This is a genomic window from Gynuella sp., assembly GCF_050297175.1.
Lineage (GTDB): Bacteria > Pseudomonadota > Gammaproteobacteria > Pseudomonadales > Natronospirillaceae > Gynuella.
The window spans coordinates 1-41354 of sequence record NZ_JBNKSF010000030.1 but is presented as its reverse complement, the minus strand read 5'-3'; the positions used below and the strand labels follow the sequence as shown (position 1 = coordinate 41354).

Here is a 41354-nt window from a genome sequence, read left to right as displayed (position 1 = left end):
GAATCTGGACTTTTATGCTGAGTATCGGACCTATTTTTCTGAACGCATGGCACATCTGATTGAACGCTTAAAAACAGAAGATGATCCGAATGGCGGTAAGATGATTGATTCGACACTTGTCGTACAGGTCACAGATATGGGCGATGGTGGTTCCCATACTGGTGTTGATGCCGCCTTCATGTTTGCAGGTGGTGGAAGTGCCGTTAACAGGGGAACGATCATCCCTGCGGACAATCATCATCAGCTACTGGATACTGCTGCGGAATATATGGGAGTGCATGGCGTCATAAGCTCCTATAGCGGTACCGGCCCGGTCAGCGGTGTGCTGGTGTAATAGCCTCAAACCCACAATTCCGGCATTCTCTTGAATGCCGGAATATTTATCATTCTACGATTAACTCAACAAACAAACGATCGACTGCTGAGAAGATGTACTGATAAACACCACAACCATTCACTCACATCCTATATCACCGGTGATCGGTGTTATCTTTTTCAAATTGACCACCGATATATGACTCGCGCCCTATATCAGGAAGCCCCGCAATTATATTCGAAACATCTGCCATATTCGGCGACTAATTCAATCGGACACGTACAACCTTATCAGTATCAGTGCAGACTCACTTATGTCTTTGGAACCTCTGAAAAATGGCCTATTTCACGCAAGACGTTGTCAGTCCCAGTCTCACATCCTCATTGACACCCGTAAATTTTGGTGTTGCGAGTGATGCTCCATTGCCTGCATCAAAACTATTCCTATTTTTCAGAGGCTCCTTTTGTTAATAGCGATTCTAATACTGCCACTGATTCTCCTGAGCCAAAAAACATCGGTCAGTAAACGGCAAAAAACCGATCAAGCCAACGCCATCAGTTGGATTGATCAACTTGTTTCCGCTCCGGATGAGATTTTCAGAAATTGATTAGCTACAGCTTTATGAGCACAATTCACAGCGAAGCAGCTGGTTTCGCACTTCCATCAACGCAAAGCCGAGCAGATTCAGACCTTTCCATAAATTAGGGTTTTCGGCCTCCGGATGATCAGCTGCCAATCCGATCCCCCAGATTCTGTCCACTGGACTGGCTTCAACCAGTACTCTCTGTTTGGTCGACAGCAAAAAATCACCTAAAGCTTTGTTCTGCCGGAACTTGGCCAGATTGCCCTCAACGACAATGTTAAACCGATGTTCGACCCAGCGCTGTTCATCAAATCCCTGGATAGAACGGCCGATGCGCTTAACCTCACCAGGATTGTCAGAGTCAAGTATTCGCTGTGCAGCGGCATGATCACCAAACAGCCGGGCTTTTCCTGCCATCATGAAATGTTCTGCCGTCGGGTATCTCATACCATCCACTTCAAACGCTGATTCATACCATTGACTGAAGCAGGTTTTGGATACCCCTGAAGACGGTTTTTGATGGCCCCAGAAAAAGACATATTTCACCTTGTCTCCATGATTTACATAGTCAATCAATTGCGCCTGATTTTTGATGTCCAACAGCATACCTCCCTTGATATAACACCGGGTACCTTACTTCAGGCCACATCCAATAACAAATACTGCGGAAACCATGGCGACGACCACTCATCCATTCCTATGAGCAAAGGTCAAAAAAGCTTAACTCGATCACCATACAATATAAGATGTGTCGTTTATGCCGCCATTCAAATCGGCGGTTTTTGGCTGACAATGATCAGCAAACAATGCCCTACTCCTACTCTCATTGATGAATTTGAGATCTTACGGTCTGACAGATAATACATTTATATTCAGAGTGGGAATCATCTGTTTTTTTCAACCACAAACGGAACCCGTACCTATGAAATCCGCCATCCTGTTTTGTTTATTAACGACGTTACTGACAATCTCCCATTGGGGCTTTGCCGATCAAAGCACCATTCCTCTAACGGACTGGATGGCACAAACCAATGACTCTCTTCCGTTATCGGCTATCACCATTCCCGGCAGCCATGACAGTGGCGCCATGTACGAACCAATCGCTGGTACCGCCAAAACCCAGAATCTGACCATCCGCGAGCAACTGCTTATCGGTGTGCGTTACCTCGACATACGTTTACGTCACTACGAAGATGCCTTGGTGGTCCACCACGGTGCGGTCTATCAGCACCTGAACTTTGATGATGTTCTGGTAAGTGTCACAGACTTTCTGGCTGCACATCCCACTGAAACCATCCTCATGGAAGTATCACAAGAGTACGAGGCATATAACAATACCCGCAGCTTCGAGCAGACATTCGTTAGCTACGAAAACAACGATTTATATCGTGACTTCTGGTGGACTCACAGCTACATCCCACAATTGGGAGAAGTCCGCGGAAAAATAGTTTTACTAAGGCGTTTTGCCGGTTCATTCTGGACATCTGGCGGCATTGATATCACCTCCTGGGCTGACAATGCCGAATCAGACATTTACGACACTAGAAACCGTCCTATCCACATTCAGGATTATTATGTGGTCAAAGTGACCAGCAATGATAATAAATGGCGCGCCATAAAACAGAACCTGAACGCTGCTAAAAACGATACGCAAGAAACGTTATACATAAACTTCAGCAGCGGTTACCGCCCTGTACTGGGCATCCCTAACTATCCGTCTGTCGCCAATGATATCAACGCTCGCCTGATCAATTATTTTGGGGCCTTGTCTGGCCAAAAACAACATCACGGCATCATTGTTTCAGACTTCATAAGTGAGCAATTGACCCGCAGCGAGTTGGCAAGCTATCTGTAATTAACAGCGGGAAGTGAGGTGGAGATATCCAAAACCAAGGGTATCAATACCATCGTCTTGACGCCTGCATTCGCATTATGCGCCGCAGGCGTTGATGCCGAATAAGAACAGACCAAACCAGATGTTAGAACATCCAATGATGATCTCTATGGAGCCACGAACCACTTTGGGAATTGAGCCGTAAAACAAATATGCGATCACAATCAGTTCTGAAACCAACCATGGTATAGACAGGTAAAAAAAGCCCTTATAGCATGCGAGGGCACCTGTCACGAAATAGAGGTACCAGGCGGCCCCTACAACCACACTACATGCCAGACTCAAAAATACCGTTGAGGTTACTTTTCGCCATTGAGGATACTCCGTTGCAAGTGCACGCTGTTTCAATTGCAACAGTTTCTGCGATAACGTTTGCTTGGACTGCATCAGATAATCTCTGACCGGGGTTACTGTTAACTTGACATCAAATGTGTCGCTCTAATCCATTGGAACGCGGCCTGTTAACAGTCGGCGAGCCTGCTAAACCAGTGGAGGTTAACGGGCCTACAGAACCTGAGTTCCAGAATGATGCATTCGTGCATCACGATTAACCCAGCGATATCACGGCCCGATTACCATAGTAACCTAATCATTATGCATTTGGGTCTGTCTTAACCCAACAATAGAAGTTCATTTTGTTACCATCCGGGTCACGGAAGTAAGCCCCATAAAAATTTTCGCCCCGCAATCCCGGATCCCCTTCATTGGTAGCCCCCAGAATAAGTGCCTTGGCATGGAGGTTATCTACTGTTGTCGGATCTTCGACAGACAACGCCACCATGGAACCATTTCCAGCAGTGGCTTTCTCTCCATCGTAGGGTTTAATGACGGAAATCAGGGCTCCGCCTTCAGCAAACTTCCAAGCCACCATACGATCCGTTTGAAAAGCTCTGCTGGCCCCCATCATTCCTAACAGATCGTCGTAGAAAGCCGTCGCTTTGTCGAAATCGTTGGTACCCAGTGTTAAATAACCGATCATTGTTTCTCTCTCAAAATACGTTGTGAAATAAACGCCACGTGTCACCCCTGACAAATGAGTGCACATCGCGCATGTCCATTCTCTGATGCTTGCTACATCAACCGCTGCACTGATCGAAAACATTCATAGCATCGATGAAAATGTTGAAAAGAAAGCGATTAAAGGTCAATCACTGCAGGAATCTTACAGCAGGTTTTCATGCTCACCCAGAAAGTGCAATACCTGGTTCGAGGATCCCCGCCATTTCAGCATCGGATCTGCCAGTGACTGTTCGAATTTTCCGTCAATCAGTACATCCACATACTGCACAATCCGGCGCTGTTGTGACGACAGAGCCGCGAGCTGATAACCAGTCCAGAGAAAAATATCCTTGCCACAGGTTTCAGCACGCACTCTTTCAACCAACCGGAGAATGTCTGCACAGTTGCCAGGATGCAATGGATCGCCACCGCTGAGACTAAGTCCACGACGAACGATCCGGGTATCGTTTAAGTCTGATATGATCTGATCTTCCAGGGTACGTTCAAAAAGCCGGCCGGAATCAAGCGGCCAGGTGGTGGCGTTATAACATCCCCGACATTTATGCTCACAACCGGAAACAAACAATGTGCAACGGGTACCAGGACCATTGACGACATCCACCGGAAAATATTTATGAAAATTCATGGCTTTCGCTTATAAATGTTTAACCCGTTTCTGCACTTCGATCTGCTTGCCATGATTAAAGGGTCGTGCATCCGGTGACCCAAGATAACCACAGACTCGGCGGGTAACACTCACTGTATCGGGGTTGTTGTTGCCACAACCAGGACAGGCAAACCCTTTACTGGTGCAATGAAACTCCCCCTGAAAGCCACACTCATAGCATTCATCAATCGGCAAATTAGTGCCGATGTATGGTAACCGGTCATAACTGTAATCCCATACCTGCTCCAATGCTTCAAGATTATGAAGCATGGAGGGATACTCGGCGTAACTGATAAATCCACCAGCCGCCAGCGGCGCATAGGGTTGTTCAAAATCAAACTTATCAAATGGATTGGCAGCCTGAGCCACGTCAAGATGAAAACTATTCGTGTAATAGCCCTTGTCGGTGACCCCCTCAATCAACCCAAACTGTCTGGTGTCCAGCCCCGCAAAACGACTACAAAGGTTTTCGCTCGGTGTACTGTAGAGACTAAAGCCATATCCAGTCTCCTGTTGCCATTGCTTCACGGTATCACTGAGGTATCTGACGATGGCAACGGCTTTTTGCTGTAAGACAGGTTCATCGAACAGAACCTGATCAGGGCCGTAGAGCGCTTTTATCGTTTCGTGAAGGCCAATATAACCCAGGCTGATGGACGCCCTTCCATGTTTGAACAGATCGGCCACCGAATCTTCAGCCTGCAATCTGACCCCACATGCCCCCTGCATATATAAAATTGGCGCCACTTTGGCCTTTACCTGACTCAAACGCTCAATGCGTGTGTCCAGTGCTTTGCGGGCAATGATCAGACGCTGATCCAGAATCTGGTAGAAACGCTGTTCGTCACCATAAGCCTCAATGGCAATACGCGGCAGATTCAGGCTGACCACTCCCATATTGTTGCGTCCTTCATGCACCAGCTCACCCTGCTCATTGCACCAGGCCGACAAAAAGCTTCGGCACCCCATCGGTGCTTTGAAGGAACCAGTCACTTTAACCACCTGATCGTAATTCAGAATATCGGGATACATACGTCTGACCGCACAGGCCAGCGCCAGTTGCTTGATATCATAATTGGGATCTTCAGGCCGACGATTGAGACCTTCTTTGATGGTAAACACCAGCTTTGGAAAAATAGCGGTCTTACAATTGACACCCAGTCCATCCATACGGTTTTGCAGTATGGCTTTTTGGATCATTCTCGCCGGCCAGCTATCGCCTAACCCAAAACCAAATGTCACGAACGGTGTCTGACCATTACTGGTATGCAGTGTATTCACCTCATACTCCAGTGCCTGAAACGCGTCGTGGCATTCTTTTTCGGTCAGTGCCATTGCATAGTCTTCCGGCTGCGTAATCTGCCATTGCCGCCCGGTCTGCAAATGTTTCTCATAGCTGATCAGAACATAGGGGGCCAGCACCTCATCAATACGATTGATGGTTGTACCTCCGTAAATATGAGACGCCACCTGAGCGATGATCTGAGCCGTGACCGCTGCCGCTGTAGCAATGGATTTAGGAGGACCAATATCAGCATTGCCCATTTTAAAACCATGAGTCAGCATGTTCTCAAGATCCACCAACATACAGTTAAACATGGGGAAAAACGGCGCATAGTCGAGGTCATGATAGTGAATTTCACCGCGCTCATGGGCTAGGACCACATCCGACGGCAGCAGATGACGCTTGGCAAATTCCCGGGCGGTAATACCTGCCAACAGATCCCGTTGAGTGGGAATAACCTTGGCATCTTTATTGGCATTCTCGTTCAGCAGATCGGCATTACTCTGCTCAATCAAGCCCAAAACTTCGGTATACAAACGTCCACGCTTTTCCCGGGAAACATCCCGGTCATGACGGTATTCAATATAACAACGCGCAATTTCAGGTCGACCGCTGGTCATCAACACATTTTCGACGGTTTTCTGGATGGTATCGATATCGATACGAGACTTACCCCGCAATCGGGTCATGACCTCTGCAGTCACCGAGGCTGCAAATGCCGGATTCGGCTCCTGACAGGCATTGGCTGCCTTATTAACAGCACTGAAAATACGTTCCTGGCTAAACCCAACCACACTGCCGTCCCGCTTAACCACTTCCATTTCGTTCATCGAACAAGAGCTGTCAGGCTGCTTGGTGGTAAATGTCGTCATTGGCTACGGCTCCCGTTTCACTGTGGATAGATAAATAAGGAGGCGCACTGTATAAAAACCACATTATGTTGTGGTTGATATAAATCAAAAACACTACATATTGATTACAATTTGACCAGCTGATACGACATGATCAGAAATTAAGCGGGGCATGGTCGATCACTTCTTTCATAACAAAAAACGTGCGAATTTGCCGAACTCCAGGCAGAGAGATTAGCTGAGTGGCATGAATACGGTTGAAATCAGCAATATCATTCACTCTGGCGCGCAGAAAATAATCGAACTCACCGGCCACCAACTGGCAATCAATGATAACGTTGAGCTTAACAATAGCGGCCTCGAATTCAGCGAAGCTTTCCGGCGTGGAGCGATCCAGTACGACTCCGACAATAACCAATGCCCCCATATCAACACTGTCCGGGTTAATATCGGCATAGACGCCTCGAATATGACCCCCCTTATGCAAACGTTCCACGCGCCGAAAACAAGTGGCCGGACTGACGTTCACTTTTCTGGCGAGTTCAGCGTTACTCAAACCACCATCCCGCTGCAATAATCGCAACAATTGACGGTCAATACGATCCAGCAATTCGGTCATGAAATTTTATTCCGTTTTCAAGCATTTAATGGCATAAATAAATCACTAATATAAATATATATGAAATTTTCCATCAGTAAATACCCAAAAATAGAAAGCACATTTCTGCCAAACTCCAGTAGCCTGTTATCAAGGTCGACCGCCATTTTTCCAACAACATTTCACCCTCTTGGGAGATTCACCATGAAACTGGACAAATTTGCACGCCACCCCCTGACGTTTGGTCCGACTCCAATTGAAAAACTCAGTCGTCTCTCAGCACACCTCGGCAACCATGTGGACATTTATGCCAAGCGCGAAGACTGCAACAGCGGTTTGGCTTTTGGTGGCAACAAAATACGCAAACTGGAATATATTATCCCGGATGCCCTGGCCTCCGGTGCGGACACATTAGTTACCATTGGCGGAGTACAGTCCAACCACACCCGACAGGTCGCTGCCGTAGCTGCCAAACTAGGGCTCAAATGCCGCTTGGTGCAGGAAAGCTGGGTACCGTTTCAGGATGCCGTTTATGACCGGGTCGGCAACATTCTGATGAGTCGGGTCATGGGAGCCGATGTCGAATTGATCGAAGAAGGGTTTGATATTGGCATACGGGAAAGCTGGGAAAACGCCCTTGAAGATGTCAAACGTAACGGGGGCACCCCCTACCCGATTCCAGCCGGTGCATCGGAACATCAATATGGCGGTCTCGGGTATGTCGCATTTGCGGAGGAAGTCCGCCAGCAGGAAGCCGAACTGGGCATTAACTTCGACTATATTGTGGTGTGTACCGTCACGGGCTCAACTATGGCCGGTATGGTGGTCGGTTTTGCGGCCGATGGTCGAGCCCGAAATGTGATCGGTATCGATGCCTCCGGAACACCGGAACAAAACCATGCCCAGGTATTGAGAATCGCCCAAAACACCGCAGCATTGGTAGAACTGGAACAGGACTTAACAGCAGACGATATAATCATTCTGGATGACTATGCCTACCCTGCCTATGGTGTTCCATCTGAAGAAACCAACGCAGCCATCCGGTTGGTGGCCAGACTCGAAGGCATGATGACGGACCCGGTATATGAAGGTAAGTCCATGCAAGGACTGATTGATCTGGTCAGTAAAGGTTATTTTCCCAAAGGTGCCAAGGTACTTTACGCTCACCTCGGTGGCGTGCCGGCCATCAATGGTTACAGCTACCTCTACCGCAACGGCTAAGCCAGGACGGAGGAACATGGGTATTCGTATTTCTGCGACTACCCATCCCGGTTGCTCGTCACCGGCGCAAAGTCATTGCGATGCCGTCAGCTCGGTCTCAAATACCGGCCTTGGGGCATTGCGGGACCGATAAACCAGCACGAGCGCCAGCATAACCAATAGGAACATCGTTCCCCAGAGCACCTGGCCACCATAATATTGCAGCAAAAATCCGCCCACAATCGGCCCGAGGGCATAGCCATAGCCATACAACCCGGCAGCCCCAAAATAGCTGCCTTTCAAGTGAGCGGGAGCCAGTCGGTCTATCTTTAATCCCAACGTCGGAAACAGCACAACCTCTCCTGCCGACAACACAACAACGGCCAATATCCATAACCCGGCACTTTCGGGCGGAATCAGCAGAAACATGATAAATGCCAGTGCAAAAAACATCAGGCTGACATTGATACGGGTATCCAGCGGCCAGAGCCTCATAAGTTTCAATAACGGAAACTGTAGACACAGAATGGTCGCAGCATTGGCCACCACCAGCCAGGTCATCAGCGACACGGCATAATCGGCACCCGCCAGACTCAGATACTGTAGCAACGGCGCCTCGAGCTGGGCATAACACAACATCACCAGAATATTGGCCAATACCAATAGTAAAAATGCCCGATCCTGCATCAAAAGAGCCATGGTTGCAGCCAATCCACCAGCAACAGACTTCGAAGAGGGTACGACTTCCCGCATGTCACGTCTTAGAACGACGATCAAAGCCACCATATACAGTACAAAGCTCAGTGCAGTTAACAGGAAAGTCTGTTGCTGACCTACCAACCCAAACGTAAGACCAACCACTGGCCCTGCTGCGGCTCCGAGATTCAACACGTAGTAACGCAGATGGAAGGCCATTTCGCGAACAGGAATATCCTCTATGGCATCGCTGATCAGTGCCTTGCCTGGCGGTTCGAGCAATGCGCGGGAAATCCCGGTTGCCATAATGCCGAAGATATAACTGTAAACCTGGTGGGCTGTTGCCATAGACAGAAATGCCAATACGCCTAAACCACATCCTGTCAAAATGATTTTACTGCGACCAATTCGGTCAGAAAGATGGCCAATCCATAACCCACTTGTGGTGCCGGATAAAGCCCCCAGCCCCAGGATCAAACCAACCTCTCCTTCACTCATACCAAACTGTCGATACAACAACACAGCCAAAAACGGCCACACCATGAAATATGTGAATCGGGATAGGAATGTCCCCCATATGATCACCCAGACAACTGCGGGAAAACGGCCCATAAGTTTGAACATTATCTATATCCTTATACATCAGGAAATGCGAGAAGAAGGGGGAAGGATTTTTAACCGATTTAAAACAGAAAGAACAGCACTTTTTAAACCGGAAGCTCCCCTAATATAATCCTGGCCAGATAATACAGAAAACCCCCACCCTGAACCCAAATCTGACGATCAGGTACATAGCACCTTATTCTCAAGTGCAAACAGAACCAACACTAATATTAGGAATGGGACAACCAGCCAGGACATATCACGGAAACGGTTTCAACGATGCAATAGCCGGCAAATCCGATATCACAATGTGAATATATATTCCGGGAATTTCTGAAAAATGGCTTATTTCCGCACAGAACATCGTCAACTCCGTTTTAACATGGCACTCTTTCTAGTGATGGCTTTACGAATGGTGCGTCCCTGCCTAGATCAAAAATGGCTTATTTTTCAGAGGCTTCCAAAAACTACAGACATATTTAAAAAACATTTTGAACTGAAAAGTCATATAAAAAAATGTCTATCAAAGAACTTTTATAAAAACACTAAGTTTTTATGTTAACGTTATAAAAACAAAAACAAAAAATATTGATTTTTTCCTTATATAAATGCTTTTAATTCTCTAACAAAGTGAAACAGACACGCTTATAAATTTTATAAAAAATGAAACAAAAAAAATTAACAAAGCCATATGTTTTTCGAAAAAAAACCAAGACAAATGCAAACTTATTCACTAACATCATCAAATAAAATATGAATAATAATTCATTGACTACAGCATCCTCTTTAGCACCAGTAACTTAAAGAAAATGTGCATCAAACCACAAACTTCAGTTTTTTTAGCCTACCGATAAATGAGCCGTGCATTCATTTTATAGGTATCGCAAAAGCCATCCCGAATAATCGTTTATCGAAAATCGGGGAAATACTTTAAAAAAACGACAAATGAAAGGTAATACTTCATGTTGAATAAAAAACGAGCTTTTCTGAGCACAACACTTGGCCTGGCAGGCACTTTAGGTATGGCCAGCCCGGTTTTCGCAGCAACATTGGAGGGATATGCGACGCTGAATGGAGGAACTACAGGCGGACAGGGAGGCAACGTGGTATATGCCTCAACCGGGACTCAGATCAACCAGGCCATGTGTAATCGGGCATCAACAGAATCTCCACTGATTATTTATGTCAGCGGCACCATCAATCATGGCAATACCAGCAAAGTATCCGGTAGTTGCGATACCACCAGTGATTCAATTCAATTCAAAAAAGTTAAAAACATCTCTCTGATCGGAATCGGCAGCGGTGCGGTATTCGACCAGATCGGTATTCATATTCGTGAAGCCTCCAACATCATTATTCAGAACATTAATGTTAAAAACGTTAAAAAATCCGGTTATCCAACATCCAATGGTGGTGATGCCATCGGCATGGAAAAAAATGTTCACAACATCTGGATTGACCACAACACCCTAGAGGCTTCCGGTGGCGAAAGCAGTGGTTACGATTCTTTGGTGGACATGAAAAGCACCACTCAATATGTCACTGTTTCTTATAACAAGTTTTATCATTCAGGTCGTGGCGGACTCGTGGGTTCCAGCGACAGCGATACCTACAACACCTACGTAACGTTCCACCACAATTGGTATGACGAAGTCGATTCTCGCATGCCACTTTTAAGACATGGGACAGCCCATGCCTACAACAACTACTATACCAATGTTTCCAAATCAGCCATGAACCCTCGCATCGGTGGTTCCATCAAGGCAGAAAATAACCATTTCAACGGCGTAAACAACCCAATTGGCACATTCTATACCAACGAAATGGGCTACTGGGATATCAGTGGCAATATCTTTGAGAATGTTACCTGGAAGCAAACAGCTAACGAACATCCGGCAGGCCCGAACCCCTCCTCTACAACATCTATCACCATTCCTTACAACTATCGTCTTGATGGAGCCAACTGCGTTAAAAACATTGTGACCAATGCCGCAGGCGCCAACAACGGTCTGAAAGAATCCAACGGCTCTTGCAGCACATCCGGTGGAAACAACGGCGGTGACAATGGTGGAAACAATGGCGGTGACAACGGTGGAAACAATGGCGGCAATTTAGGCACCAACCTGTCTATCGGCGCTGGCTCAGATGGTTCCAGCAAAGCTTCTGGCACCAGCTATGGTAATGTCCGTGATGGCGATACCAGTACCTATTGGTCACCCAATGGTTCAACCGGACGAATCTCTATTAAATGGGGTGGCAGCAAAACCGTGAATACAGTCGTTATTCGTGAAGCGCCTGGATCCCAGGGACGCATTGGCTCCTGGACACTGGTAAACCATGACACTGGCGCAACGTTGAAATCAGGTAATGGTGCAGGCACGATCAAGTTCAACAGCACCAACCTGAGTAAACTGGATTTCAATATCACCAGTGCTTCCGGGACGCCGGCTGTTGCTGAATTTGAAACCTATAACGCTCAATAACTTTGTTAGTTGCAGGGACACATCGATCATTGTGTGTCCCTGATCAACCAGATTAAATATTAATCCTGCTTCAGTGATTTCATATCAATCACGAATCGATATCTGACATCACCTTTCTTCATCCGATCATACGCCTGATTAATGTTTTCAATATCCAGCATTTCCACATCACACTCAATGCCATGCTCTGCACAGAATTCCAACATCTCCTGCGTTTCAGCTATCCCCCCGATCATTGATCCCATCAGAGAACGGCGTTTGGTCACCAGTGCAGCAAGTCCGAGTGCGGGTTCCAGTGGCGACAGCTGACCAACGACCATATGCTTGCCACTAAATTTCAAGCATTTGAGATAAGGATTGAAGTCATGAGTGACCGGAATGGTATCCAACAGATAATCGAATGTGTCAGCCACAGCGTTCATCTGGGCAGTATCCGTTGAGATCACGACATGATCCGCGCCCTGTTTTCTGGCCTCTTCTTCCTTGGACTTGGAGCGGGTAAACAGAGTGACCTCAGCTCCCAGTGCTTTGGCAAATTTGACACCCATATGACCGAGCCCCCCCATACCAATAACCCCAACTTTATCGCCGGCTTTCACGCCAACATGACGCAACGGCGAATAGGTGGTGATACCGGCACACAACAGTGGCGCAGCCGTCGCACGGTTCAATTGTTCAGGAATACTTAACACAAATTCATCCCGTACGATGATACTTTCTGAGTAACCACCATGGGTTGGGGTATGGTCAATGCGATCGACACCACCATATGTGCCTACCATGCCATTCTCGCAGTACTGCTCCAAACCATGGTCACATGCGCTGCATTCCTTGCATGAGTCCACCAGACACCCCACCCCAACAACATCTCCGGGCTTATATTTGGTTACAGCCGTGCCCACAGCGGTCACACGGCCGATAATCTCGTGCCCTGGCACCACCGGGTACTGGGTGGCTCCCCAATCATTTTCGACAAAATGAATATCGGTATGACAAACTCCGCAATAGTCAATTTCAATAGCAACATCATTGTCGCGCAGTTGCCTACGCTCAATTTTTAGTGCACCAACTCCAGAAGTCGGCGAAACCGCGCCAAATGCTTTTACTATACTCATATATTTCTCCTGGTCAGATTAAAAGATATTTGCAACGGATAAAGGCTACTACTAGTTGATCTGGATATCAGAATTACAACCTTGAGAAAGTGATTGTTTTCAGTAAAGATCCAAGACGATTGCATATCCCGTGAGCAGATATACATCAGGATAGCCCAAAATACTCAAGATTTTCCCAGCTGCAGGATTCAAGGCCATAAAAAAGCCGGAACCAGGTTCCGGCAGGAGAGCTCACCATCACAAGCAAAGCGGTGACAAACAGGAGGGAGTACTTCACCTGCCCGCCAAACCACTTAGGAGGTGTTATTCGTAAAATGTCCGGCGCAATGCCAGTTCAAGGCCTCTGATTTCTGCCAGACCCTTCAGTCGGCCGATACAGGAGTACCCCGGATTGGTTTTCTTACGCAAATCATCAATCATTTGGTGACCATGATCCGGTCGCATGGGGATCAACGGAGCATCTTTTTCAACTGAACGGCGTTTCTCTTCCTTAAGCAGTGCATTGATGACCTTGTACATGTCAACATCGCCTTCCAAGTGCGTAGCCTCATGAAAACTTAACGGGTTGTCCTCTCTTTGAGTGGAACGCAGATGGGTAAAATAAATACGCTCGCCGTAAGTTTCAATCATATGAACGAGATCATTATCACCCCGCACACCATAAGACCCGGTACACATGGTAATCCCATTCATTTTGCTGGGCACCGCCGAAGTCAGTGCTTCGATATCTTCAATGGTGGATACGATCCTTGGCAATCCAAGAATGGGTCTTGGTGGATCATCCGGATGCACCGCCAACCTGATACCGTGCGCTTCACAAACAGGAATCAACTCCTGCAAAAACAAAACCATATGTTCACGGAGTTTTGCTTTATCAATATCCTTATAGGTATCAAGTCGTTGTTGAAACTCATCCAGTGTATAACCTTCTTCTGCACCCGGCAGACCGGCAATAATATTAGAAACCAGTTTTTGTCTGGCCTCTTCAGTCATAGACTCATATTTGGCCTTAGCCTGCTGTTGTTCAGTTTCTGAATATTCCGCTACTGCACCTGGTCGTTTCAGAATAAACAAATCAAACGCCGCAAATTCAATCTGATCGAATCGTAATGCCCTTGAGCCATCTGGCAACTCATACTCCAGATCTGTACGGGTCCAGTCCAGTACCGGCATAAAGTTGTAGCACACTGTATCAACGCCACAACTGGCCAGATTAATCAGTGTTTGCTGATAATTTTTGATCCATAACGCATACTGTCCGCTACGGGTTTTAATCTCTTCGTGAACGGGAACGCTCTCTACTACCGACCAGCGGAATCCCTTGGCTTCAAGCATTGTTTTGCGTGCCTGAATTTCTTCGGTACTCCACACCTCACCATTGGGAATATGGTGCAGAGCCGTCACAATACCGGTCGCGCCGGCCTGTTTGATGTCATCAAGCGATACGGGATCATCAGGTCCGTACCAACGCCAGGTTTGTTCCATTGTCTAGCCCTTACTAAAAAACGTAAAAAAGTTATCTGAATAAAAAGCCATCGAATTCCGGATCATCCACATCGGACAATTCAAACAAAGTTTGTTTGACATTCTCAATATGCTGCCACATTGCCTCTCTGGCACCATCCGGGCTGCACTTCTGCAAAGCCAGCAGAATTTTTTCGTGATCATCCAACCACTTATAGCGATACGCGTGATTAGTGATCCTGGTATGCAACTGCTGCCACATAGGACTCTGTTCCCGACGACGCCACAGCTCCTTAATCATGTCGCTTAACACGCTGTTCTGTGAGGCCTCGGCAATAATAAAATGAAAGCTACGGTCACCATCATAATCAGACTTTCCGGTTTCCAGACTTTTGCGCTCTTCATCCAGAGAATGCCTGAGACGGAAAATGTCATTTTTGGTAACATTATTAGCCGCAAAACTGGCAATCTGACTTTCAATCACCTGCCTGGCCTGTAACAATTCAAACGGACCAACATCAGTGGATTTCTGATCAGTACTGCTCTCTTTATCGGCACTGGTTTCACCGGGCAACTGCAGAATATAAACACCGGAACCTTTCAGAACTTCAACAAATCCCTGAAGCTCCAACATAATAATCGCCTCACGGACAACTGAACGACTCACTCCCAGTTCTTCGGCAATATTGCGCTCAGGAGGCAACCGGTCACCAACTCTATATTGTCCAGATGACATTCGGTTTTGTAACTCTATGCCTATTTCCTGATACAGTCTCTTAGTTGTCACAATTTCCAGGTTCATCCGTTCGATACCTACAGTTATCAGCTATGAACAATATTATCCTGCTCAATTAAATGGTCAATCGGATACATCTATTACCTACATAACCATATAGATAAACAACTCCTGCGCTTCGGACAGAAAGCCGTTTGGCTTTCTGTCCGACTCATAAACGTATTCTCAGTTAGCCAGCGCATCAATTTCTTTGACATACTGAGCGATCTCAGAATTTTTCAACGCAGCGTCATGCATAGGTTTTACCGCGTCGATAAAAGGTTGTTTTTCCACATCGACAAATGTAACACCCATTGAGGATTTTGCTTGATCAACAGCCTCGTTAATCATTTTGGTCCACAGATCTTTGTGATACAACATGGATTCCTTAGCTGCTTTCTTCACCGCCACTTGCTGTTCCGGCGTTAATTTTTTCCAGCTTTTCTCACCAATCACCAGTACATCAGGGATCATAGTGTGTTCATCAAGACTGTAAAACTTGGCAACTTCACCATGCCGGGAATTGGTCAACGCGGTAGGGTTGTTTTCAGCACCATCCACAACCCCCTGTTGCAAAGCGGTATACAATTCGCCGTATGCCAGCGGCGTGGGTGATCCTCCCATCAGCTTGATCATTTCAACCGCTGTAGGACTTGGCTGAACACGAATCTTCATACCTACCAGATCCGCAGGAGACTTGATTGGCTTCTGAGCGTAAAAATTCCGTGAACCACCATCATAGTATGTTAGACCAATAAAGCCTTTACCAGCAGAGGCATTCAGAATGTCATCCCCTACTTTACCGGTCAAAGCGCGATAAAAATGATCACGATCGTGAAAAATATAAGGAATATTGAAGGCACCATAAGCAGGCTCAAATGACTCCAACTCACTGGCATTGGTTTTAGCAATATCAAGAGCACCGCTCTGCAGCAACTCCATCGACTCACGCTGAGTACCAAGCTGACTGTTAGGATAGATACGAATCCGTACTTCTCCATTAGTATATTCTTTCACTTTCTTCGCCATGTATTTCATGGACAGATGCACAGGGTGCTTTTGATCCTGGTTATGACTCAACTTCAGAATGGTTGCTGCTGATGCCAGGCTGGAAGCCGCTGCGAACACAATGCCCGTGACCACTGCCTGAACTGTCTTGCGATTGAATTGCATAAGAACTCCATCTTGTATTTATTAGATTATTGGATTGATAACCGAGACTGACTGGCAACCAGTTTCATGGCTTGCAAGCGCCTTCCGTATCAGAGTTCACTAAATGTGTGCATAGTTCAACCAATATCTTCATTTTGGTTGACCAATATCATCATAGTCGTTGCTGTAACGAATGAAAACCAAAATTTTGGTTGGTAATTTATGGCCAATTGGTTAACCTTTTATGAATGGTGAACTTGGCACGTTTCACTGTGCCTAACAACAAACAACAATTCTCATCCGCCTGGAAAAAATATGAATAAAATCATCAGGTTATTGAACAAGGTACTTGCAACCTTCTGTGTCAGCCTGTGCAGTGTATTGGTTGCATGTGTCGTCTGGCAGGTATTTTCCCGTTATGTTCTGAGCAGTCCCAGCACATATACCGATGAAATAGCCCGCTTCCTATTTATCTGGGTTGGTCTGATGGGTGCGGCATACACTCTCGGCCAGAAGAAACATCTCGCCATTGATTTGTTGGCCCAGAAACTGGAAAACAACCCTGGCAAAGAAAACATACTACGTCTGATTATCAATCTGATCAGTCTGTTCTTTGTTGGCGTCATCATGACTTATGGTGGCACCAAACTGGTCATCCAGGTTCTCTCCACTGGCCAGGTCTCTCCAGCGCTGGGTGTAGAAATGGGATGGATCTATTCCGCCATTCCCCTGAGCGGCATTTTTATGCTGGTTTATCTGTTCCAGGATTTCATTCAGTGCTTTAACACACTGAAGAACCCGACTTCTCATTCATCTGAAGAACAAATATAAGGAATACACACGTGGAATGGCTGGTATTTATCGTACTCTTCGGTACCTTTTTCATCTTTCTCGGGTTGGGTGTACCTATTTCATTCGCAATAGGTGTTTCTTCACTCTTAACCATCCTGTTAGCACTGCCGTTTGACGCCGCCATATCGGTGATTTCGCAAAAAATGGCTTCCGGACTGGACAGTTTTTCGTTGCTGGCCATTCCATTCTTCATCTTAGCCGGCAACATCATGAACCAGGGTGGCATTGCCATGCGGCTTATCGACTTTGCCAAAGTCATCGGCGGGCGTTTGCCAGGGTCTCTGGCACACGTCAACATACTCGCCAATATGATGTTTGGATCAATTTCGGGTTCTGCCGTAGCCTCCGCCGCTGCTGTGGGTGGCACCATGGCACCACTGCAACGCAAAGAAGGCTATGACCCGGCCTACTCAGCAGCAGTTAACATCACCTCATGCCCGACCGGGCTACTGATTCCGCCCAGCAATACCTTCATCGTCTACTCGCTGATTTCCGGTGGAACATCCATCGGCGCATTGTTTTTAGGCGGATATATTCCGGGTATTATCATGGGTGTCAGCCTGATGATTGTGGCTGGCATCATGGCCCGCAAACACAATTACCCCGTTTCGCCAAAACCGGCTTTTCAGGAAGTTATCAAGAAAACCCTACAGGCCATTCCAAGTCTCGGTCTTATTATCGTGATTATTGGCGGCATCATTGGTGGGATTTTTACAGCAACGGAAGCATCAGCCATCGCTGTTGTCTACACCCTGTTACTCGCCGTGGTGTTTTATCGTGAAGTCAAAATATCCCAATTACCGAAGATTGTCCTCGAATCCGTGATGACAACCTCTATCGTGCTATTACTGATCGGCGCATCCATGGGCATGTCATGGGCGATGGCCAATGCAGATATTCCTTATATGATCAGCGATGCTCTGCTGGCGGTCTCCGACAACCCCATCGTCATACTACTGTTGATCAATATCATTCTGCTGGTCATTGGCGTATTTATGGATATGACTCCTGCGCTGTTGATCTTCACCCCCATTTTTCTGCCCATCGCCATGGATCTGGGTATGGACCCTGTTCATTTCGGTATCATGATGACTTTCAACCTCTGCATCGGTATTTGCACACCACCGGTTGGCAGTGCGTTATTCGTCGGTTGCTCGGTCGGTAATGTCAAGATCGATAAAGTGATCAAGCCACTATTGCCATTTTATGCCGTGCTGGTGCTGGCTCTAATGTTAGTAACCTACCTGCCGGAAATCACCCTGATTCTGCCTCAGGTATTTTTGGGTTACCGGTAAACAGGTAACTCTGAGCCTCATCTTCTCTCCTGAATAAATGGGTAATACCCGCCTGTCACCATGCTCCAAGGTGACAGGCAAACGAATCAACGTTATTTACGGCCTGACAAATGCCAGGCATAAAGGAACAGAACCTATGAAAACGCTAAAACACTGGGTATTGGAAACACACGATCAACACCAGGTTAGCCTCAGGTTTGACGGCAAACACACTCTGCGGGTCTACGTGCTGGAACAAAACCTATTCCGGATCGTGATCAAACGCGATAACCAATTCCGACTGGATCGCACCTGGACCGTAAGTCCAGACAAACATGATACCGAATGGGAGGGCAGAAGCAGAGACTCCGTGGAAGGCTTCACCTTACCTGAGTTTCATCTTGTACACGACGAAAACAAAATAACCATTGCCACCGACACCTTACGCCTGGTCATTCACAATCCCTTATGGATGGAATGGCAGCAGCAGATTAACGGCCAATGGCAGTCTTTCGCCCAAGACCGTAAAACCGGCGCATTCCAGATCTCCCCCCAAGACAACGGCGTCGCCCATTTTATGCACCGTCACGACGATGAGTTCTACTATGGTTTAGGTGAAAAAACCGGAGATCTCAACCGCGCCGGCCGGCGCTTTGAAATGCGCAACCTGGACGCAATGGGTTACGATGCTAGCAAAACAGATCCCCTCTACAAGCATATCCCCTTCTACATCACACGTCGCGATACCGCCAGCTATGGTTTGTTCTACGACAATCTGGCGAGCAGTTGGTTCGACCTTGGTAATGAGCTGGATAACTACCACATAAAATATCGCAGTTACCGTGCCGAAGATGGCGATATGGATCTGTATTTCATGTACGGCAGCAAAGTGTTGGATATCACCAAAGCCTTCGTACAGCTGACCGGTGGCACTATCTTCGGCCCGAAATGGAGCCTGGGTTACAGCGGTTCCACCATGCAATACACCGATGCCCCCAACTCTCAGGAACTGCTACAGGGGTTTGTGGATCAGTGTGCCGAACAGGCTATTCCCTGTGATTCTTTTCAGCTGTCTTCCGGCTATACCTCCATCGGTAACAAGCGTTACGTCTTCAACTGGAACCACGATAAAGTTCCGTCACCGGAAGCGATGTCAGACTACTTTCACCAGCACGGGGTCAAACTGGCCGCGAACATAAAGCCCTGTATGCTTCACGATCATCCACGTTATGAAGAAGCCCGCGCGCAAGGCTTGTTTATCCGTGACTCAGAAACAGAAGAACCGGAAATTTCGGTATTCTGGGATGCCGACGGATCTCACCTGGACTTTACAAATCCAGACACCGTTACCTGGTGGCAAAACAACGTTAAACAGCAACTGCTGGACAAAGGCATCGATGCCACCTGGAACGACAACAACGAATATGAAATCTGGGATCGAAACGCCCGTTGTGCCGGCTTTGGCCGCGAAATTCCTATCAGCCTGATACGTCCGCTGCATTCACTACTGATGATGAAAGCTTCTTATGAAGCCCAGAAACAGCACGCACCGACTCTCAGACCTTATCTGATCTCCCGTTCCGGCTGCCCCGGTATGAACCGCTACGTACAAACCTGGAGTGGTGACAACCGCACCAACTGGGAAAGCCTGCGTTACAACATCAAAATGGGCTTGGGGATGAGTTTGTCCGGTCTCTATAACATCGGTCATGATGTCGGCGGCTTTGCCGGTGGAAAACCCGATCCCGAGCTGTTTTTGCGCTGGGTACAAAATGGTGTCATGCATCCGCGCTTCACCATTCATTCCTGGAATGATGACGGCTCCGTCAATGAACCCTGGATGTATCCGGAAGTCACTCCGGCCATACGCCAGGCGATCAACCTCAGATATCAGTTACTACCCTACCTTTACAACGCACTCTGGCAGGCCCATTCCCAGCACGAACCCATACTGCGTCCGACGTTCCTGGATCATGAAGCCGACCCGCAGACCTTCCGTGAATGTGACGATTACCTGTTGGGCCAGGATCTGCTGGTGGCTTCGGTCGTGGAACCCGGACAACGGCAGCGGCAGGTTTATCTGCCTGCCAATGAAAGAGGCTGGTATGACTTTTATGATCAGCAATGGTTCTGCGGTGGCCAGACCATCACCATGGCCGCACCACTCGAAAAACTCCCACTACTGGTCAGAGCCGGGACTGTCATCCCAACCAGCAGCCGGACCGCTGCGGTCAATAAAGATCAGGACAATGAACGGCAACTGGCCATATTTCCGCTGATGGGAAGCGGTCATAGCCAGACCGATATATTTGATGACGATGGTGAATCCTATGGTTATCAACAGGAACAATACCTTCACCTGGCCATTCAGATGACCTGTACGGGTCAAGACATCAATCTGCAGATACAACGGACAGGCCAATTCCAGCCGGCCTACACCAGCCTACAGCTGCAACTGCCTGAGTCTGAAACGCGCCGGCTGATCATCAACCAAAAAACGTATGTGTCCGGCGACCGCCTGGATATTGCCAGCCTGTAAGGAGCACGATAACGATGAACAACATCGCCACCGCAACACTGAATCAAGGGGTCAAAACACCTGGATATGATAGAAACCGGCTGACCACTAAAATTGTTCACTTCGGTTTTGGCGCCTTTCATCGCGCCCACCAGGCACTCTACACCGACGATGTGGCCAACCTGTCCGACAGCGATTGGGGAATCTGTGAAGTCAGCCTGATGGGTAACGGTGAGCTGATAAAATCCCTGCGGGCACAGGAGCATTTGTACAGCGTACTCGAAAAAGGCACTGATGGCAGTCATGCCAGAATCGTTGGCATCGTCACCGAATCCATACACGTATTGAGCGATGGCATGGACGCATTGCTGGCCAAACTGGCGGAACCTCAGATCGCCATCGCCTCCATGACCATTACCGAAAAAGGTTATTGTGTCGATGCATCCGGCAAACTCGAAACCACCAACCCGATGATTGCTCAGGATCTGAAAACCCCTTCGGCACCACGGTCCGCAATCGGTGTTATTGTTGAAGCCCTGCGACTCAGAAAAGCAGCAAAATTACTGCCATTTACCGTACTATCCTGCGACAACATGCAGGAAAACGGCAAAACAGCCCGACAAGCGATACTGCAGTTTGCCAATCTGATCGATCCGGAACTGGGCGACTGGATCTCCACCCAGGTCAGTTTCCCCTGCACCATGGTCGACCGCATCGTACCAGCGGCCACAACTGATACTCTGGATGAAATTGCAGAAGTGATCGGTGAATCCGATCCGTGTGGCATCGCCTGCGAACCCTTTCGCCAATGGGTGATTGAAGATGACTTCGTCGCTGGCAGACCGGACTGGAACCTGGCTGGTGCCGAATTCGTCGATGACGTGGTGCCTTACGAGGAAATGAAACTGAGAATGCTCAACGGCGCTCATTCATTTCTGGCTTACCTCGGCCACCTCGCCGGTTACGAGCACATTTCGGATACCATGGCGGATCCGCATTTCAAACAGACCGCTTTGAAACTGATGCTGGAAACCCAGGCCCCTTCCTTAAACATGCCGGCAGGAACAGATCTCCATCAATACGCTCACAGTCTGATTGAACGTTTTTCCAATCCCAGCCTGAAACATCGTACATGGCAAATTGCCATGGATGGCAGCCAGAAAATTCCGCAACGATTTGGTGGCAGCCTGCGTTATCATCTTCAGCAAGGCAGCGATTTTTCATTGCTCGCACTGGGTATTGCCGGCTGGATCAAATACGTTGGCGGACAAGACGACCAGGGCCAGGCCATCGAGGTTAAAGATCCCAGAGTCCAGGAACTGCAACAAATCATTGTCGGTCATCAGGACGCTGCGGACATCGTCAAAACCCTGCTCTCCATTGAATCGATCTTCGCCGCTGACATTGGTCAACACCCGGAAGTCCTCAAACGTGTTACCGCTTTTTACCAGCAACTGCTGCAACAAGGCGCGCGTAAAACCGTGGCCAATCTGTAACCCGCTTCCATAAAAAAAGCCTGGTACCACATAGTGATTACCAGGCTTCATTCCCGTAATGTACGCTGTTAGCTCAACAACGCCCGACACACCCGATCCGTCAGGTTCTTCAATTTTTCAGTCTCTTCCACCAGCCAATTTAATTCCTCCAACGTAATTTCATAATGCTCAGAATAACGGGCATCGACATAGGCACGTTTTAGCCGCTGAAAACTGCGACGATGGAACTTGTTATCTGCTGGAAACAAAACGGCAAACTCAGGATGATGCTGTGTACACAACGAACGCTGATGCGCGAGGTTATGAGTCTTGGGAAGATAATTGGTACAGACTAGCAACGTACAGGAAAAGAAACGTTCTGTGGCCTGATGTAATTCAAAAGCTGCTTTTTTATACCATTGACGTTTTATATCATCATGGACCGTCGTAAAAAATTGATCAGCATTCTCAAACCACTGGGCAAAATGCCGACGGGCAATTTCCTGCTGCTCCTCCTTCGACAGATTCCCAGGCATTGCCAGCTCACGGTGATCGGCACTGTATACCTCAATTCCCTGCTCGCGGATATCGCGGAAAAAATAATGCCCTTTTATCAGCGCATTATTCACCTCCGTCAACGTATGCACGATCAACCCCAGCGGCTCAGACACCCGACGCCGGATCTGATCCTCCACAGCCTGCCACAGTTCATAGGCTTCCACCATCGCCGGCTGATTCACAACCACCAGAATATCGTAATCGCTCACATAACCATTGACGGGATCATTCACCCAGGTGCCTTTGGCATAACTGCCAAACAAAATGACCTTCAGAATCCGGTAATTCAGCTTGCTACCGGTCTTATTCTGCTGAAATGCATCCAGCGCATCGCGCAGCACCGTCGCAATGATCTGAATATCCTGTTGTTTCCGCTCTGGGAGATGATCAAGAGATGTTTTCATAGCGGCTATGCTACTACAGCCCTCTGAGTGGGGTAAACAGAGATGGGTTGGTTGTTTTTTGATCGGTTTGGGAACAGCCAACTGCAAAAAGATAAAATGCCAGATAATACAGAGACCCGCTGGGTTATCACTGTATGTTGACCGTTCAACGCTGCCACAACTTTCACTAGTACTTTGGGGTAGTTTTTCTGGATTATCAAATTGACAGTTTTGGAGAGATTACCGATTATCACGAGGTTTTGATTGGCCGAAGATATGAAACTACCACAAACCAATCAGAAAAACTGTTTCGGCAAAACCGTCAAACAGCAATTGCAACCACCCAGTTAATTAGCAACATTATATTTCTCAGGAGTAATAATGAAAAAAGTCCTATTTTTTTAGTTCTATGTATTTCCTTTAATGCAGCAGCTGTTGAAAAAACACCAGTAGGAAAAATTACCGGATATTATACGGGGTGGAACCAGGACCAGGTACGTGTGACCATCGAAGGAGCCGACTATACCGAGGGGAACTGCGATACTAAAGACGGGTATGTAACGGCCGATTCAGACAATAGCGGATACAAGACACATATTTCTGCTTTACTGGCTGCATACATGGCCGGTAAGCCCGTAAGGTTAGTGATTGAAGGCTGCCTAAACAGTCGGCCTAAAATCTTGGGCGTCTATATGGAAAACTAAGGTAATACACCATGTATCAACGCGGACAGAATTCAATACTGCCCAACTCTGATCACAGTTTTTTAGGGAACCTCTGAAAAATTTGGAGCCTCCTCTAATGGCAATGGATATATTTGTACTTATCGCTCTGAGCAAAGAACCTGATATTGCTTATCTAAATGAAAAGGCCAAACAACTGAATTTGCCTATTGTTTATAATGAGACCTTGGATATGAATCAGCAAAACGGATTCTATCCATTAAATCTTAACGGTGATCAATCAGGGTTTGAAATCTATAAGATCAGCTATGAAGAAATCATTCAGCAGTTGCCTGAACCAGATGCTGGCTTTATTGACCAGGGAGTTGCTTACCATTTTCGTTATAGCTTCTCACATAAAGAACCTGCTTCAGCATTCTATACCGCGGCGCTTTTTTCAACACTGGAAAATGCCATAGTATTTGAAACACAAGCCGGGGAGTATCTGTCAACCAAACAACTTGTTACAGCAGGAAACATGCTATTTGAGATGGAATGAATTCGTTAACGCGATAATAAAACCAAGAAAACACTTACCAACAACAGCCGTCAATCATCTACGAGCAGCGGCACAATACTCATTATCTAAATGAAAGCCATCAACATTAAAACAGAACTGGGAAACGAGATTCTGGCATCTCTGATAAAGCTGCACGGCTGGCGGGTCAAGTCCGAATATAGCAAGCTGGCGTTCGATAAAGGCATCGATTTCGACAGTTATATCCTGGAAAAAGAGGGTGTTCGATTGGAGTTTGAATGGACCAACTGGTTTGAATGGGAGATCTCCGGCAGCATCGAAACATTACAGGAACTCGCTAAGAATTATGGTTTTGAACTAAACCTTGAAAAAGATAGCTAACCACGGTTAATCGCTGAAAACATGGAAATTTTCTTGTTGGCGATCTATCCCAATGACGAGAGTACCCAGACAATATATCCTTACCCAATTAAAAGACTTATTCCGCTTATATACCACTCCCGTTTTGACTCCTCTGGAGTAAACCCACTCTTAATCAGTTGAACTTCCGCCCCTTATCGAAAGGCCAACTTAACTCCGATAATTTTACAATTGCAAATCAGAGACATGATTGACTGGCGGTATTTTCCAGCTACGCTAAGCCACCGGTATTCACCCGGAACAAGACCATTTCTAGTGGCCTGATTCTCATAAACTCTGCAAATACATCATCGCTGGATTCCCCAGGTGCTATGAATATGCGGATACATTACTTCAGGACGTTTTAAAAACGGCTATGCACGAAGGAAAATTGGAGAATGAGTCAGGTTTTCACAACACTCACGCTTTTGTTGTTCAGCAATGTGTTTATAACTTTTGCCTGGTATGCCCACCTAAGAGGCCTCTGAAAATAGGAAGAGTCTTGATGCAGGCAAGGAAGCACCACTCGCAACACCGCCATTTAACGGCGTAAATGAGGATGTGAGACGGGGGCTGACAACGTCCTGCGCGAAAATAGCCCATTTTGCAAAGGTTCCCTTGGTATTTCTCGCTCTATAATGCGATACAAGCATGCTCCCGAGGTATAGGCATTAAGTCGTCATTTTAAGGCCATGTTAAACACCAAAATTCCGTACCCATGATTTCAGTGTACTGACTTGCAGCTACTCTTTGATTTTCCAGGCCAAATAGATCCACTATAGATTACACTGAGTAACACGTTCATTGACACTTCCGGATACCTGTTGCTGATCGTGGGTACAAGGAAGTTTGTTGAGTAGCTGGATTGAATTGATGAACAGAGACTTTGATGGCATCAAACGTTTTGATCGCGATAGTGTTTCTACGAGTAATTTAATACTCAAAGCCTGCATGTCTGGATAACCGCAATGAAAACCGCCAACCGTCACTAATCCCCTTTGCGGTCTATCAGGAGATATAATTAAACAGACTGAGACTGGAAATTTTTACAAAGGCAGATTGAGTTGCCTGCAACACAAAGGTCTGCATTTCCAACGTACTAACGGCGGAAGCGTAATCGAGATCCGATAACTTCGATTGTATGGATTGCGCCGCAAGGACGTTATCTGCATGCATATTTTGCGTTGTTTCTGTGGTATTTAATCGGGCACCAACCTTGGCCCGGACCGACGACAAATTGTCGATTGCATTATCAAGATTATCGAGTGTCTCAGCAATCAGAGCGGCATAGGCATCTGCATATTCGGAACTGTCGCTAATTTTGGTCAGTGCGTAATTGAACTTCTCAATCGTTGTCGTCAGCGCTTGTTTATTAGAGGTTTCGATCGTAAAACGGTCGCCGGCTTTGGGTTCGCCGGTAATTTGCACCTGCACACCAGCCACTTCTATTTTATCGCCATTGGTAAATGGAATGTGCTCCAGACCATCGATGACCCGACCATCGGATTCCCGTACGACTGAGAAGTTACTTTGCGCCGGGGTCACATCAAGCGGGTTCTCAAATACTATGACTACATCTTCCGGGTAGTAAGCATCCAACGCATCCTGGTCGAGGGTAAAGCCGGACGAAATCGTCGCATTACCCCGATTGACCTCCCCGGCAGAGGTAAAAAAACTGGTGACACTGGAATCTATGCTAACAAATACGTCCTTACCACTGTCACTGCTGGCGACATAGCTGGAGTTGGAGATTTGCAGCATGCGCTGGCCTTCATCACCTTTGTAAACTATGCCACCGCCGGCACTTTGTTGAAATGGTTCGGTATCGCCGGCGAAACCCGAAAACAGATATTCACCACTACCGTCTTTACTGTTCATGAGATCAACCAGTTCTTCAAACCGCTCTTGTACTTCTACCGCGATAGCTTCACGTTCACTACTGGTCAGGACAGCACTGTTACCGGCTTTGACTGTCAGTTCGCGAACCCGATCAATCACATCTTCTACGGCCTGTAATACACCTTCTTCCTGCTTCAACCGACTATCGACCAGGGTTATGTTTTTTTGGTACTGACCTGCCTGATTGATTTCGTTATCAAGCTGTAGAATACGTGCTGAAGCAACAGGGTCATCCGATGGCGACAATACCGATTTGCCGGAGGAAATTTGTTCATTGCTTCGGTTTATCTGACTTTGCAGCCTGGCCATATCAATAGAGGCATTGTTATAAAGATAATAAGTAGTGACCCGATAGCTCATAGTTTATTCCTCAAAAGGAGGCCAATAAGGTGTCAAACATTTCCTGTGCCGTCTGGATAGCCTGAGCATTGGCGTTGTACAGCAATTCAAACTGAATCAATCGTGCCGCTTCTTCATCCAGACTCACCCCTTGAATTGATGAGATCTGCGCCTGTGTCGCTTCCAACACTGCGGCGAAGGTTTCAGTCTGATTGTTCGCCAGATTGGTTTTGGAACCAACTCTCTCCACCAGCCGGCTATAGGCTTCTGTGTAAGTCACTCCCGTCGATCCCTGCGACAGACGATCACTGCTTTCCAGTTCGACAAAATCCAGCGCATTTCGGTTATCTGAAATACCATCAGAGTTCCAGCTGATATAGAAGCTGTCGCCTGCTTCTGGATTGCCGGTGATTTGGAACTGAAAACCCGTGTAGATAGATTTGGCTTCAGGCTGGTGAGTAAAAATGGAGCCAGCCCCTGGATCAGCACTCAACGAAATGCCCGATGCCATGACCACATCGACAGAACCGCCAATAGTAATATTATTAGTTGCTTGAGAGCCGGTACCTTCCATAGTCATAAAAACCTTATAGCTGATTTCACCACGCTCATTGATTTCCAGATTGACCTCACCGGGAGAATCAAGCAATGCATTAATCTTGCTCTCGAAATCAGCCACCATATCGTCAGCGTTATTGTAGTTCTGATCCATGGTAATCATGCCGGTACGGCCATCAGGCAGCTCAAACTCATATTGATAAGGCCCACCGGTTGAAAAATCATAACCAGTGTTGTTATTGATCATTCCCCGAGTTTCACCAGCGATTGGATTTAGGACATATTCGTCACCAGTACTAATCTGCAGGGTATCACCCGGGTCGACAGATGCTGCCGCACCGGATGGCAGAACCGTGCCCACCGAAGGTTTATCACCGGTAATGGCAACGGTAATATCGTCACCGTTTTTATCGTAGACCTTCAACGACACACCATCGCTGACGGCATATATTCCGGCTTCTTTCAGTTCCACATGGGAATTGATACGGTCAGCCAGAAAATCAACAGTCAGGCTTTCAGGTACATCCTCCGGATAACCCTCTTCAAATATGGCCTGGTTTTCAGCCAGGTCATCAACAGTGATCTGATATCCGTTGATCCAGACTTCGAAGGTGTTATCTGGGTCGTATGGTGTACCGGAATTCGTCAGGCCTGTGATTTCAACAGTTGTCTGGGCTCTGGCTTCGACGCCATCGATGCGGGATAACTGCTCTGCAATCTCCCTTGCTGAAGCTCCAGATCCCGTTTTCACCGTATCCATTTCTGTCACCTTTCCGGTTTCCGGATCGGTTTGATAAAACTTAAAGGTTTCTGAATTCAGACCATTGTCTGTAGCGAGTCCAGGATAGCCTGCCGCCGTGTAGGTTGGATCTTCTGGCAGCCGCGGGGAGTAACTGGAGACCTGAGTCGCACCTTTGTCGGTGGAAAACAGGCTGTTAGTGACTCCCGGCACAAAGCTCAGGTTGTTCATGGGTGGGTCCAGATCAACCAGGTTTTCAGGATCAGTGGCATCTTTGATTGAGTAGGTAGTCTCATCGATAAACACGACAGCCAAAGGTGGGGTCAACTCTCCATTCTTTGAAAAATATGATGTGGATACATCCAGCATCTGGCCCTGATCAATTGCACCAGAACCCGTATTGCCAAGACTGGTAGTGGAGTTAATTGGATACGCGAATGCGAGCTCTTCCGGACTGCTCAAAACCACTTCCAAATCATTGACTACGTGCTTCAATGGCTGGATTTCAAAAGAGTCCCCCTGTTGAAAAGAACCGTTTTCCAATGTGATTTTTAACCCGTCAAAATAAATGTCAGTCGGCAGGTCCGTTCCTGTTGAGCCCTCTGATACGATAGCGCCATCATCTTCCCGAATCACCTGATAGTTGTAGTCTTCCGGGCCGGTGAATTCGAGATAATAGTTGCTGGTCGTCAAGGACTTGGCATCTTCAAAATAAACACCAATAACCCGGTCATTGGGTAACCGGTTTTCCGAGCTGGCGTTGACCCGACTACGAGCAGCTTCATCAGTGTTCAGGTCGGCAAAAATTGGAGTACCCAAATTTCCGTACATATCCATTCCGGATGTTTGTACGCCATTGAGATCACTGATCAGAGCAACAGCTACCTGTCCGAGCGAATTCATGGTCATATCCATGACTTCTTCACGAAACTGCAATGTTCCGGAAATAGCGCCACCATCCTCCCTGATTTTATCAGTGATATTGATGCGTCCGGCGCTGTTGACAAACATGATATCCACTTCGCTGTTGTCATATTCAGCAGTAGTGGCTTCAAGGTGATTGGACTCTCCATTTAAAACCAATGCCTGGCCAGACCCGATAAAAATGTTATAAGCACCTTTGGATTCACTGACTTCAACTTCGAGGAATTCTGAAAGTTGTCGCACTAGCTCATCACGTTGGTCCAACAGATCGTTGGGCGGGCTGGAGTCCAATGTCCCCCGAGCAGAAAGAATTTTAAGATTCAGATCGGCAATGGAATCCACCAGCGTATTCACTTCCCCTACCATGGCCGACAATTGTCCGTTCACGGTATCGGCCTGGGATTGCAGATAACCATGAATGCTTTCAAACCGGTCGACCAGCCCTTCAAGTTCGTTCATGACCACATCACGACTGGGCAAATAGGCCGGGTTATCAGCACTGGCCTGCAGTGCGGCAAAAAAGCTATCCATTTGCGATTGCAAACCGGTACTGTCTTTGGCAATCAGGGTATCCACCTGCTCTATATTTTCCAGGTAGGCGGAATACTTAAAATAAGTGGAAGTATCGCCACGCAGCTGATCAACCAGATATTCATCATATACCCGTCTCACTGTTACCACATTGACACCGCTGCCAATATAGCCGGAGCCACTATATTGTCCGCGGGAAGATTCCAGAATGGCTTCCTGACGGCTATAGCCGACGGTATCCGCATTGGAAATGTTATGACCGGTGGTTTCTATCAATGCATTTGCAGCTTTCAGCCCACTGATGGCGGTATTGATCAAGCTCATTTCGTCAACTCCGGATTAACTGTTCATCAGCCATTCGCTGTTCAGCACATGCTTGATTTTTTGTGCATACTGCGGGTCAGTGGCATAGCCAGCAGACTGTAGTGATTCAGCGAATGCTTCCGAATCCTTGCCACTGGCCAACACTGCTTGATAACGCGGATTGGATTGCAGAAAGTCCAGGTAGTCCTGGAAACAATCCTGATAGGATTTATAGGAACGGAACTGATCAGTCACGCTGTAAAACTGGTTACCGTCATGCTCAAGAGTCTTATGAACTGCCACGTCACCCTGCCAGCCACCATGGGCTTTGATACCAAAGAGGTTGTAACTGCTGCCCCCTTGTACGTCCTTCATCACATGTTGTCCCCAACCGGTTTCCAGAGCCGCCTGAGCGACCAGCGCTTTGGGTTCGATCCCCATTTGCCGGCCAACTTTTTCCGCTATCGGCAACAGGGTTTCGACAAAACTGGCCGGGTCAGCAAAACTCACTGGATCAATACTGTCAGTATGTACTTGCGGAGCGGTTGTATCCGTCATATCTGTCTGGGCTTCATGAGCTGACTCAGGCACTTCCACTGGCGTGATGTTTGTAGACAGTTGAGCAGCAGGGATCCGATTGCCGGAGTATTGCTGTTGGAGTTGCTCGAAGATCATGTCCGCCAAACCGATACCGCTGCCACTGGACAGCTCCTGAGACAGCTGTTCATCGTACATTTGCCGATAAAACTTACCTTCGTAAGAATTAAACTCGCTGTCTTCAAACAACACCTCATTGGCATCACGCATGCTCTTTAGCATCATGCCGATGAACATGGACTCGAACTGCTTGGCCACCTGCATAACGGCACCATCCTGGTCGCTACGGGCCTGCATTTTGATGGAGTTCAAGCCATTCAGGTCGTTATAAATCGTGGCATTGTGAGTAAGGTCTAGTGTGTTCATAGCGGCAACAGTCTGTTTCTGATATCCAGTGTTTTACAAAGACTGTGCCAACGGCGGGAAAAGACGCCCGGGTATGGAATTTACGCGCTTATACGGTTTGTTTTTTGGCAATGATCGTTACGAGATCAATGACATCGGAACATAAGTCCTTTTTGGTTATTAATACATAACCAAACAATATTATTTTAGGTACCGATATCCCGTAGAATCGGCCCGCTTAATTTGACCTACCGTTTTAAGGAAACGAATGACTCATAAATCCCCATGGGTATTGCTGCCCATTTTATTGTTCCTCGCCATTTTTATTGGTAGTGGCATATATTTCCAGATTCAGCAGGCAGACATGGCGTTTTACCAGGTGTCTGCACCCGTCGCGGTTTTACCCGCCATTGTGCTGGGATTACTCTTAGCCAAGGGCAATATCAATGAACGGGTAGATACCTTCGTGCGCGGCTGCGGCGACCCAACCGTTGTTACCATGCTGTTGATCTTCCTGTTGGCTGGCGCGTTTGCCAGCATGGGCAAAGCCATTGGCGGTGTGGAGGCTCTTGTTCATTGGGGACTGAGTATCGTTCCAACTCAATTGGTACTGCCTACTCTATTCATTTTGACGGCACTGATGGCCACCGCCATGGGTACCTCCATGGGCACCATTGCTGCTACGGCACCGGTTGCGGTAGGACTCAGCAGTGCAACCGAGCTGTCTCTGGCATTCACGGTGGGAACTGTTGTCGGCGGCGCCATGTTTGGCGATAACCTCTCGGTCATCTCCGATACCACCATTGCATCCACCCGAACCCAGGGATGCAACATGAAAGACAAATTCCGGATGAACTTCAAAATTGCCCTACCCGCTGCCATTTTGACCATCATCTGGCTGACATTTCATGGTGCCAACGCCACAACAGAGACAGTTTCTGATAGCAATTTGATCAGCGTTCTACCCTACGCTACCGTTCTGATTCTGGCCATCATGGGGTTGAATGTTCTGGTCGTGCTGTTGATCGGTATTGTACTGTCCGGGTTGATTGGCTTATGGCAAATTCCGGACTATAGCCTGCTGACGTGGTCGGCAGACATTTACAGCGGCTTTTCCGGCATGCAGGAAATTCTGATTCTTTCATTGTTCATTGGTGGGTTGGGTGCCCTGATGCAAAAAGGTGGTGGGCTACTATGGCTGGCGGACAAAATTGATCGTCTCAGTCACCGCAGCACAGATCCAAAATCCCACCGCCGACTGGCAGAAATCAGCATTTCCTTATCCGTCATCCTGGCCAATCTGTGTACCGCCAACAATACTGTTGCCATATTAATCAGTGGTAGTCTGGCCAGGGATATTGCTGGACGTTACGGGGTTGATCCGCGTCGCAGTGCCAGCCTGATGGATATCTGTTCCTGCGTCACCCAGGGAGTTATTCCCTATGGCGCACAAATGCTGCTGGCCGCGTCAATGGCAAAATTATCGCCACTGGCTCTGATCAGTTCAGCCACTTACTGCTGGCTGCTCGGCGCAATGGTGATAATCTCCATTGTAATCGGTTGGCCACAAAACTTGGCCGAGAAGAACAGTTGATTCTGACCGTGTTCGGAGTTCGTATTATGAGTAACTTGACGGGCTCTGAACACACTTTCATAGCATTCAAATCCAAAGCAGTCTGAGTTCGTGTCACTCCAACTCTACTAAGGAGACTTTTACTTCGAGACCGCCTGTGTGAACGGATTGGAATGGCGCAGGTTTGTCAGCCTAACGCCAGAGGTCGCCCAGCGGAGTCTGTTGACTGAAGTGCGTGGCTATTTGAGCCTGTAGCAATTCTGCACAGGCAAGCGCATCCGTATGAGCATGATGGGGGTGATAAAAAGGCAAATGATAACGCTTGCGGGCATCTGCCAGGCGCAACGATCCTGGTTTTCGACCTCGCAGCCGCTGCCAGAAACTAAAGCGATTAACAGAGGCTTCCAGTGTCATGGTATCGATTATCGGAAAACGAATGCCTTCACCAATACGACGCAATAGCGCATGATACAGAAAATTACGCTCCATTATGCGGTAATGCGCAACGATAACACGCCCGGCCATCAGTTCCAGCAGTGGCTCAAGATAGTAAGTCAGATCCGGCGACCCGGCGATATCACTATGAGTGATGCCGTGTATCACAACCGAATCATCATGCAGTCGCGAACGCGGACGTACAATCCAATGACAAGAGTTTCGGTTATAAATCCGCGCCAGTGTCATCGGTACGACACCAATGCTCACAATATCTCCCTGCTCAGCATCCATCCCGGTAGTTTCAAAATCCATCGCCAATAAAGGCACTTCACCGATGGGCGTCTCCGCTGACGGCAGACCAACAGAATAAAACTTCCTTAATAACGGAGAACGAACTTTTTTGGCCAGCTCAGCATACAACAGTGACCAATCATCGACCCTGATATCCCGAGCACGGTGGTCTGGTTCATCACTCATCTGGCTAGGACGCAGATACAACATCAGGCAGTACGCCCCGGCTGATAACGGAATTTTAGGTATTTCTGCGCGTTTGCCACGATCAGAAATGCATCACGCAAGTTTTTACGCTCAAAATCGGAAAGGTTTTCCGGTTCGATATTGTTGTCCGGTTCTATACCGGCATCAAGATCCAGCGCCTGATGACGAATACGTACCATGGCAATGAGCTCCAGCGCATCGCGTAAATCAGGACCGCTACCAGGGGAAAGAATTTTTGCATCAATAATATCCTGCAGGCGCTCAAATGAATTATGAGATCCCGAACCAATCGACAATGCATGTACACGGATTAAATCCGCCAGTGGCGCCGTACCCCGGCGTTTCATGTTAATGGATTTATGATGATCACCATCCGCTTCCATCACAAAGTTTTTAAAGAAACCCAATGGCGGTGTACGCAGTAAGGCATTGCGGGCCATACAGGCAAGAAAGCGCGTATTTTTGGCTGCTTTACGACGGATTAATTTATTTAGTTGATCGGCCCATTGGGTTTTGCCCCACACGCCTTCAAGATCAAAAAAGATGGCACTATTGAGCAGAAAATGTGGTGTTGGCTGATCAATCCATTCGGTCAAATATTGCTCCCAGACTTTCATGGGCTGACGCCATTTTTTATTGGTTGCCATGATATTTCCGGTACAGTATTTATAGCCGCAGGCAGCCAACCCATCGGACACAAATGCCGACAGCTCCCTGAAATAATCATCATGTTCAACCGGATCGAAACTGTCATGAAGAACAATAGCGTTATCCTGATCCGTCACAATCAGCTGTTCTTCCCGTGCCATGGAACCCAGCGCCAGAAAACAATACGGTACAGGTGGTGGCCCAAGTGTTTCTTCTGCAAGCTCCAATAATCTTTGCTTAAAACTGCGACCGATTACCGCCATTGAACTACCAATCATACGAGAGTTAGCATCTTCAGCAACCATACGACGGAAACAGGCACGCACATCGCTGGTTAAGGCGGTTAAATCATCGACCGTTTGAGCACTGAAAATACTACGCACTACAAATAAACTGTTCTGCGACTCATAACGGATAATATCCGGCAATGTAATCACACCCAGAGGCTTTCCTTTGCGCAACACCGGCAGGTGATGCACGTTATCACGCAACATTCTCAGCATCGCTTCAAACACCAGCTGATTGTGTTCCACCCACACCAGTTCCGCAGTCATCACCTCAGCTACCAGTGTTTCAAACGACAGGCCCGCAGCTACCAGACGACCCGTAATATCGCGATCAGTCACAATGCCGCGCAAATGGTTGCCGGATTCATCTGTAACCAGCAGCGCTGAAACATTTGCCTCCGTCATACTCTGCGCAGCTTCTCGTACACTCGCGGTATAAGGCAGCAACACCGGTTCGCGACTGATCAGTGTTTCAATGCGGGCGGTCATCAGTTCATTGGCATCCTCACGTCGTGCGACCGCCTGACGCAAACGGGTTTTATCTTCGACTTCCACCTGATCGGCGAACTCTTCATATTCTTCAAAAATATTCAGGAATAGCTCGTCTGGAATCAGATACAGTAAAGTGTCTTCCAACGCCTTTACCGGAAAACGCACCCGCCGGTTACGCAGCAAACCAAACTCAGAGAAAAACCCACCGGCACTGAGACGGTTATAAAGTTCTCCGTTACGACGGTAAACTTCTACAGAACCCGTACGGATTACATACCAATCGTGCAATTCCGCACCAAACTCCAGAATCTGGCTACCAGCCTTGAAGTAGACAACATCGGCAGCCTCCGCCAGCTGTTGTAAAACATCATCCGGTAACGCCGAAAATGGCTGGTATTGTCGCAGGAATTCAAAAATTTCAATTTGTTCTGCCTGCATATTGCCTGCTCTCTCCGTCTGTTCTGTATCTGCATAAAATATCGCAGCTAAACAAAAAAAGCCCGGTAAAACCGCGCTTTTTTAAGTATCAAAGAACTATTTCAACTGTTACGGGTTTACCCCTTACGAGGCTCCGACATCAAACCTTTAATCATGGAAAAGGCAGCCACCAGCAACACCAGAGTAAATGGCAGACCGGTCGACACCGCCATTGCCTGGAGTGCAACCAACCCCCCACCCAGAATGAGCACAATGGCAACCAAACCTTCAAAAGTACACCAAAATACTCGCTGTGGAGTGGGTGAATCCACCTTACCACCGGCAGAGATCACATCAATAACCAGTGAGCCGGAATCCGATGATGTCACAAAGAATACGATTACCAGGATAATCGCAATGAAGGAGGTAATCTGTGCCAATGGCAAAGCATCCAGCATAGCAAACAACTGCAATGGCAATTCAGCCTCCGCAGCGGCTTTGTAACCATCCTGTACGTACTGATCGATAGCAGTGCCACCGAATACGGTCATCCATAACACACATGCAGCAGAAGGAATCAACAGCACTGAAACGATAAATTCACGCACAGTACGGCCGCGAGACACACGAGCGATGAACATACCAACAAATGGTGACCAGGAAATCCACCATGCCCAATAAAAGGCAGTCCAGCCGGATGCAAAATTACTGTCTTCACGGGCGATTGGATTAGCCAGTGCCGGCAGGTTCGTCACATAAGACCATAGGTTTTCAAAGAAGCCGGTAACAATTGCCAGTGTTGGACCAACAATAATAACAAATAACAACAAAAGCGCGGCCAGTACCATATTCACTTCAGATAGTCGCTTGACACCTGCATCCAGACCGGCAACCACAGAAAAAGTCGCCAATGCACTGATACCAATTACCAATACAATTTGTGTCGTTTCCCCCATGGGAACACCAAACAAATAATTAAGACCAGATGCAGCCTGAGAGGCCCCAAGGCCAAGTGAAGTCGCCAAACCAAACAGTGTCGCCAGGACCGCCATAATATCGATCACGTGACCAGGCCAGCCCCATACACGTTCTCCCAGCAGCGGATAAAACACCGAACGGATGGTCAGCGGCAGACCTTTGTTAAATGAGAACAACGCCAGCCCTAATGCCAACACGGCATATATTGCCCACGGATGCAATGCCCAGTGATAAATCGTCGCTGCCATAGCGAGAGAATGCGCAGCTTCGGTATCACCCGCTGCGCCACCCAATGGAGCCCAGTCGGTACGTATACCGTCAGCACCAACAGCGGTTCCACCCATCGAACTTGCGAAATGCGATAAGGGTTCAGACACTCCATAAAACATCAGGCCGATACCCATACCTGCTGCGAACAGCATGGCAAACCAGCCAGAATAACTGTAGTCCGGCGTGGCTTCAGTACCGCCGAGGCGAACTTTACCGAGCGGAGTAAAAATCAATACCAAGCAAACTATAACGAAAATATTGCCGGCACCTAAAAATAACCAGTCAAGGTTCCCAGTCAACCAGTTACGGATTGTTTTAAAGAAAGGTTCAGCCTGTCCATGAAATGCCAACGTCAACGCCACAAACAGAATCACAGCCAGAGCAGAGATGGCAAACACTCGGTTATGAATATCCAGACCAAATGGCCCGACATTAACGATGATATTGTCCTGTCCAACCTGATAGTCGGTGTCAATAGGGTTCACCTCACCATCAGGAATCATTGGATCATTCTTATCAGCCATTGCAGCTTATCTCCCGTTATTTTTCATGGGTTATAATGAAGTCTGCATGTTGCAGACGAATATGCACCCGGAATCGCTCCGGACATAAAAACCATCGCCACAGCTTAGCCACAGCCGATGCAAGACGCAGTCCATCAGGACTACAAGTACTAAAACTATACCATATTTAACCGCCAACTGCGGCCTGGTCAACTATTAACGTTAACAATGTGCCAGAATTTTTAAGCCCAAAGGCCGATCATTCGTCCTGTTGAAGTCGATGCAGAATAACGTCAATTGACAGGAACAATCTAAGTTTGGCGGTAGTGGATATGGCCTAAGGCCCTGAGTGCAACGGGTGTTTGGGTCAGGTATCGAAATCTATTTGTCCAGATCCTTTCTGGAATCTCGGCAATTTTATATGCGTCTTTTTTGAGACTGTTGTTTTTATTTTTTTTGAGCGCTCACGCTAAAAATTTTGTGGAAATAAACTTCAAGTTTATGGATGCCCTTTTTGCTTTGCGATGATCGTAGTTTTCACCAGTGCCAGCATCGATTCCACAAACAAATCCGCCGGACAAAGCGCACCATGGTGTTGGATTTCAGTGAAAACGGATATGAATTTTAAACGTCTGTTTATCTTTAAACAAAAACAGGTTGTAGGGCTAACGACTCTGGCAATGCCCGTTTTTTTAATCGCGAAACGTAAAGCCGTATATCCTTTGTCTGCCTGAAGACGTCGCATCAAGACATAATGATGTCGTCATTGAATAGCTGCCATTGCCTTTTGGTCGATACCGTGCACATACCAGTAATAAAAATAAATATCAGGAGACATAAAAATGTCCAGCTCAACAAACCGTGGCGTAGTTTATAAGGGCCCAGGCAGTGTCGCAGTTGAATCGATCGCATTTCCAGAATTAGCTTTGGGAAAACGCAAGTGTAACCACGGCGTAATTTTAAAAGTACTCACGACTAATATTTGCGGCAGTGACCAGCACATGGTTCGCGGCCGTACTACCGCTCAGGAAGGTCTGGTTCTAGGTCACGAGATCACCGGTGTCATTCTGGAAAAAGGCAATGATGTTGAGTTTCTGGATGTTGGTGACGTTGTTTCAGTCCCATTCAACATTGCCTGTGGTCGATGCCGTAACTGCAAGAGCGGCCTGACAGGTATCTGCCTGAACGTTAACCCAGCACGCCCAGGTGCTGCTTATGGTTACGTTGACATGGGTGGCTGGGTTGGCGGCCAGGCGGAATACGTCATGGTGCCATACGCTGACTTCAACCTGCTGCGCATTCCAGACGCCGATCAGGCAATGGAAAAAATCAAAGACCTGACCTTGCTGTCAGATATCTTCCCAACCGGATTCCACGGCTGCGTAACCGCCGGTGTCGGACCAGGTTCAACCGTTTATATCGCCGGTGCCGGACCCGTCGGCCTGGCAGCAGCAGCGTCTGCTCACCTATTGGGTGCCGCTTGTGTCATCGTCGGTGACATGATTGTAGATCGTCTGGAACAGGCCCGCAGCTTTGGTTGTGAAACGATCGACCTGAGAGAAGACGGCAGCATAGAAGATAAACTCGAAGCTATTCTGGGTGATCGCGAAGTAGATTGCTTCGTCGATTGTGTAGGCTTTGAAGCCCATGGTTGCGGCTGTAACCATCATCAGGAAGCACCCGCAACAGTACTGAACTCTGCAATGCAGATCACACGAGCCGGAGGCCAGATTGGTATTCCAGGCCTGTACGTAACAGACGATCCAGGTGCCGTTGACGAAGCAGCAAAACAAGGAGCATTGAGCATGCGCTTTGGTTTGGGTTGGGCGAAATCCCACTCTTTCCACACTGGTCAATGTCCGGTAATGAAATATCACCGAAACCTGATGCAAGCAATTCTGTTCGATAAAGTTAAAATAGCTGACGCCGTAAACGTTCAAATGATTTCATTGGATCAAGCACCACAAGGCTATGCGGATTTTGACGGCGGTGCTGCCAAGAAATTCGTTATTGATCCACACCGCAGCGTGGCCTGATAACTCAATTCAGCTGAGACAATTGACTTGCCTCGGCTGAAATATAGAATTTTGCCGTTCAGACCCGTCGGATATCCGATTTTTCGGCTTTAAACGTGCCGATTAATCAACACAGGATTACCGCCCGGGTCTTCATTCAAGAAAGCACTTCTGACCGTCTTTCCGGGAAAAGTCGCGTTTTATCGTTATTATCGGAGCAATAGTTCAATCGCATTCATCAATTTTTCAGGAAGGAGAGTTTTGCGACACTACTAAAACCACTGATTGCGGTGCGACCGATCTGGTATAAACAAGCTTATGAATGTCCCTTTATTTTTCATACAACCGATTCCCAGAATTTCAATCTTATAAATGGCCTTTTTACCTTTTTATCTCTCTGAGTGTGGCTGTTGGTGTAAAGGGATCGCTGCTGAAACAATTGCGCCCCTCCTATCCCTTTATCTCGCAAATTTTTTCTGGAATCTCAACCTCTTCATACTCATTTTTCTCACCTATTTTATATTCCATATTCAGCGTGCATTTCGAACGGGTTATTTTTACTATGTAACCAAGAGCATCACTCAATCGCTCTGTATGATATTTTATTGGCACATTAAGTTTTTCCTCGGAAAAGAGCTTTGAAAAGCCAAGACTATATTCAAATCCACTTTTATTTACCCCGGAATATATTAATTTCACTATTAGCTCATCATTCTCATCAAAATATATTAAATCTTCTAATGCTCTAGATTTTTCTATATTCCCTTGATTATCAAGTTTATAGATAAACGAAATGGATGATCCCATATGTTTACGCTCAAGCTTAATGTATTGATCAGAAAGAATAGTCATAGCCATATCAGTAGAAAGCGAATCTAACTTCCTTATACTTTTGGGAAGAGATTTAAAATATATCCAAATTTCGGTACGCCCTTCTCTGGATATAATTTTAAATAGATTAAATCCAACATGATCATCTTCAATTTCTTGAAATAAAGTGCCTCCTTCAGTGTCAGCTTTAATACTGTCTTGAGTTATTTTAAACGCCGTGTCGGCAGCAATATTTTTATAATACAGCTTGCCATCTCTTATTTCGAAATTATGTGACTGAGCACTAGTAGCAGCAAAAAACAGCAGCATAAATATTACAATTAATCGCATATTAGTTACCTTTAGTCATCGTTGTAAATATCGGCAGCTTGCTCTGCAGTTCTTTCTCGAAAATATCGAGCATTACCTATATCCAGAGGATCGTAAGCAATATTGGTTTCTATGTAGCGAGATTGAAAACCAGATCGTTCTGATGAAATTAAACTTATGCCTTCAAACATTGTTCGGCCATCAACGGTATCAGCATCCACAAGTAACACTGAAAGCAAACCAGCTCTGGTTGCTTCGGGGGAGGGAGGGGCACTTCGCTAAGTTTAAACCAGACATGCTGCTGAAATTTACCAGCGCTGCATGACGTACTTGTACAACTGCTATCATGAAAGACGCGGCGATATTACAAAAAGGGATTGAGTTACTACCCAGATAACAGCAAAGGATATCGAATTCTCCTGAAAAATGATTCCGCCAGCGCCCCAATCTTAGGGGACTGGCCGACGGACAAAGCATTCAGACAATATTTGAGAATCTTCAAACCATGGATGAGCCATAA

The 41354-nt window shown here is 47.2% G+C and carries 34 protein-coding genes; 14 read left to right on the top strand and 20 right to left on the bottom strand.

The window, feature by feature from the left end; translation table 11 throughout:
- On the top strand, nucleotides 1-334 hold a 334-nt coding region (locus tag ACQY6I_RS11890), incomplete at its 5' end, for a hypothetical protein (RefSeq protein WP_428241711.1).
- A 601-nt stretch (nucleotides 335-935) separates the two neighbouring features.
- Here the strand turns inward: ACQY6I_RS11890 and ACQY6I_RS11885 are convergent.
- Nucleotides 936-1499 carry an NADAR family protein gene (locus ACQY6I_RS11885; RefSeq protein WP_428241710.1) on the bottom strand — a complete coding sequence of 188 codons (564 nt, stop codon included), beginning with the start codon at nucleotides 1497-1499 and terminating at the stop codon, nucleotides 936-938.
- A 322-nt stretch (nucleotides 1500-1821) separates the two neighbouring features.
- Between ACQY6I_RS11885 and ACQY6I_RS11880 the strand changes: the two genes are divergently transcribed.
- Nucleotides 1822-2754, top strand: a complete 933-nt coding sequence (locus ACQY6I_RS11880) for a phosphatidylinositol-specific phospholipase C (RefSeq protein ID WP_428241709.1) — start codon at nucleotides 1822-1824, stop codon at nucleotides 2752-2754.
- A 75-nt stretch (nucleotides 2755-2829) separates the two neighbouring features.
- Here ACQY6I_RS11880 and ACQY6I_RS11875 read toward each other — a convergent pair whose 3' ends face one another.
- The 5 genes from ACQY6I_RS11875 to ACQY6I_RS11855 all read right to left on the bottom strand — a co-directional run bounded on the left by ACQY6I_RS11875 (nucleotide 2830) and on the right by ACQY6I_RS11855 (nucleotide 7214).
- Nucleotides 2830-3180, bottom strand: a complete 351-nt coding sequence (locus ACQY6I_RS11875) for a hypothetical protein (RefSeq protein ID WP_428241708.1) — start codon at nucleotides 3178-3180, stop codon at nucleotides 2830-2832.
- A 205-nt stretch (nucleotides 3181-3385) separates the two neighbouring features.
- Nucleotides 3386-3772 carry a VOC family protein gene (locus ACQY6I_RS11870; protein WP_428241707.1) on the bottom strand — a complete coding sequence of 129 codons (387 nt, stop codon included), beginning with the start codon at nucleotides 3770-3772 and terminating at the stop codon, nucleotides 3386-3388.
- Nucleotides 3773-3955: 183 nt separating this feature from the next.
- On the bottom strand, nucleotides 3956-4438 hold the full coding sequence (gene nrdG, locus ACQY6I_RS11865) for an anaerobic ribonucleoside-triphosphate reductase-activating protein (RefSeq protein WP_428241706.1): 483 nt from the start codon (nucleotides 4436-4438) through the stop codon (nucleotides 3956-3958).
- Nucleotides 4439-4447: 9 nt separating this feature from the next.
- Nucleotides 4448-6616, bottom strand: coding sequence for an anaerobic ribonucleoside-triphosphate reductase (gene nrdD / locus ACQY6I_RS11860; RefSeq protein ID WP_428241705.1), 2169 nt, complete (start codon nucleotides 6614-6616; stop codon nucleotides 4448-4450).
- A gap of 133 nt (nucleotides 6617-6749) precedes the next feature.
- A complete protein-coding gene (locus ACQY6I_RS11855) occupies nucleotides 6750-7214 on the bottom strand; it encodes an AsnC family transcriptional regulator (RefSeq protein WP_428241704.1) in 465 nt (154 codons plus the stop codon).
- A gap of 183 nt (nucleotides 7215-7397) precedes the next feature.
- Here ACQY6I_RS11855 and ACQY6I_RS11850 point away from each other — a divergent pair, with 183 nt between their 5' ends.
- Nucleotides 7398-8414, top strand: coding sequence for a 1-aminocyclopropane-1-carboxylate deaminase (locus ACQY6I_RS11850; RefSeq protein ID WP_428241703.1), 1017 nt, complete (start codon nucleotides 7398-7400; stop codon nucleotides 8412-8414).
- 72 nt (nucleotides 8415-8486) lie between these two features.
- On the opposite strand, the gene ACQY6I_RS11845 is transcribed toward ACQY6I_RS11850, so the two are convergent.
- Nucleotides 8487-9713, bottom strand: coding sequence for an MDR family MFS transporter (locus tag ACQY6I_RS11845; RefSeq protein ID WP_428241702.1), 1227 nt, complete (start codon nucleotides 9711-9713; stop codon nucleotides 8487-8489).
- A gap of 941 nt (nucleotides 9714-10654) precedes the next feature.
- Here ACQY6I_RS11845 and ACQY6I_RS11840 point away from each other — a divergent pair.
- The gene (locus tag ACQY6I_RS11840; RefSeq protein WP_428241701.1) at nucleotides 10655-12175 is read left to right on the top strand and encodes a pectate lyase family protein; all 1521 of its coding nucleotides are present in this window, start codon (nucleotides 10655-10657) and stop codon (nucleotides 12173-12175) included.
- 59 nt (nucleotides 12176-12234) lie between these two features.
- On the opposite strand, the gene ACQY6I_RS11835 is transcribed toward ACQY6I_RS11840, so the two are convergent.
- The 4 genes from ACQY6I_RS11835 to ACQY6I_RS11820 all read right to left on the bottom strand — a co-directional run bounded on the left by ACQY6I_RS11835 (nucleotide 12235) and on the right by ACQY6I_RS11820 (nucleotide 16702).
- Nucleotides 12235-13290: an NAD(P)-dependent alcohol dehydrogenase gene (locus tag ACQY6I_RS11835; RefSeq protein ID WP_428241700.1), complete on the bottom strand. Its 1056-nt coding sequence runs from the start codon at nucleotides 13288-13290 to the stop codon at nucleotides 12235-12237.
- A 303-nt stretch (nucleotides 13291-13593) separates the two neighbouring features.
- Nucleotides 13594-14775 carry a mannonate dehydratase gene (uxuA, locus tag ACQY6I_RS11830; RefSeq protein ID WP_428241699.1) on the bottom strand — a complete coding sequence of 394 codons (1182 nt, stop codon included), beginning with the start codon at nucleotides 14773-14775 and terminating at the stop codon, nucleotides 13594-13596.
- 31 nt (nucleotides 14776-14806) lie between these two features.
- A complete protein-coding gene (locus tag ACQY6I_RS11825; RefSeq protein WP_428241698.1) occupies nucleotides 14807-15556 on the bottom strand; it encodes an FCD domain-containing protein in 750 nt (249 codons plus the stop codon).
- Nucleotides 15557-15715: 159 nt separating this feature from the next.
- A complete protein-coding gene (locus tag ACQY6I_RS11820) occupies nucleotides 15716-16702 on the bottom strand; it encodes a TRAP transporter substrate-binding protein (RefSeq protein WP_428241697.1) in 987 nt (328 codons plus the stop codon).
- Nucleotides 16703-16996: 294 nt separating this feature from the next.
- Between ACQY6I_RS11820 and ACQY6I_RS11815 the strand changes: the two genes are divergently transcribed.
- The 4 genes from ACQY6I_RS11815 (at nucleotide 16997) to ACQY6I_RS11800 (ending at nucleotide 22821) form a co-directional block, all read left to right on the top strand.
- Complete coding sequence (locus ACQY6I_RS11815) at nucleotides 16997-17512, top strand: TRAP transporter small permease (protein ID WP_428241696.1); 516 nt, start codon at nucleotides 16997-16999, stop codon at nucleotides 17510-17512.
- An 11-nt stretch (nucleotides 17513-17523) separates the two neighbouring features.
- Nucleotides 17524-18828 (top strand): TRAP transporter large permease, encoded by a 1305-nt coding sequence (locus ACQY6I_RS11810; RefSeq protein WP_428241695.1) that lies wholly within the window; start codon nucleotides 17524-17526, stop codon nucleotides 18826-18828.
- Between the two features lie 136 nt (nucleotides 18829-18964).
- On the top strand, nucleotides 18965-21346 hold the full coding sequence (locus ACQY6I_RS11805) for a TIM-barrel domain-containing protein (protein WP_428241694.1): 2382 nt from the start codon (nucleotides 18965-18967) through the stop codon (nucleotides 21344-21346).
- A gap of 14 nt (nucleotides 21347-21360) precedes the next feature.
- A complete protein-coding gene (locus ACQY6I_RS11800) occupies nucleotides 21361-22821 on the top strand; it encodes a mannitol dehydrogenase family protein (RefSeq protein ID WP_428241693.1) in 1461 nt (486 codons plus the stop codon).
- A 68-nt stretch (nucleotides 22822-22889) separates the two neighbouring features.
- Here the strand turns inward: ACQY6I_RS11800 and ACQY6I_RS11795 are convergent, their stop codons facing one another.
- The gene (locus ACQY6I_RS11795; RefSeq protein WP_428241692.1) at nucleotides 22890-23762 is read right to left on the bottom strand and encodes a HEPN domain-containing protein; all 873 of its coding nucleotides are present in this window, start codon (nucleotides 23760-23762) and stop codon (nucleotides 22890-22892) included.
- Nucleotides 23763-24001: 239 nt separating this feature from the next.
- Here ACQY6I_RS11795 and ACQY6I_RS11790 point away from each other — a divergent pair, with 239 nt between their 5' ends.
- From ACQY6I_RS11790 to ACQY6I_RS11775, 4 genes are all read left to right on the top strand, one after another.
- Nucleotides 24002-24445 (top strand): hypothetical protein, encoded by a 444-nt coding sequence (locus ACQY6I_RS11790; RefSeq protein ID WP_428241691.1) that lies wholly within the window; start codon nucleotides 24002-24004, stop codon nucleotides 24443-24445.
- Nucleotides 24446-24542: 97 nt separating this feature from the next.
- Entirely contained in the window at nucleotides 24543-24962 is a 420-nt protein-coding gene (locus ACQY6I_RS11785; protein WP_428241690.1) for a hypothetical protein, read from the top strand.
- Between the two features lie 90 nt (nucleotides 24963-25052).
- Complete coding sequence (locus tag ACQY6I_RS11780) at nucleotides 25053-25322, top strand: hypothetical protein (protein ID WP_428241689.1); 270 nt, start codon at nucleotides 25053-25055, stop codon at nucleotides 25320-25322.
- 416 nt (nucleotides 25323-25738) lie between these two features.
- Entirely contained in the window at nucleotides 25739-25828 is a 90-nt protein-coding gene (locus ACQY6I_RS11775) for a DMT family protein (RefSeq protein WP_428241688.1), read from the top strand.
- A gap of 520 nt (nucleotides 25829-26348) precedes the next feature.
- Here the strand turns inward: ACQY6I_RS11775 and flgL are convergent.
- From flgL to flgJ, 3 genes are read right to left on the bottom strand one after another with little or no spacing between them, the layout of a single operon-like run.
- Nucleotides 26349-27599, bottom strand: a complete 1251-nt coding sequence (gene flgL, locus ACQY6I_RS11770; protein ID WP_428241687.1) for a flagellar hook-associated protein FlgL — start codon at nucleotides 27597-27599, stop codon at nucleotides 26349-26351.
- Between the two features lie 10 nt (nucleotides 27600-27609).
- Nucleotides 27610-30654 (bottom strand): flagellar hook-associated protein FlgK, encoded by a 3045-nt coding sequence (flgK, locus tag ACQY6I_RS11765; protein WP_428241686.1) that lies wholly within the window; start codon nucleotides 30652-30654, stop codon nucleotides 27610-27612.
- 15 nt (nucleotides 30655-30669) lie between these two features.
- Nucleotides 30670-31596 carry a flagellar assembly peptidoglycan hydrolase FlgJ gene (gene flgJ, locus ACQY6I_RS11760; protein WP_428241685.1) on the bottom strand — a complete coding sequence of 309 codons (927 nt, stop codon included), beginning with the start codon at nucleotides 31594-31596 and terminating at the stop codon, nucleotides 30670-30672.
- A gap of 247 nt (nucleotides 31597-31843) precedes the next feature.
- Between flgJ and ACQY6I_RS11755 the strand changes: the two genes are divergently transcribed.
- Nucleotides 31844-33169 carry a Na+/H+ antiporter NhaC family protein gene (locus tag ACQY6I_RS11755; protein ID WP_428241684.1) on the top strand — a complete coding sequence of 442 codons (1326 nt, stop codon included), beginning with the start codon at nucleotides 31844-31846 and terminating at the stop codon, nucleotides 33167-33169.
- Nucleotides 33170-33340: 171 nt separating this feature from the next.
- Here ACQY6I_RS11755 and ACQY6I_RS11750 read toward each other — a convergent pair whose 3' ends face one another.
- The 3 genes from ACQY6I_RS11750 to ACQY6I_RS11740 form a co-directional block, all read right to left on the bottom strand.
- On the bottom strand, nucleotides 33341-34087 hold the full coding sequence (locus ACQY6I_RS11750) for a 3'-5' exonuclease (RefSeq protein ID WP_428241683.1): 747 nt from the start codon (nucleotides 34085-34087) through the stop codon (nucleotides 33341-33343).
- Nucleotides 34087-35949: a DUF294 nucleotidyltransferase-like domain-containing protein gene (locus ACQY6I_RS11745; protein ID WP_428241682.1), complete on the bottom strand. Its 1863-nt coding sequence runs from the start codon at nucleotides 35947-35949 to the stop codon at nucleotides 34087-34089. The genes ACQY6I_RS11750 and ACQY6I_RS11745 overlap by 1 nt, the downstream gene beginning before the upstream one ends.
- A gap of 116 nt (nucleotides 35950-36065) precedes the next feature.
- Nucleotides 36066-37700: a BCCT family transporter gene (locus tag ACQY6I_RS11740; RefSeq protein WP_428241681.1), complete on the bottom strand. Its 1635-nt coding sequence runs from the start codon at nucleotides 37698-37700 to the stop codon at nucleotides 36066-36068.
- An 821-nt stretch (nucleotides 37701-38521) separates the two neighbouring features.
- Between ACQY6I_RS11740 and fdhA the strand changes: the two genes are divergently transcribed.
- Nucleotides 38522-39715, top strand: coding sequence for a formaldehyde dehydrogenase, glutathione-independent (gene fdhA / locus ACQY6I_RS11735; protein ID WP_428241680.1), 1194 nt, complete (start codon nucleotides 38522-38524; stop codon nucleotides 39713-39715).
- Between the two features lie 429 nt (nucleotides 39716-40144).
- Here fdhA and ACQY6I_RS11730 read toward each other — a convergent pair whose 3' ends face one another.
- Together ACQY6I_RS11730 and ACQY6I_RS11725 are read right to left on the bottom strand one after the other, a co-directional pair.
- Complete coding sequence (locus ACQY6I_RS11730) at nucleotides 40145-40855, bottom strand: hypothetical protein (protein WP_428241679.1); 711 nt, start codon at nucleotides 40853-40855, stop codon at nucleotides 40145-40147.
- 11 nt (nucleotides 40856-40866) lie between these two features.
- Nucleotides 40867-41055, bottom strand: coding sequence for a hypothetical protein (locus ACQY6I_RS11725; RefSeq protein ID WP_428241678.1), 189 nt, complete (start codon nucleotides 41053-41055; stop codon nucleotides 40867-40869).
- Nucleotides 41056-41354 lie beyond the last annotated feature (299 nt).

Excerpts from the sequence above, each read along its gene's own strand:
- ACQY6I_RS11880 (WP_428241709.1), top strand. The coding sequence starts at position 1,822 with ATGAAATCCGCCATCCTGTTTTGTTTATTAACGACGTTACTGACAATC.
- ACQY6I_RS11875 (WP_428241708.1), bottom strand. The coding sequence starts at position 3,180 with ATGCAGTCCAAGCAAACGTTATCGCAGAAACTGTTGCAATTGAAACAG.
- ACQY6I_RS11870 (WP_428241707.1), bottom strand. The coding sequence starts at position 3,772 with ATGATCGGTTATTTAACACTGGGTACCAACGATTTCGACAAAGCGACG.
- nrdG (WP_428241706.1), bottom strand. The coding sequence starts at position 4,438 with ATGAATTTTCATAAATATTTTCCGGTGGATGTCGTCAATGGTCCTGGT.
- nrdD (WP_428241705.1), bottom strand. The coding sequence starts at position 6,616 with ATGACGACATTTACCACCAAGCAGCCTGACAGCTCTTGTTCGATGAAC.
- ACQY6I_RS11855 (WP_428241704.1), bottom strand. The coding sequence starts at position 7,214 with ATGACCGAATTGCTGGATCGTATTGACCGTCAATTGTTGCGATTATTG.
- ACQY6I_RS11850 (WP_428241703.1), top strand. The coding sequence starts at position 7,398 with ATGAAACTGGACAAATTTGCACGCCACCCCCTGACGTTTGGTCCGACT.
- ACQY6I_RS11845 (WP_428241702.1), bottom strand. The coding sequence starts at position 9,713 with ATGTTCAAACTTATGGGCCGTTTTCCCGCAGTTGTCTGGGTGATCATA.
- ACQY6I_RS11840 (WP_428241701.1), top strand. The coding sequence starts at position 10,655 with ATGTTGAATAAAAAACGAGCTTTTCTGAGCACAACACTTGGCCTGGCA.
- ACQY6I_RS11835 (WP_428241700.1), bottom strand. The coding sequence starts at position 13,290 with ATGAGTATAGTAAAAGCATTTGGCGCGGTTTCGCCGACTTCTGGAGTT.
- uxuA (WP_428241699.1), bottom strand. The coding sequence starts at position 14,775 with ATGGAACAAACCTGGCGTTGGTACGGACCTGATGATCCCGTATCGCTT.
- ACQY6I_RS11825 (WP_428241698.1), bottom strand. The coding sequence starts at position 15,556 with ATGAACCTGGAAATTGTGACAACTAAGAGACTGTATCAGGAAATAGGC.
- ACQY6I_RS11820 (WP_428241697.1), bottom strand. The coding sequence starts at position 16,702 with ATGCAATTCAATCGCAAGACAGTTCAGGCAGTGGTCACGGGCATTGTG.
- ACQY6I_RS11815 (WP_428241696.1), top strand. The coding sequence starts at position 16,997 with ATGAATAAAATCATCAGGTTATTGAACAAGGTACTTGCAACCTTCTGT.
- ACQY6I_RS11805 (WP_428241694.1), top strand. The coding sequence starts at position 18,965 with ATGAAAACGCTAAAACACTGGGTATTGGAAACACACGATCAACACCAG.
- ACQY6I_RS11800 (WP_428241693.1), top strand. The coding sequence starts at position 21,361 with ATGAACAACATCGCCACCGCAACACTGAATCAAGGGGTCAAAACACCT.
- ACQY6I_RS11795 (WP_428241692.1), bottom strand. The coding sequence starts at position 23,762 with ATGAAAACATCTCTTGATCATCTCCCAGAGCGGAAACAACAGGATATT.
- ACQY6I_RS11785 (WP_428241690.1), top strand. The coding sequence starts at position 24,543 with ATGGCAATGGATATATTTGTACTTATCGCTCTGAGCAAAGAACCTGAT.
- ACQY6I_RS11780 (WP_428241689.1), top strand. The coding sequence starts at position 25,053 with ATGAAAGCCATCAACATTAAAACAGAACTGGGAAACGAGATTCTGGCA.
- ACQY6I_RS11775 (WP_428241688.1), top strand. The coding sequence starts at position 25,739 with ATGAGTCAGGTTTTCACAACACTCACGCTTTTGTTGTTCAGCAATGTG.
- flgL (WP_428241687.1), bottom strand. The coding sequence starts at position 27,599 with ATGAGCTATCGGGTCACTACTTATTATCTTTATAACAATGCCTCTATT.
- flgK (WP_428241686.1), bottom strand. The coding sequence starts at position 30,654 with ATGAGCTTGATCAATACCGCCATCAGTGGGCTGAAAGCTGCAAATGCA.
- flgJ (WP_428241685.1), bottom strand. The coding sequence starts at position 31,596 with ATGAACACACTAGACCTTACTCACAATGCCACGATTTATAACGACCTG.
- ACQY6I_RS11755 (WP_428241684.1), top strand. The coding sequence starts at position 31,844 with ATGACTCATAAATCCCCATGGGTATTGCTGCCCATTTTATTGTTCCTC.
- ACQY6I_RS11750 (WP_428241683.1), bottom strand. The coding sequence starts at position 34,087 with ATGTTGTATCTGCGTCCTAGCCAGATGAGTGATGAACCAGACCACCGT.
- ACQY6I_RS11745 (WP_428241682.1), bottom strand. The coding sequence starts at position 35,949 with ATGCAGGCAGAACAAATTGAAATTTTTGAATTCCTGCGACAATACCAG.
- ACQY6I_RS11740 (WP_428241681.1), bottom strand. The coding sequence starts at position 37,700 with ATGGCTGATAAGAATGATCCAATGATTCCTGATGGTGAGGTGAACCCT.
- fdhA (WP_428241680.1), top strand. The coding sequence starts at position 38,522 with ATGTCCAGCTCAACAAACCGTGGCGTAGTTTATAAGGGCCCAGGCAGT.
- ACQY6I_RS11730 (WP_428241679.1), bottom strand. The coding sequence starts at position 40,855 with ATGCGATTAATTGTAATATTTATGCTGCTGTTTTTTGCTGCTACTAGT.